The 57,671-nt window shown below is 66.7% G+C and carries 49 protein-coding genes and 1 pseudogene (1 of these 50 only partly in view); 30 read left to right on the top strand and 20 right to left on the bottom strand.

Annotated features, from left to right (window positions below; all coding sequences use genetic code 11):
* The 4 genes from VRZ77_RS01200 to VRZ77_RS01185 form a co-directional block, all read left to right on the top strand.
* Positions 1-1,203: the 3' portion of a sugar ABC transporter ATP-binding protein gene (locus VRZ77_RS01200; protein WP_414590876.1), read on the top strand. It extends 360 nt beyond the left edge of the window; 1,203 of the gene's 1,563 nt are visible here — the last part of the coding sequence; the start codon falls outside the window, past its left edge; its stop codon occupies positions 1,201-1,203.
* A complete protein-coding gene (locus tag VRZ77_RS01195; RefSeq protein ID WP_414590875.1) occupies positions 1,204-2,196 on the top strand; it encodes an ABC transporter permease in 993 nt (330 codons plus the stop codon).
* 80 nt (positions 2,197-2,276) lie between these two features.
* A complete protein-coding gene (locus VRZ77_RS01190) occupies positions 2,277-3,227 on the top strand; it encodes a substrate-binding domain-containing protein (RefSeq protein ID WP_414590874.1) in 951 nt (316 codons plus the stop codon).
* A 63-nt stretch (positions 3,228-3,290) separates the two neighbouring features.
* Positions 3,291-3,911: a DJ-1/PfpI family protein gene (locus tag VRZ77_RS01185; protein ID WP_414590873.1), complete on the top strand. Its 621-nt coding sequence runs from the start codon at positions 3,291-3,293 to the stop codon at positions 3,909-3,911.
* Between the two features lie 46 nt (positions 3,912-3,957).
* Here VRZ77_RS01185 and VRZ77_RS01180 read toward each other — a convergent pair whose 3' ends face one another.
* Positions 3,958-4,188, bottom strand: coding sequence for a hypothetical protein (locus VRZ77_RS01180; protein WP_414590872.1), 231 nt, complete (start codon positions 4,186-4,188; stop codon positions 3,958-3,960).
* A gap of 44 nt (positions 4,189-4,232) precedes the next feature.
* Here VRZ77_RS01180 and VRZ77_RS01175 point away from each other — a divergent pair, with 44 nt between their 5' ends.
* The gene (locus VRZ77_RS01175) at positions 4,233-5,069 is read left to right on the top strand and encodes an oxidoreductase (protein ID WP_414590871.1); all 837 of its coding nucleotides are present in this window, start codon (positions 4,233-4,235) and stop codon (positions 5,067-5,069) included.
* Between the two features lie 11 nt (positions 5,070-5,080).
* A complete protein-coding gene (locus VRZ77_RS01170; protein WP_414590870.1) occupies positions 5,081-5,545 on the top strand; it encodes a hypothetical protein in 465 nt (154 codons plus the stop codon).
* A gap of 75 nt (positions 5,546-5,620) precedes the next feature.
* Here the strand turns inward: VRZ77_RS01170 and VRZ77_RS01165 are convergent, their stop codons facing one another.
* Positions 5,621-7,852, bottom strand: a complete 2,232-nt coding sequence (locus VRZ77_RS01165; RefSeq protein ID WP_414590869.1) for a sigma-54-dependent Fis family transcriptional regulator — start codon at positions 7,850-7,852, stop codon at positions 5,621-5,623.
* On the opposite strand from VRZ77_RS01165, the gene VRZ77_RS01160 reads away from it, so the two are divergent.
* The 14 genes from VRZ77_RS01160 (at position 7,772) to VRZ77_RS01095 (ending at position 22,739) form a co-directional block, all read left to right on the top strand.
* Complete coding sequence (locus VRZ77_RS01160; protein ID WP_414590868.1) at positions 7,772-8,755, top strand: NAD(P)-dependent alcohol dehydrogenase; 984 nt, start codon at positions 7,772-7,774, stop codon at positions 8,753-8,755. The genes VRZ77_RS01165 and VRZ77_RS01160 overlap by 81 nt on opposite strands.
* 557 nt (positions 8,756-9,312) lie before the next feature.
* Positions 9,313-10,983: an aromatic/alkene/methane monooxygenase hydroxylase/oxygenase subunit alpha gene (locus VRZ77_RS01155; protein WP_414590867.1), complete on the top strand. Its 1,671-nt coding sequence runs from the start codon at positions 9,313-9,315 to the stop codon at positions 10,981-10,983.
* Between the two features lie 72 nt (positions 10,984-11,055).
* Positions 11,056-12,117 (top strand): NADH:ubiquinone reductase (Na(+)-transporting) subunit F, encoded by a 1,062-nt coding sequence (locus VRZ77_RS01150; protein ID WP_414590866.1) that lies wholly within the window; start codon positions 11,056-11,058, stop codon positions 12,115-12,117.
* A gap of 51 nt (positions 12,118-12,168) precedes the next feature.
* The gene (locus tag VRZ77_RS01145; protein WP_414590865.1) at positions 12,169-13,239 is read left to right on the top strand and encodes an aromatic/alkene monooxygenase hydroxylase subunit beta; all 1,071 of its coding nucleotides are present in this window, start codon (positions 12,169-12,171) and stop codon (positions 13,237-13,239) included.
* A gap of 5 nt (positions 13,240-13,244) precedes the next feature.
* Entirely contained in the window at positions 13,245-13,616 is a 372-nt protein-coding gene (locus VRZ77_RS01140; RefSeq protein ID WP_414590864.1) for an MmoB/DmpM family protein, read from the top strand.
* Positions 13,617-13,726: 110 nt separating this feature from the next.
* Positions 13,727-14,749 (top strand): amidohydrolase family protein, encoded by a 1,023-nt coding sequence (locus VRZ77_RS01135; protein ID WP_414590863.1) that lies wholly within the window; start codon positions 13,727-13,729, stop codon positions 14,747-14,749.
* A gap of 4 nt (positions 14,750-14,753) precedes the next feature.
* Positions 14,754-15,620 carry a metal-sulfur cluster assembly factor gene (locus VRZ77_RS01130; protein WP_414590862.1) on the top strand — a complete coding sequence of 289 codons (867 nt, stop codon included), beginning with the start codon at positions 14,754-14,756 and terminating at the stop codon, positions 15,618-15,620.
* Positions 15,621-15,684: 64 nt separating this feature from the next.
* The gene (locus tag VRZ77_RS01125; RefSeq protein ID WP_414590861.1) at positions 15,685-17,316 is read left to right on the top strand and encodes a molecular chaperone GroEL; all 1,632 of its coding nucleotides are present in this window, start codon (positions 15,685-15,687) and stop codon (positions 17,314-17,316) included.
* A gap of 414 nt (positions 17,317-17,730) precedes the next feature.
* On the top strand, positions 17,731-18,228 hold the full coding sequence (locus tag VRZ77_RS01120) for a hypothetical protein (RefSeq protein WP_414590860.1): 498 nt from the start codon (positions 17,731-17,733) through the stop codon (positions 18,226-18,228).
* Positions 18,229-18,319: 91 nt separating this feature from the next.
* Positions 18,320-20,374, top strand: coding sequence for a sigma-54-dependent Fis family transcriptional regulator (locus tag VRZ77_RS01115; protein WP_414590859.1), 2,055 nt, complete (start codon positions 18,320-18,322; stop codon positions 20,372-20,374).
* 44 nt (positions 20,375-20,418) lie between these two features.
* Positions 20,419-20,886, top strand: a complete 468-nt coding sequence (locus tag VRZ77_RS01110; RefSeq protein ID WP_414590858.1) for a hypothetical protein — start codon at positions 20,419-20,421, stop codon at positions 20,884-20,886.
* Positions 20,887-21,057: 171 nt separating this feature from the next.
* The gene (locus tag VRZ77_RS01105; RefSeq protein ID WP_414590857.1) at positions 21,058-21,363 is read left to right on the top strand and encodes a hypothetical protein; all 306 of its coding nucleotides are present in this window, start codon (positions 21,058-21,060) and stop codon (positions 21,361-21,363) included.
* A 39-nt stretch (positions 21,364-21,402) separates the two neighbouring features.
* Positions 21,403-22,560 (top strand): WD40 repeat domain-containing protein, encoded by a 1,158-nt coding sequence (locus tag VRZ77_RS01100; RefSeq protein ID WP_414590856.1) that lies wholly within the window; start codon positions 21,403-21,405, stop codon positions 22,558-22,560.
* Positions 22,557-22,739, top strand: a complete 183-nt coding sequence (locus tag VRZ77_RS01095) for a hypothetical protein (RefSeq protein ID WP_414590855.1) — start codon at positions 22,557-22,559, stop codon at positions 22,737-22,739. Before VRZ77_RS01100 ends, VRZ77_RS01095 begins: the two co-directional genes overlap by 4 nt.
* A gap of 75 nt (positions 22,740-22,814) precedes the next feature.
* Here VRZ77_RS01095 and VRZ77_RS01090 read toward each other — a convergent pair.
* From VRZ77_RS01090 to VRZ77_RS01075, 4 genes and pseudogenes are all read right to left on the bottom strand, one after another.
* Positions 22,815-23,749, bottom strand: a pseudogene (locus VRZ77_RS01090) (pirin family protein).
* 131 nt (positions 23,750-23,880) lie between these two features.
* Complete coding sequence (locus tag VRZ77_RS01085; protein WP_414590854.1) at positions 23,881-24,822, bottom strand: glutaminase; 942 nt, start codon at positions 24,820-24,822, stop codon at positions 23,881-23,883.
* A gap of 160 nt (positions 24,823-24,982) precedes the next feature.
* Positions 24,983-26,152, bottom strand: a complete 1,170-nt coding sequence (locus VRZ77_RS01080) for a DUF2778 domain-containing protein (RefSeq protein ID WP_414590853.1) — start codon at positions 26,150-26,152, stop codon at positions 24,983-24,985.
* Between the two features lie 191 nt (positions 26,153-26,343).
* Positions 26,344-27,450: an HPP family protein gene (locus tag VRZ77_RS01075; RefSeq protein ID WP_414590852.1), complete on the bottom strand. Its 1,107-nt coding sequence runs from the start codon at positions 27,448-27,450 to the stop codon at positions 26,344-26,346.
* A gap of 218 nt (positions 27,451-27,668) precedes the next feature.
* Here VRZ77_RS01075 and VRZ77_RS01070 point away from each other — a divergent pair, with 218 nt between their 5' ends.
* Complete coding sequence (locus VRZ77_RS01070; RefSeq protein WP_414590851.1) at positions 27,669-29,216, top strand: TerC family protein; 1,548 nt, start codon at positions 27,669-27,671, stop codon at positions 29,214-29,216.
* 563 nt (positions 29,217-29,779) lie between these two features.
* On the top strand, positions 29,780-31,120 hold the full coding sequence (locus VRZ77_RS01065) for a nucleotide sugar dehydrogenase (protein WP_414590850.1): 1,341 nt from the start codon (positions 29,780-29,782) through the stop codon (positions 31,118-31,120).
* Here VRZ77_RS01065 and VRZ77_RS01060 read toward each other — a convergent pair.
* Positions 31,110-32,144: a polysaccharide lyase gene (locus tag VRZ77_RS01060; protein ID WP_414590849.1), complete on the bottom strand. Its 1,035-nt coding sequence runs from the start codon at positions 32,142-32,144 to the stop codon at positions 31,110-31,112. The genes VRZ77_RS01065 and VRZ77_RS01060 overlap by 11 nt on opposite strands.
* A gap of 126 nt (positions 32,145-32,270) precedes the next feature.
* Between VRZ77_RS01060 and VRZ77_RS01055 the strand changes: the two genes are divergently transcribed.
* Genes VRZ77_RS01055 through VRZ77_RS01020 form a run of 8 tightly spaced genes read left to right on the top strand, consistent with a single transcriptional unit; the run spans position 32,271 to position 43,830 of the window.
* Positions 32,271-35,012, top strand: a complete 2,742-nt coding sequence (locus VRZ77_RS01055; RefSeq protein ID WP_414590848.1) for an ABC transporter transmembrane domain-containing protein — start codon at positions 32,271-32,273, stop codon at positions 35,010-35,012.
* Positions 35,009-35,518, top strand: a complete 510-nt coding sequence (locus VRZ77_RS01050) for a cyclic nucleotide-binding domain-containing protein (protein ID WP_414590847.1) — start codon at positions 35,009-35,011, stop codon at positions 35,516-35,518. Before VRZ77_RS01055 ends, VRZ77_RS01050 begins: the two co-directional genes overlap by 4 nt.
* Before the next feature lie 10 nt (positions 35,519-35,528).
* A complete protein-coding gene (locus tag VRZ77_RS01045; RefSeq protein ID WP_414590846.1) occupies positions 35,529-37,268 on the top strand; it encodes an adenylate/guanylate cyclase domain-containing protein in 1,740 nt (579 codons plus the stop codon).
* A gap of 4 nt (positions 37,269-37,272) precedes the next feature.
* Positions 37,273-39,168, top strand: a complete 1,896-nt coding sequence (locus tag VRZ77_RS01040; protein ID WP_414590845.1) for a dipeptide ABC transporter ATP-binding protein — start codon at positions 37,273-37,275, stop codon at positions 39,166-39,168.
* Between the two features lie 5 nt (positions 39,169-39,173).
* Entirely contained in the window at positions 39,174-41,105 is a 1,932-nt protein-coding gene (locus tag VRZ77_RS01035) for an ABC transporter substrate-binding protein (protein WP_414590892.1), read from the top strand.
* A 3-nt stretch (positions 41,106-41,108) separates the two neighbouring features.
* Positions 41,109-42,107, top strand: coding sequence for an ABC transporter permease (locus tag VRZ77_RS01030; RefSeq protein WP_414590844.1), 999 nt, complete (start codon positions 41,109-41,111; stop codon positions 42,105-42,107).
* 2 nt (positions 42,108-42,109) lie between these two features.
* Positions 42,110-43,303, top strand: coding sequence for an ABC transporter permease (locus VRZ77_RS01025; protein WP_414590891.1), 1,194 nt, complete (start codon positions 42,110-42,112; stop codon positions 43,301-43,303).
* A gap of 26 nt (positions 43,304-43,329) precedes the next feature.
* Complete coding sequence (locus VRZ77_RS01020; RefSeq protein ID WP_414590843.1) at positions 43,330-43,830, top strand: class I SAM-dependent methyltransferase; 501 nt, start codon at positions 43,330-43,332, stop codon at positions 43,828-43,830.
* Here VRZ77_RS01020 and VRZ77_RS01015 read toward each other — a convergent pair.
* The 13 genes from VRZ77_RS01015 to VRZ77_RS00955 form a co-directional block, all read right to left on the bottom strand.
* Positions 43,812-45,743 (bottom strand): glycosyltransferase, encoded by a 1,932-nt coding sequence (locus tag VRZ77_RS01015; protein ID WP_414590842.1) that lies wholly within the window; start codon positions 45,741-45,743, stop codon positions 43,812-43,814. The genes VRZ77_RS01020 and VRZ77_RS01015 overlap by 19 nt on opposite strands.
* Positions 45,740-46,852, bottom strand: a complete 1,113-nt coding sequence (locus VRZ77_RS01010) for a glycosyltransferase family 4 protein (RefSeq protein WP_414590841.1) — start codon at positions 46,850-46,852, stop codon at positions 45,740-45,742. The genes VRZ77_RS01015 and VRZ77_RS01010 overlap by 4 nt, the downstream gene beginning before the upstream one ends.
* 5 nt (positions 46,853-46,857) lie before the next feature.
* Positions 46,858-48,114: a glycosyltransferase family 4 protein gene (locus VRZ77_RS01005; protein ID WP_414590890.1), complete on the bottom strand. Its 1,257-nt coding sequence runs from the start codon at positions 48,112-48,114 to the stop codon at positions 46,858-46,860.
* A 77-nt stretch (positions 48,115-48,191) separates the two neighbouring features.
* On the bottom strand, positions 48,192-49,472 hold the full coding sequence (locus tag VRZ77_RS01000; protein ID WP_414590840.1) for a glycosyltransferase family protein: 1,281 nt from the start codon (positions 49,470-49,472) through the stop codon (positions 48,192-48,194).
* Positions 49,473-49,844: 372 nt separating this feature from the next.
* On the bottom strand, positions 49,845-50,726 hold the full coding sequence (locus VRZ77_RS00995; protein ID WP_414590839.1) for a Pnap_2097 family protein: 882 nt from the start codon (positions 50,724-50,726) through the stop codon (positions 49,845-49,847).
* An 11-nt stretch (positions 50,727-50,737) separates the two neighbouring features.
* Positions 50,738-52,009, bottom strand: coding sequence for an MSMEG_0569 family flavin-dependent oxidoreductase (locus VRZ77_RS00990; RefSeq protein ID WP_414590838.1), 1,272 nt, complete (start codon positions 52,007-52,009; stop codon positions 50,738-50,740).
* Between the two features lie 17 nt (positions 52,010-52,026).
* Entirely contained in the window at positions 52,027-52,314 is a 288-nt protein-coding gene (locus VRZ77_RS00985; RefSeq protein ID WP_414590837.1) for an MSMEG_0570 family nitrogen starvation response protein, read from the bottom strand.
* A complete protein-coding gene (locus VRZ77_RS00980) occupies positions 52,307-53,461 on the bottom strand; it encodes an MSMEG_0565 family glycosyltransferase (RefSeq protein WP_414590836.1) in 1,155 nt (384 codons plus the stop codon). The genes VRZ77_RS00985 and VRZ77_RS00980 overlap by 8 nt, the downstream gene beginning before the upstream one ends.
* Positions 53,458-54,447: a sll0787 family AIR synthase-like protein gene (locus tag VRZ77_RS00975; RefSeq protein WP_414590835.1), complete on the bottom strand. Its 990-nt coding sequence runs from the start codon at positions 54,445-54,447 to the stop codon at positions 53,458-53,460. The genes VRZ77_RS00980 and VRZ77_RS00975 overlap by 4 nt, the downstream gene beginning before the upstream one ends.
* The gene (locus VRZ77_RS00970; protein ID WP_414590834.1) at positions 54,444-55,016 is read right to left on the bottom strand and encodes an MSMEG_0567/Sll0786 family nitrogen starvation N-acetyltransferase; all 573 of its coding nucleotides are present in this window, start codon (positions 55,014-55,016) and stop codon (positions 54,444-54,446) included. Before VRZ77_RS00970 ends, VRZ77_RS00975 begins: the two co-directional genes overlap by 4 nt.
* Positions 55,013-56,155 (bottom strand): MSMEG_0568 family radical SAM protein, encoded by a 1,143-nt coding sequence (locus VRZ77_RS00965; protein ID WP_414590889.1) that lies wholly within the window; start codon positions 56,153-56,155, stop codon positions 55,013-55,015. The genes VRZ77_RS00970 and VRZ77_RS00965 overlap by 4 nt, the downstream gene beginning before the upstream one ends.
* The gene (locus tag VRZ77_RS00960; RefSeq protein ID WP_414590833.1) at positions 56,073-57,155 is read right to left on the bottom strand and encodes a Nit6803 family nitrilase; all 1,083 of its coding nucleotides are present in this window, start codon (positions 57,153-57,155) and stop codon (positions 56,073-56,075) included. The genes VRZ77_RS00965 and VRZ77_RS00960 overlap by 83 nt, the downstream gene beginning before the upstream one ends.
* A gap of 28 nt (positions 57,156-57,183) precedes the next feature.
* Positions 57,184-57,666: an MSMEG_0572/Sll0783 family nitrogen starvation response protein gene (locus VRZ77_RS00955; protein ID WP_414590832.1), complete on the bottom strand. Its 483-nt coding sequence runs from the start codon at positions 57,664-57,666 to the stop codon at positions 57,184-57,186.
* Positions 57,667-57,671 lie beyond the last annotated feature (5 nt).

Here is a 57,671-nt window from a genome sequence, read left to right as displayed (position 1 = left end):
GGCCGGCTCGACGAGAGGGCCATGCGCGAGGCCACCGCGGCCCAACTCGCCGAGATCGGCTGCAAGGTGTCGCCGCGTGCGCTCGTGCGCGACATTTCGCTCGCCAACCGGCAGCTGGTTCAGATTGCGAAGGCACTGCTCGGCACACAGCGCGTAGTCATATTCGACGAGCCGACCGCCGTGCTGACGCATGACGAGGTCGACCCGCTGCTCGACATTATCGTCGAGCTGAAGCGGCGCGGCGTCGCCATTCTCTACATCAGCCACCGGCTCGACGAGGTGGAGCGGCTGGCCGACCGGGTGACGGTGCTGCGCGACGGGCGAATGGTCGGCACTTATGATGGGCAGGGCCTCACCCCCCATCGCATGGCCAGTCTGATGGTTGGGCGCGAATTCGCCAGCCTCTATCCTGCGCGGCAGGATCCCGCGCGGCTGGAGCAGGAAGCGAACGCGCCAGCGCTGGAAATCGAGAATGCCCATGTCCCCGGCTTCGTCAGGGACGTGTCGTTGACCCTGCGCAAGGGCGAGATCCTTGGGCTGGCCGGCATGATCGGGGCCGGGCGGACCGAGCTGTTTGAAGGCCTGCTCGGCCTGCGGCAGGCCAATTTCGGCGCTGTGCGGTTGCACGGGCAGCCGGTCGACTTCCACTCGCCAGCGCAGGCGGCGGAGAAGGGTGTCGGCTACCTGACCGAGGACCGCAAGGGCAAGGGCCTGCTGCTCGACGAAAAGCTGGCGCCGAACCTTACCCTTGCCGCGCTCGACCGGGTGCACCCGGTCGCGGGGCTGGACCTTGCCGGTGAGACGCAACTGCTCGACCATGCTGTCGCCAGCTACGACATCCGCCTGCGCAGCCGCGAGGCCAAGGCGGGCCAGCTCTCGGGCGGCAACCAGCAAAAGCTGCTGCTCGCCAAGGTGATGCTGAATGAGCCGTCGGTTCTCATCATCGACGAGCCGACGCGCGGCATCGATATCGCCAACAAGAGCCAGATCTACGCCTTCATCCAGTCACTGGTGCGCGCGGGGCGCTCCTGCATTGTCATCTCCTCGGAGATGCAGGAGCTGATCGGCCTGTGTGACAGGATCCTCGTCATGCGGGCCGGCCGGATCAACGGCGAGCTTGCCGGTGACGCTATGACCGAAAGCAATGTCGCGCTCTGCGCCACCAGCAGCGCGGCCAACGAAAAATCCCTGGGAGGAACATAGATGGCTGACCTTGCCGCCGCGCCGCCGCGCGCCCGGAATGGCTGGTCCATTGGCTGGGGCGATGCAGGCCCCTTCCTGGCGCTCGCCGCACTGGTGCTGATCGGCTTCCTCATCAATCCCGACTTCCTGTCGGCCAATAATATCGCCAACGTCGTCACCCGCAGCGCCTTCATCGGCATCATCGCCATCGGCGCGACCTTCGTCATCGCTTCCGGCGGCCTCGACCTGTCGGTCGGCTCGATGGCGGCCTTCATCACCGGGGTGATGATTCTGTTCATGAACTGGGCCGCGCCCAGCGTCGGAACCGCCGCCATCCCGCTCGGAATGGCGGTCGCGCTGGTCACTGGCATCACCTGCGGCCTGCTGAACGGAACCATCGTCACCGTCGGGCGCATCGAACCGTTCATCGCCACGCTTGGCACGATGGGCATCTTCCGGGCGCTCATCACCTATATGACCGACGGCGGTACGGTGGCGATCGACCGCAGCCTGCGCGATGCCTACCGGCCGGTCTATTTCGGCGACGTGCTCGGCGTGCCGGTTCCCATCCTGGTGCCGCTCGCCGTGGCGCTGGTCGCCGCCTGTGTCCTGTACCGCACGCGCTATGGACGACGCTGCGTCGCGGTGGGCGCGAATGAGGACGTGGCGCGCTATTCCGGCATCTCGGTCGCCCGGATGCGGATCGTGGCCTTCCTGATCCAGGGGGCCTGCGTCGCCATCGCCGCCATCTGCTACGTCCCCCGCCTCGGCGCGGCAACACCGACGACGGGTCTGCTGTGGGAGCTGCAGGTCATCACCGCAGTCGTCATTGGGGGTACGGCCCTGGGTGGTGGCCGCGGCCGGATCTGGGGAACGGTGGCCGGCGCGGTGATCCTCGAATTCATCGCCAACCTGATGGTCCTTTCCGACTTCGTCTCCGAGTATCTCGTCGCGGCGGTCCAGGGCGTGATCATCATCATCGCCATGCTGATCCAGCGCATGTCGAGGAGGTAGGCGATCGACGAAACCGGCCCGCGCGAGGCAGCCGCGACGCGCCGGACATCAATCAAGACTGCCGCACCAAGGAGGAAAACATGCTCAGAAATGCCCTGATCGCCGCCGGCGTGACGACAGCGCTGCTGGCCGCCGGCCCGGCATCGGCCGCCGAAAAGAAAATCATCGCCGTCTCCATTCCCGCGGCGGACCATGGCTGGACGGCAGGCGTCGTCTACCACGCCAATGCCGCCGCCAAGGAAATCAACAAGGCGTTCCCCGGCATCGAGGTCATCGTCAAGACCTCGCCCTCGGCAAACGCGCAGGTCAGCGCCATCGAGGACCTCTCCGCCACGCGCAAGCTCGACGCGCTGGTGATCCTGCCGCATTCCTCCGAGGAACTGACAACGCCGGTCAAGACGATCAAGGACAAGGGCAGCTTCATCACCGTCGTCGATCGCGGCCTCAACGACCCGAAGATCCAGGACCTCTATGTCGCCGGCGACAACATCGCTGTCGGCTACAACACGGCCAAGTTCCTGGTCGAGAAGATGGGCGGCAAGGGCAATCTTGTGGTGCTGCGCGGAATCCCGACCGTGATCGACGACGAGCGCATCAAGGGCTTCAAGGATGGCATCGCCGGCACCGATATGAAGATCCTCGACATCCAGTACGCCAACTGGAACAGCGACGAGGCCTTCAAGCTGATGCAGGATTATCTCGCCAAATACCCGCAGATCGACGCCGTGTGGGCCAATGACGACGACATGCTGCTCGGCGTGCTGGAAGCCATCAAGCAGTCCGGCCGCAAGGAGATCAAGTTCGCTCTCGGCGGCAACGGCATGAAGGAGATCATCGAGAAGGTGAAGGCCGGCGATCCGGTGACGCCGGTGGAGACGCCCTACCCGCCGTCGATGATCAAGACCGCGATCTATCTGACGGCGGCGCATTTTGCCGGGCATGCGCCGGTGCGTGGCTCGCTGAAGCTCGATGCTCCGCTGATCACCAAGGAAAATGCCGAGGAATATTACTTCCCGGACTCGCCGTTCTGAACATCGACGCTCGGATAGCGCCCATAAAGTCTGACCGTAAACGAACAGGCAAAGGAAACGACCATGCCAGGCAAGAAGATTCTGATGCTGACCGGTGAGTTCACCGAGGAATACGAAATCTTCGTATTCCAGCAGGGAATGGAGGCCGTCGGCCACACCGTTCACGTCGTGTGCCCGGACAAGCGGGCCGGCGACAAGATCCAGACCTCGCTGCACGATTTCGAGGGCCACCAGACCTATATTGAGCGCTTCGGCCATCTTGCCGACATCAACAAGACCTTCTCCGAAGTGAAGCTGGAGGAGTACGATGCGGTCTATTGCGCCGGCGGACGGGGGCCCGAGTACATCCGGACCGACAAGCGCATCCAGGCGATGGTCCGTCACTTCCACGAGACGGGAAAGCCGATCTTCACCATCTGCCACGGCGTCCAGATCCTCATCGCGGTGGATGGCGTCGTCACGGGCAAGCGCGTCGGTGCGCTCGGCGCCTGCGAGCCGGAGGTCCGTCTTGCGGGTGGCACCTATGTCGATCTCTCGCCCACCGAGGCTTTGGTCGATGGCAATATGGTCTCTGCCAAAGGCTGGACCGCGCTGGCAGCCTTCATGCGTGAATGTCTGAAGGTTCTCGGTACGGAAATCCACCATAAGGATATCGCGCCGGTCGCAGCCACACGCGCGGCGTGAGGTCCATGGTCCCAGGCGGCGCATTGGATCGCCTGGGACCAATAATCTACTGCTGCCACGAGCTTTCGATCAGACATTGGAGTAAGCCTTCGCCTACATCGTCGATGATCGGCGGCAGCACATAGGCCCCGAACCCGTCGGCGGCGGAAATGCGCAAGGTGCCCTGAAGGTGGTCGACGGCCTGCGCGAGCGCCTGAAGGCGGCGGCTCGCATGCCCCTCCACCCCCACGAAAATGAACGGCCGGCGTACGAAACTGTCAGTATCGAACAAATCCAATCGCCTATTTTCTCCTCGTCCCACTGGGATTGAAGGAGACCGTGATGAAAACCTGGCTGATCACAGGAGGCTCGTCGGGCCTCGGCCGGCAACTTGCCGAGGCCGTTGCCGCACGGGGCGATCGCCTTGTCGCCACAGCCCGTTTCATCGAGACTCTGCAGCCGCTGTGCGAGCGCTATCCCGAGACGGTGCGCGGCATTTCGCTGGACGTCACCCGCCCGGGTGACGCCGCAAGGGCCGTGGCGCTGGCCGAAAGCGCGTTCGGCGGCCTCGACGTCCTCGTCAACAATGCCGGCTTCGGCTTCATCGGCGCGATCGAGGAGGGTGAGCCCGCGGAATACCGGCCGATGTTCGAGGTGAACCTGTTCGGCCTGATCGAGACCACCCGTGCCGCCCTGCCGGCGCTGCGCAAACGCGCCGGAGCCCGCATCGTCAACCTCTCCTCCGGTGCCGGGATCGCCGGCTCGGCGGGTTTCGGTTTCTACAATGCGAGCAAGTTCGCGGTGGAGGGCTTGTCTGAAGCGCTGGCCGACGAACTCCGTCCGCTCGGCGTGAGCGTGATCATCGTCGAACCCGGCCCCTTCCGCACCGAGTTTCTCGGGGGCTCGATGGCCACAGCGGCGCAGGAGATCCCCGCCTATGCCGAGACGGTGCCGGCAAGACGCCATTACCGCCAGACAAATAACGGCCGGCAGGCCGGCGATCCGGCCAAGGCTGTCGCCGTGATGCTGAGGGCCGTCGATGCCCAGCACCCGCCGCTGCATCTCCCCCTCGGACCGCGCGCTCACGCGATCGCGGAGCGAAAGCTCGACGCCTTCCGCGCCGACATGAGCGCCTGGCGCGACATCTCCATCGCGACCGATTTCGACACGCGGGGCTAGGAGCCGCGCTGTTGCCAGACCGCAGCAAAGTCGCCGGCGTGTATGTCAATCCGATCGGCATGGGACTTGAGGTCGTCGGGTTCCTGGGTCTCGCCGGGCTAGTCGCGGCGACGATGATCGGCGTGCCCCCTTCGCCGATGTCGCTCGCCGCCCTTCTGTTCGTCATCGGTTTTGGGCAAGGGCTCGCATTGCCGACCCTGATGGCGATGGTGACGGGCCGAGTCGCGCCGGCCTTTTCCGGCATGATCGCCGGCATTGCCAGCTCGACCCTCCAGGTCAGTACTACGCTCAGCGTCGCCGTGATCGGCGGAACCTTCTACGAGGTACTTGGCGCACGAACCGATCCGGCCGCCATCACGCAGGCGCTTATCGTCGCCGTCCTTTGCATCGCCTTCTGTCTCGCTGGCGGCGTGGCTTTAAGCCTCGGCCGCGTTCGGCAAGCGCCTCCTCCCCATCAGGCAGATGGGCAGGTCTGACACCCCTCCGCGCCCCATGCCCAAAGCCGCCCGTCGCTTGGGGCGCGGCTGCCGGCGGGAGAGCCGAGGTTGGCGTCAATCACCGATATGCTTGTAGACGGTCGTCCGAGATATCCCGAGGCGGCGCGCGGTGGCCTGGATGTTTCCGCCGCTCTGCGCGTAGGTTTCCCGAATGCGACGGCATTTGGAACTGTCCAGCGGACTGCCGGCGCAATGTGCGCATGTCTGCGCCACCTCGCTCAAGGCGTCATCGCACGACAGCTCTGTGATGGTCCCGGCATCCGCTTCGATCAGGGCGCGCCGCAGCCAGGACTGCAGTTCGCGTATATTGCCCGGCCATGGCCGCCGGCGCAGGCGCTCCAGAACGACATCGTCTATCGAGGTTCCCGGCGCATGTCGGGCCAGCAGATGCCGTACGATCGCGTGGAAATCGCTGCGCTCGCGAAGGGGCGGGATCTCGATCGAAAGCCCGTTCAGCCGGTAATATAGATCGGCACGGAATTGGTGCGCGGCGACGGCGGCAGCGAGGTCGCGATTGGTGGCGGACACGATCTGCACATCGAGCTTCGCGGTCTTCGCGCCGCCGAGCGAGCGCACCTCCATGGTATCTAGGAATCGCAGAAGCGCCGTCTGCGCGGTGAGCGGAATGTCGCCGACCTCGTCGAGAAACAGCGTTCCTCCATCGGCCAGGCGGATCAGCCCCGGCGCGCCTTCGCTGCGCGCATTGGTGAACGCGCCCCGGTCATGGCCGAACAGCTCGCCGATGAACAGCGATTCCGGCACGCCGCCGCAATTGATGGCGACGAATTCGCCGGCTCGGCCACTGAGCGCATGGACATGGCGTGCCATCAATTCCTTGCCGGTGCCGGTCTCGCCATGGATATGGATGGCGAGGCGATCCCCGGCGGCAGCCGACAGGCCACGCATTCGCCGCGTCAGCAACGGGTCCTCACAGACAAAATCGGCGGAAGGTGCCGCGATCGGCGCCGGCGCCGGCGCCGGCGCGCGGCGCGCCGCGGGTGCGGGGCTGGACATCACCGGCGGCGCGGCAAACCGCCGGCACGCGATATACAGCATGCTGCCGGCGCGATCGCGGACACGGGCGATGCCATTGCCGCGCCATTCATCCACAACACTGCCAAAGCCGGGCTCGAAAAGAGCGTCGAAGGCCTGTCCGGCACCGGCATCCAGCCCGGCGAGCAGTGCCCGCGCCGCGCGGTTGATCGAGACCACTTCGCCCTCCGGTGACAGCGCGATGAGGCCAGCCGACAGGGTGTCGAGATATTCCGCGCGCGGGTGCAGGGCCAGCAGCAGCACATCCGAACGGCCATTGACGATAAGGCCGTTCTCCACCGCCGCTGCCGCCATGCGCACCAGCGCGTGAGTATGCTGCTGGCGCGCCTCGTTGGAGCTCGACGCGTCGAGCAGACCGACCAACCGATCCGCCGGATCGAAGATCGGCACGGCCGAGCAACTGAGATGGCCGTGGCAGGCGAAGAAGTGTTCCCGCCCATAGACCGCGACCGGCGCCCGCTCGACGAGCGCGAGGCCGAGTGCATTGGTGCCGCGCCCGCTTTCCAGCCATACGCTGCCCGGTACGATGGAGCGCCCCGCCTCGCTCTCGGCGAAGCGCGGGTCGCTCAGCGCGTCCAGCACGACACCGCCGGCATCGGCAAAGGCGATCATAAAATCCGAGCCGGCTATCTGTTCATGCAGAAGCTGCATCTGCGCCAGCGCCAGACGACGCAATAGCGCCTGCTCCTCGCGCCGCACGCGCACCTCGGCGAAAGGAATGATCTCGTCATCGGGTCGCCGTGTCGGGTCAAGCCCGCTGGCGAGGCAGCGTTCCCAGCTCCGCGCCACCTCGGGCGAGAGCGCGCCGCGCGCGACAGTGGATTGCGGCGGGCGAGAGAGGGACGGCATCGGCGCATCCTCCGTGTGTTCTTGTCGTTTTGCGGCAGGTTCGGCGCAAAACACACGGAAGGCAATATCCAGAAACTGGACAGTATTTGATGGGCTGTGTTCAGTCCGTGCACGCATGAAAACCTTCGCATCCGCGGTAACGATTTGATCGGGCGAAGAAATGGCGTGTGGCACGGTTGCTGCGATGGGTTCTCCGACGGCGCCGTGGACGGGGCCGAAAAAAGGGAGGACGCCATGAAGGCGCAGGTGCTGAAAACCTATGACACGAGTCTCTCCGCCGACCTCTGGGTCGCGGAGGAGAACGTGCCCGATCCGAAGATCGTGAAATCCACCGACGTCATCGTCCGCATCGGCGGCGCCGGCGTTTGCCGCACCGACCTCCACATCATCGAGGGCGTGTGGAAGCCGCATATGGATCCCAATGGCGACCAGCTCTTACCTCTCATCATGGGTCATGAGAATGCCGGTTGGATCGAGGAGGTCGGCAAGGAGGTCGAGGGTCTCAAGAAGGGCGATCCGGTGATCGTGCATCCGAAGATCACCGGCGGCACCTGCCTCGCCTGTCGCCGCGGTTTCGACATGCACGGACCCGGCAAGTTTCCCGGCCTCGACTGCGACGGCGGCTATGCCGAGTTCATCTGCACCTCGGAACGTAACATCGTGCCGCTGCCGCGTTCGCTGGCGCCGAAGGAAGTGGCGCCCTATGCCGATGCCGGTCTCACGGCCTATCGCGCCGTGAAGAAGGCCACCCGGCATCTCTTGCCCGGCGAAAGCTGCGTGGTCATCGGTGCCGGTGGCCTGGGCCATATCGGCATCCAGTGCCTGAAAGCCATGTGCGCCGCCGACGTGATCGTCGTCGACAAATCCGACGCCTCGCTGGCGCTGGCCAGCAAGAGCGGCGCCGACCACACGGTAAAGGCGGATGGCAACGAGGTCGAGGCGGTGCTGGCATTGACCGGCGGCGTCGGCGCGGAGGCCGTCATCGACTTCGTCGGCGAGAAGGGCACCACCGCCAAGGGGCTCGCCATGACGCGCCCGATGGGCAGTTATTACATCGTCGGCTATGGCGAGGACATCAAGATCCCGACGGTCGACCTGATCATTTCCGAGCGCAACATCATCGGCAATCTGGTCGGCACCTGGGCCGAGCTTACCGAGCTGATGGCACTGGCCGATCGCGGGCTCGTCGAGCTCGCAACCGCGGAATACAAGCTCGCGGATGCAAACCGGGCGCTGCATGATCTCAACGCCGGCAAAATCCACGGCCGGGCGGTACTGGTGCCCTGACCAGGGTATGGTCGATCTCTGGTATTCTAGAGTTTAGATAAGGTGCGGCGCAGCATTAATATTGGTTAAGTAAGCAAGATTTACCAATTATTTTGCAGCGCGGCATTTTCTCATAATGAAACACTTCCGAATGTCTGATTCGCAAAATGGTTCACTTCCGCGAATCGAAGAGTAACTGGACGTCGAAAAGTCGTTGAAATACCTACTGCGACGAATTGGCACGACGCTTGCTACCTTATCATTAGAACAATGCTGACGTGTCCCACGGGACAGGCCGCGACAAGAACGAAGGGAAGAAGTCCGGGGAGGCTGCCGAGACGGCGATAAGCCGGTTCGGCGGGTCATGGGTCGGCAAGGTTTGCCGTCCCCAAACCCGTTACGCCAACAGCCGATCCCGATGCCTTGCACCTTTGCCCAGGCTTTTCCGCCCGCCGCAAGCGCGACGGGCGAGGGCCCGCTCATGTCTGAAACCCGCTCGGCCGGGCAGCAGATCGCTGTGCCGCGCCTGACGGGAGGAAATTGACCGTGGACTCCGCTCCAAGAGCAGGATGGCAAAAATGACCACTACACTGACACTCAACAAGATTACCGCGCAGAAGGGCATCTCTGTCGCCGAAGCTGCGAAGAAGATCGCCGATCTGGGATGGAATCCCTCCTATGTGCAGGAGGCGATGACCTTCCCCACCGACTACAAGATCACCAAGGCCCCGAAAGATCCGATGAAGCAGGTGCTTCGCTCCTACTTCCCGATGCAGGAAGAGAAGGACAACCGGGTCTATGGCGCGCTCGACGCGGCGCTGCGCGGCGACATGTTCCGCAATGTGGAGCCGCGCTGGGTGGAGTGGATGAAGCTGTTCCTGGCCATCATCCCGTTCCCGGAAATCTCGGCGGCCCGCTCCATGGCGATGGTCGGCCGGCTGGCGCCTGGCGAGGACCTGCGTACCGGCTTCACCATGCAGATGGTCGACGAGTTCCGGCACTCGACGATCCAGATGAACCTGAAGAAGTGGTACATGGAGAACTATATCGACCCGGCCGGGTTCGATATCACCGAGGAGGCGTTCGGCAAGTGCTACGCCACCACCATCGGCCGCCAGTTCGGTGAGGGCTTCATCACCGGCGACGCCATCACTTCCGCCAATGTCTATCTGACCGTGGTGGCCGAGACGGCGTTCACCAACACGCTGTTCGTGGCCATGCCCTCGGAAGCCGCCCGCAACGGCGACTATGCCCTGCCGACCGTGTTCCTGTCCGTCCAGTCGGACGAGAGCCGGCATGTCGGCAACGGTCACTCGATGCTGATGTCGATGCTGAAGGAGCCGGAGAACCACCTCCTGCTGGAGCGCGACATGCGCTACGCCTTCTGGCAGAACCACGCCATCGTCGACGCCGCCATCGGCACGTTCATCGAATACGGCACCACCAACCGCGACAAGAACAAGGAGTCGTACGCGGAGATGTGGCATCGCTGGATCTTCGAAGATTACTATCGCACCTACATGCTGCCGCTGGAGAAGTACGGCATCAAGATCCACCACGACGACGTGCAGACGGCGTGGAAGCGCATCACCGAGAAGCACTACGTCCACAAGATCGCGCAGTTCTTCTCGGTCGGCTGGCCGGTGAACTTCTGGCGCATCGAGGCCCAGACCGACAAGGACTTCGAGTGGTTCGAGCACAAGTATCCCGGCTGGTATGCGCAGTTCGGCGAGTATTGGAAGTGGTACGACAAGCTCTCGCACCGCGGCCAGACCAACATGCTGTTCAACGCCGACACGGGCTATGTCTACCCGCACCGGTGCTGGAGCTCGATGGTGCCCTGCGTGGTGCGCGAGGACATCGTCACCGACACGATCGACGGCAAGCTGCACACCTTTGCCCATGAGCTCGACCGCTGGACGGCGGTGGAAGCCTTCGCCGGCGAGTATCAGGGCCGTCCCACCCCGGCGATGGGCCGCTTCAGCGGCCGCCGCGAGTGGGAAAGCTGCTACCACGACTGGGATCTGGCCGACGCGATCCAGGATCTCGGTTTCGTGCGCACCGATGGCAAGACGCTGGTGCCGCAGCCCCATCTGCGCTTCGAGGAGAAGGAGATGTGGACGCTCGACGATGTGCGCGGGAACATCATCAAGAGCCCGCTCATCACCCTGCGTGAGATGAGCCCCGAGCAGCGCGAGAAGCACCTCGCCGACTACCGCGCTGGCTTCACCATCAACCCCTGCAACTGACTGTCGGGCGGGGCCGGCCTGGCCGGTCCCGCCGCGACCAGATGCTCCAGAACCTAACGGGGAGGTCGCACGATGGGCGACGTCTATACCGTCCGCTTGAATCCGGTCGGCGTCGAATTTGAGGTCGAGGAGGGCGAGACCGTCCTCGACGCAGCGTTCCGGCAGGGCATTGCCTTGCCGCATGGCTGCAAGGAAGGGCGGTGCGCAGCCTGCAAATGCGTGCTGAACGAAGGCGAAGTCGAGATGAAGCCCTATTCCACCTTCGCACTGAACGAGATGGAAAGGGACCAGAACCACGTCCTGCTGTGCCGCACCCTGGCCTATTCGGACATCGAGGTCGATCTGCTCAACTTCGACGAGGAGATTCTCTCGAAATCGATACCTGTCCGAACCTTCGGTGCGGAAGTGACGCGGGTCGTCGAACTGACCCACGACATACGGCGCCTGGAAATCGTGCTCGATCAGCCTCTCAAATTCTGGGCGGGGCAATATGTCGACATCACGCTCCCGGGGGCAGAGGCGATTACGCGCTCGTTTTCCATGGCAAATACGCAGGTCACGGGCAAAGAACTCGCCTTCATCATCAAGAAATACCCCGGAGGGAAATTCTCCTCCCGACTCGATGGAGACCTTGCCCCCGGAACCCGGCTCACCGTCCGCGGACCCTACGGCACCTGTTTCCGACGGGAAGACAAGGGAGGAGCCCTGATCCTGGTCGGCGGCGGCTCGGGTATGTCGCCGCTGTGGTCGATCCTTCACGACCATCTGGAAAGCGGCGAGGACCGCGAAGTCCACTTCTTCTACGGCGCGCGCACCACCAAGGATCTGTTCTATCTCGATGAATTCGCCCAGCTGGCGGCGCGTAACCCGCGCTTCCACTTTATTCCCGCGCTCTCGGGCGCCGGCGATGAGGACGGCTGGACCGGCGAGCGGGGCTTCATCCATGAGGTGCTGAACGCCCATCTGCGCCGGCTGGATTTCGGCGAGGACGTCGACGTCTATGCCTGCGGGCCCGAGCCGATGATCGAGGCGCTGGTGCCGGTTCTTCAGATGAACGACGTGCCGACCGAACGCATCTTCTTCGACAAGTTCACGCCGGCCTCAAGCGCCACCGAACCGCTGGCCCACGCCTGAGCGCCAATCGCACACGCCTCAACCAGACAACGATAATTTGGGAGGACCACCATGACAGCCACGCAGACGGCGCCCGTCAAGTCGGGGGCAGCCGGTTCGGCCGTGTTCGCCGATTCCGACAGCCGGAAGTATCGCTACTTCGAACCGCGCGGCAAGCGCGCGACCCATTACGAGGACGTCACCGTCGACGTCCAGCCCGATCCGGAGCGCTATCTGCTTCAGGACTGGATCATCTCGTTCCCGAACGGGCGTGGGGCCTATTCCAAGGACAACACGGCGGCGCTTTCCTCGAACTGGCATCTGTTCCGCGCGCCGGACCAGGAATGGGAGCGTACCCACTACCAGCGCCAGTCCAAGATCGAGGCGATGGTGCAGGCGGTGATCGCCAATGGCCGCAAGTCGGGCGCGCCGCTGCACTTCGACAAGGCGTGGGTGAAGGTGCTTCAGAACCATCTCGGCGCGTGGAAACACGCCGAGTTCGGGCTCGGCACCTCGCTGATGCAGGCGCAGCGCTACGGCTACACGCAGATGATCAACAACGCGACGCTGACCAACTCGTCGTACAAGTTGCGCCTGTCGCAGGACATCACGCTGTACCTCGCCGAAATCGGCATGGACATCGGCAATTTCGACGACGAGGCGGGCAAGCGCGCCTGGCTTGAGGACGGCATCTGGCAGGGCACGCGCGAGGCGGTCGAGTCCATCATGGGCTCGACGGATTATCTTGAGCAGTACTTCGCCATCAACATCGTGTTCGAGCCGCTGGTCGGCGAGCTGTTCCGCTCGGGTTTCCTCATGCAGGCGGCGTCGCCGAATGGCGATTTCATCACCCCGCCGGTGATCTCGGCGGCCGAAGCCGACTATGAGCGGAACCTCGCCAACGCCATCGACCTGTTCCATCTGCTGGCGCACGACCCCGAGCACGGCGATCACAACAAGCGTCTGTTCCAGTCCTGGCTGAACAAGCATGTCGCCCTCGCCAACAAGGCGTCGGCAGGCCTGCAGCCGATCTGGTCGCAGCCGCATTCCAAGCCTGTCCAGTATTCCGACGCGCGCGCGCAGTCGGTCGAGCGCATCGGGAAGATCCTGGGCGAACTCGGCCTCGATCTTCCCAAGGAGTGATCCCTATGTCCGTAATGTCCCGATCGGCAACCAACCAGAATATCTTTCAGAAGATGGATAATCTGGTCTTTGACCAGACGATCTCGCATCAGTGCGGCGTGACCATGAATGACAGCGTCGAGGCGCGTGCCATCGCCGAGTTCATGGGCCAGAAGCCCGACGTCACCATCACCTACCAGCCGGCGCTGATCCGCATCGACGGTGTCGGCAAGCTCGTCTTCAAGATGGACGAGATCAGCGAGATTCTCGGCAAGGAGATGAATGCCGAGATCTTCGAGGTCAACACGTCCACGCACTACGGACGCATGATCCGCATCGACGACAACACGGTGACGCTGTTCGGCGACATGGATGAAGTTCGCCAATACATCGAGTGATCATCAGGGGGGCGGTTCCGGGGAGGGTTCGCCCTCTCCGGGCGGTCCATCCAACGCCATCAGGCGCGGCGCCACGCGCTCACAGCATTCGTTCTAGGGGAGAGGGTTAAATGTTCAAGACGCCGGACGGTGAAGACGTCTTCATCATCGATGGTCATACGCATTTCTGGGACGGCAGCCCGGAGAACCAGGCCAACATTCATGGCAAGCAGTTCATTGAATGCTTCTATGCCTACCACAACGCCTTGAGCCCCAAGGACAAGCTGTGGAGTAAGGAGCAGTTCGAGAAGTACAGTGCCGACAAGATGTACAATGATCTGTTCGTCGACGGTCCCGACGATATGGCGATCGTGCAATCGACCTATCTCAAGGAATTCTACACCAACGGCTTCAACACCATCGAGCGCAACCTCGACATGGCGAAGGCCTATCCGGACCGCTACATCGTCAACGGGTCCTTCGATCCGCGCGACGGCGAGAAGGCGCTTGAATACATCCATTTCATGAAGGAAAACTACAATATCAAGGGCGTAAAGCTCTACACGGCGGAATGGAAGGGCGATTCCCGCGGCTGGAAGCTCACCGATCCCAGCGCCTATCGCTGCCTTGAGCTGTGCCAGCAACTCGGCATCACCAATGTGCATGTCCACAAGGGACCGACCATCATCCCGCTCGACAAGGATGCGTTCGATGTCCACGACGTCGACCATGCGGCGACGGATTTCCAGGGCCTGAACTTCATCATCGAGCATTGCGGCCTGCCCCGGCTCGACGATTTCTGCTGGATCGCGGTGCAGGAGACCAATGTCTATGGCGGCCTCGCCGTAGCGCTGCCCTTCATCCATTCCCGCCCGCGCTACTTTGCCGAGGTCATCAGTGAACTGCTGTTCTGGGTGGGCGAGGACAAGATCCTGTTCGGCAGCGACTATGCGATCTGGACGCCGCGCTGGCTGGTCGAGAAGTTCTGGAATTTCGAGATCCCGGAAGACATCAAGCAGGAGCACGGCGTCGACCTGACCCGCGAGGCGAAGCGCAAGATCCTCGGGCTCAATGCGGCCCGGCTCTACAATATCGATGTCGAGGCGCAGAAGGCGAAGCTGAAGAGCGCGTCTCTCGCGGTTGCGGCGGAGTAGGCCGATGCGCCGCCCCGCCAGCTCACAGGTCGGCGGCGATGCGCGCATCGCCGCCATATGGAACAAGCTCGCCGGCGTCATGGATCCCGAGCTCGACGAGTCGATCGTCGATCTCGGCTTCGTGGAGGATGTCGTCATCGGCGCCGAGGGACGCGTCGATGTCGCGTTCCGCCTGCCGACCTATTGGTGCTCGCCCAACTTCGCCTTCCTGATGGCGGACGATATCGGCCGGGCGGTGCGGACATTGCCTTGGGCGCGAGAGGTCCATCCCCAGCTCCAGGACCACATGTTCGCCGACGAGGTCAATCGCGGCACCCGTCTCGGTCTGTCCTTCGCCGAGGCGTTCCGCGCGTTCGAGGTCGGCGCCACGCTGGAGGGCCTGCGCGAGACGTTTTTGCGCAAGGCGTTCCAGCGCCGGCAGGAAGCCGTCATCCTCGGTCTGCGACGCGCCGGCTGGTCCGACGCTGCCATCGTCACGGCGGATCTCGCGACGCTGGATTGCGCCGTCATCACCGACCCGGAAGGGCGGCGCCAGAAGCCGCGTTATTGCGAGATCCTGCTCGCGCGCGGTCTCGCCGCCGGGCCATCCGACCTTGCCTTCGTCACACTCGACGGCGAAGCGATTTCGGCCGCCGGCCTGCCGCTGCATCTGCGTGCCCTGCGCGCGGTCCGCATCAACATGGAGGCTAATGGCGCGCTGTGCCGCGGGCTTCTCGACGCGCGCTACGACGAGGGACCGCGCGAGGCGGCGGCTTCGTCCCGTCCGGCCTGCGGTGGGCACGGTGCATCCGCGGGAAGCTGCGGAAACTGCGCCGTCCAGGCCGCCGCCGTGCCGGCCGCGAGAGACGCCGGCGCATCGCTGTCCATGTGAATGAGGCGGCAACGCCTCATTCCGATCCGACCGAACAAGCAAACAAGATAACGAGGAAACAGCCATGGCAAAAATGATCCTGCATGACGGAGAGGCGCGCCGCGCGCTCGCCCGAGGCGTTGGCAAGCTGGCGGCGGCGGTCGAGACGACGCTCGGCCCCAAAGGCATGAACGCCATGGTCGACAGGCCGATCGGCACCCCGATCGTCTCGCGCGACGGCGTGACGATCGCTTCGGAGATCGAACTGCCCGATCGCTTCGAGAACATGGGCGCGCAGGTGGTGCGCGAGGTCTCGATGCAGACCAACGAAGTCGCCGGCGACGGCACCACCACCGCCATGGTGCTGGCCAACGGCCTCATCCAGAACGGCGTCGCGGCACTGGAGCGGGGCGCCAAACCCGTGGACCTGTGCCGGGGCATCGACACGGCCGTCGACCTGGTGGTCGAGACGCTGAAGGGCCGCGCCCGTCCCGCTTCCGAGCGCTCCATGCTGGAAGCGGTGGCGACCATCGCCGCCACCGACCCGCATCTGGGAGGTCTGGTGGCGGAGGCGCTGCACCGGGTCGGCGTCGACGGTATCGTTTCCTCCGACTACGGCCTCACCATTGAGACGACGCTCGATGTCGTGGAGGGCATGTCCTTCGACCGCGGCTACATCTCCCATCACATGGTGACGGATGTTGAGAAGATGGAGGTGGTGCTCGACGAGCCCTATATCCTGCTGACCGATCTCAAGATCCGCGCGCCGCAGGAAATTGCTGGCATCCGCAAGGCGGTCGCGGAGACCGGGCGTACGCTCGTCATCATCGCCGAGGAAATCGCGCCGGAGGTGGTCGTCACCCTGCTGGGCGACGGTAACCGCGGCAAGGTGCTGGTGGTCAATCCGCCGGATTACGGCCACTGGCGCAAGGCGATCATGGACGATCTCGCCATCATCACCGGGGGCAGGGTCATCGCCCGCGACCTCGGTGGCCGGCTGGAAGAGGTCGGGCTCGATGATCTCGGCACCGCCCGCCAGGTCCGCGCCAGCGCCCGCGAAACCGTCATCGTGCGCGGGGGAGGCAATGCCGACGAGGTCGCGGCCCGCCGGGCGCAGGTGGCCCGCCAGCATGAGCTTGCGCCCCCGAACATCGAGCAGGACAAGCTGAAGGAGCGCCTTGCCAAGCTCTCCGGCGGCACGGCGGTGATCTATGCCGGCGGCGTGACGCCGGTGGAGCAGAAGCGCACCATCCAGCTCATCGACGACGCGCTGAGCGCGACCCGTGCGGCGGCAGAGGAGGGCATTGTCGCGGGCGGCGGTACGGCGCTGCTGCAGTGCGCGCCGATCGTCGCGGCGCGGCTGGGTAATCTCAACGGCGATGTCGGCGAAGGCATCCGGCTGGTTCGCGAGACGCTGGCCCGTCCGGCGGCCTTTATCGCCCGCAATGCCGGCTACGATCCCGAGACGATCGTCGCCAAGCTGATGGCGGCATCGGAGGGCGTCGGCTTCGACGCGGCGACCGGCGAGATGGCGGACATGATCGCCGCCGGCATCGTCGACCCGGTGCGTGTCACCTACACCGCGCTGCGCAACGCCGCCTCGGTCGCCACGCTGGTCCTCACCACCAATACGCTGGTCGCCGACATCACCGACTATGTCGACCCGACCGCCGGTCCGGCGCTTGGCGGCGGCGCGGAAAGGCTCGGTCGCGCATGATCATGGCCTCCCGCCGGCGGTCCTCGCCCGTGCGGCGGGCCGCCTCCCGGCTGTCCCCGGGCACCCAAGGCATCGAGAACAGGCTGGGCTCGCCCTGGCAGAAGTCGGCGGCATCGCGACGTGTGAAAACGATGATGAGGAAGTATGTCGCCGACTTCATCATCGCCGGTGCGGCTCTCTTTGGTCTCGCCGGGTCTTGGTGCCGTGCTCGCCGGAGCGCTGTTTCGACGGGGTGTGACATGGCAAACGCCGGTACTGGCGTGACACGCAATTTCCCGGCGGGCCACGGCCCGCCAGGAGTCGTCGAGTGACGCTCGATTTGAACCATGCTAAAAACGGCGCAAACGAAGCAGATCCCAGACGCCAAAAATCGGGATTTGTTGTTCGTATAAAAATAAATGGGAGGGTGCTTTGGTGTACTTCTTCACCAAGAACGACGGTCCTCGAAAAGAGGACGTCGCCGCCAAGCAGATGATCGAAAAGAACTGGGGGACGATTGATCGTCTCGCGAACCAGATTTCGGGCGGCCGCTGGCAAGACATAAAGCAGGCGCGCGCGGCTAAAACATCTGTGGTCGAATACGATCGAAAAAGCTTTATGGGATATGTCCCGACGGAACGCCGCGCGGCGGTGCGGCCCTATATACGCATCAGCCTGAACAATCGCGTCGTCGTGGTCGATGAGGAGACCAACCGGCAGGTCCTTTTCCTTGGCGAGATCCGGCACCGGCCCCAGGGCCGGGTGTTCTGCCTCGCCACCCGCGCCAACGGCTTTTTCGATCCGGCGGCGGACGAGGTTCTGGAGGCCCTGGCCGAACTCGACGGGTGCCTGCTCGACGCTGGCGAGGTCGACGAGCCGTTCAAGCAGGAACTGGCACATCGCCTCGGTTTCGCCGAGCCACGGACCGCCTGAGTGACCCCCGCGGATACGTTTTGCGAACTCTCTCGCGCGGAGATCAATCTGGGCGCGGTCAAGGGGCATCGGGATGCAGACGGAAGCGCAAATGACCAAGCCGCCGTTTGAGGGCCGCTCGCGCGCCCTTCTTTCCGGTCCGAAAGAGGGGGAGGAGGCGGCCGACTATGCCGCCGACGGAGCCTATGACGCCTCGGCGACGATGAAGGCTTGGGAAAGCTTTCTCGACAGGGGGCGCTCGGTCGCGCCCGGCGGGCTGGTTCGCGGCATTATCGAACGATCCTGGCAGCGCAGCGTCGTATCGGGCGTCGACCCGCGTGGGCGCGGCAGCGATCTCATCGTCTCTCCCGACGAGGTGGACGGGTTGCGACGCCACCATGGCGGCCTGCTGCAGGCGGCGGGCAGGACCTTCGAACGTCTCGCCGACATACTCGGCGAGACCGCGACCATGGTCGTCGTCACCGACAACCGCGGCGTCATCATCGACACGGCCGGCGATCCCCATATCGTCGATGCCGCCCACGACATACGTCTGGAGATCGGCGCCAACTGGGGCGAGACCGTCACCGGCACCAACGGCATCGGTACCGCGCTGGTGACCGGCAAGCCGGTCTATGTGCGCGCAGCCGAGCATTTCTGCGAAGGCGTGAAATCCTGGACCTGCATCGGCGCGCCGATCCGCAATCCGCTCGACGGAAGTGTGATCGGCGTCGTGGATTTCTCCGGCCCCCAGGACATGTTCCGGCGCCATAACATCGCGCTGGGCGTGATGGCCGCGAGCCATATCGAACTGGCTCTCGCCGACCAGCTGCGGATCGAGCGGATGCAACTGCTCGAACTTTGCCTGTCGCGGCTCCAAGGGGCCGGGCGCGGCGACGGCTATGTCATCCTCGACCGCCAGGGCCGGGTGATCCACCACAGCGATACCGCAATGGCGCGCTGGAGACAGGCCAATCCCGATACGGAGCTGCGACTTGGGACGCAGTTGGTCGACTTCGAGGGCAGCGGCTGGCCCGACAAGATCGCGAATATTCCCGGCATCAACACGCAGCGCATGGAGCCGCTGGTGCAGGACGGCACCTTTTCGGGCGCCGTGCTGCTGCTGGGGCCGACCGGTCACCCCGCGCCGGCGGTTCGGGCGAGCGCCGGCGCAGCGCACCTGGCATTGACGGCGGCGCGCGACGCGATCATCGGGGAGAGCGCCGTTCTGATCGAGGCGGTCGAGCGGGCCGAGCGGGCCGCGCAAGGGCGAAGCGCCATCCTGCTGGAGGGTGAAACCGGCGTCGGCAAGGAACTGTTCGCCAAGCTTATTCACGCAGCCGGTCTCCACACCGGCAAGGAGCCTTTCGTCACCTTCAATTGCGGCGCGGTGTCCAAGGAGTTGCTGGGCGGGGAACTGTTCGGTCACGCCCCGGGCGCCTTCACCGGCGCCACGCGCGAGGGGAGGGCCGGCCGCTTCGAGATCGCGGATGGCGGGGTGCTCAGCCTCGACGAGATCGGCGAGATGCCGCTCGATCTGCAGCCCTATCTGTTGCGCATTCTTGAGGAGAACGCGGTGTACCGCATTGGCGAGGGCCGCCCGCGGCCGATCAATGTGCGGCTCGTCGCCTCGACCAACCGCAACCTAAAAGCCGAGGCGGCGGAGGGGCGGTTCCGCAAGGACCTCTATTTTCGCATCGGCGCCGTGAAGATCACCATTCCCCCGTTGCGCAACCGCCATGGCGACATCGGCCTGCTGATCCACCATTTCAACCGCCAGATCGCCGACACCCATTGTGCCGAGCCCCTGCGCTTTCAGCCGGCGGCGCTCGACCTGCTGGAACGCTATGAGTGGCCGGGCAATGTCCGGGAACTCCGCAACCTGGTCGAGTCGATGTCACTGATGGCGGTCGACCGTACCGTGGGCGTCCACGATCTGCCGGAAGATGTCGTCGAGGGCGTGGAGCGCCTGCCCTGTTCGAGCGGTAGTCCGTCCGGGACGGCCGACGCCGCCGACGAGATCGCACGGATCGACGATGCCGAGCGGCGGCTGATCGAGCGCACGCTCGTCGCCTCGGGTGGCAACACCTCGGTCGCCGCCGATCGGCTGGGGATCTCGCGCAGCACGCTCTATCGCAAGCTCCAGCAATACCGGGCGCGGCACTAGCCGTGGTTCCGGATGACGGATGGAACAGAAGGGGCGCGGATCAGATGACAGAACGGCCCTATCGCGCCGGCGGCGTGCCCGCCTCGACGGATCTTGCTTCGACCATTCTCGACAAGGCCGAGCGGGACGTGGTCTTCACCTTGCGTATCCGCGGGGAGAGCCTCGACCTGCTCTCGCGCCACTTCCAGCGCTTCATCGAGCGCGCACTGGAAGTCAACGGCGTGAGCTATGGCGACCATCCGCTGCTGCGGCTGTTCGTCGAGACGCATGGCCGCGAGCTCACCGACTTCGTGGTGAACGGCATGGCCCTGTCGCACCAGATGGATCTCAAGGCTTTCGAGCGGTACGGCGGGGACTCCACCCATCTGCTGCGGGCCGATGTCTGGGATAGCCTGCGCGGCTATATCGACAGCGCCGAGTTGCATTTCATGTCCGGCCTCGGCGGATTGAACGACATCCTCGCCGAAGTCGGCACCCACCGGCCCGACGCCGCAGGAGGCGCCGATGGCTAGAATCGCACGGGTTCAGTGCGGCGTTAATTGCCGCCGGTTGCGCGGCCCCATGGCGACGTCTTCACGCGCACCGCTGCCGAGCGCGGCGAAGAATGGCTTGCCGACGGTATCGATCATGACGGCCATCATCAGGGCTCCATGTCCGGCACGTCGGCGGCGGGCGGAGGGCGCGTGGTGACGGACACGCAACAACTGCGCACCCTGCTCGGCCAGCGCCTGGAAATCGTGCAGGAGATCGCTCGGCTGAATGCACGCCAGCTGCAGAACCGGCAGATCGTCAGCGGCCTGGAGCTGGAGGTGATGCTGTGCGAGCGCGACCTGTCGCAGGGCGGGGACATGGCCGCCGTGGCGGGTCGTCTCGAACAGGCACGGGTACAGCGTGACACGGCCGAGGCCCGGCTCGCCGAGGACGAGAGCGAACTCATCGAATGGCATAGGCGGCTCGACGCCGTGGACCGCCGGATCAGCGGAAGCTGAGCCCGGTCGGCCGGGGCATCGGCAAGGGAGCGCATTGAAATGAGCACGACGGAAGCCGAGGCATCGCCACTCTTCGCGCTGCTGGCACGACAATGGAATCTGGAGGTGCAGGTGCAGGCCGGCGCCTTCTCCCGGGACGGCGCCAGCCTCGCCTTCGCGCTGGCGGACGGCACGCTTGCCCTCGTCTCGATGGAGGATCCGGAAGCGGCGGGAGTCCGCTGGCGCATGTCGATCGAGGACGGCCGCTCCACGATCTCCCCGCGCGCACGCCCGATATCTGCGCCGACGAGGGTGTCCGTGGGCGAGGGGCCGCTACGTCTGTCCGCGTTCGGTCCGGCGAGTTTCCTGGTCGGCGATGCCAATGGGCGGCTGGTGCGCGTCGAGGCTGACGGCTCGGCGCGGGTGGTGGTCGAGTGCGACAGCGCCGGGGTCGACGCCATCGCGAACCCATGCGCGGCGGGCGACGGCATGGAGGGCGACGGCACGGCCTGGGTCGCGGCGAGCGGCAGCGTCACGCGCTACGACCCCGATGGCGGCACGGCGCGGGCCATGGCGCGCTATGAGGGCACCGCGCGAGCACTCGCGCCCGCGCCCGACAGCGCAAGCGTGGCGCTCGGCTTCGAGGCGGGCTTGTCCATCATCGACGTGCAAGAGACGGCCGGCGAGCGGTTCGAGACCGGGATCGGTCCCGTTGAAACCCTGTCCTGGTCACCGGACGGTCGCCGGCTGGCCGCGGGCCTGCTTGATGGCGGCATGGCGCTGATCGACAGGGCCGACCGCCGCGTGCTCCGGCTGCCGGACTATCCCGCGCCGGTGCGCACGCTCGACTGGAGCGCGGATTCCCGTCACCTCGTCACTGGCGGCGCCTTCCGCACCATCGTCTGGGCGATGGGGGAAGGTGGCGAGCGGCCCCGGACCCTGGAGACCGGCTGTTCCGGTTTCGTCGCTGTCGAGGCCGCGCGGCTCAATCCGCATTTGCCGCTCGTCGCGGCCGGCTATGAGAACGGCATGATCGTGGTCATGGCCATCGGCCATCGCGACGAACTGGTTATCCGCGCGCCGGCCCCGGGCGGTCTGCACGACCTGAGCTGGTCACCCGACGGCGAGCACCTCGCCTTCCACACAGCACAAGGCTGGGCGGGGGTGATCGACCTGCCCGCACACATGTTCAAACAGATCAACAGGAGGACAGCATGACGTCGCCCGACAAGACCGCCGAGAGCAAGGACAGGTTCTTCGAGGAAATCGCCGCTCTCGCCGAGCGGATGATCGCCGAGCATGGCCGCGAGTTCGCCATGGGTGCCTTTGTTCTCGCCGCCCGCTTCATCGCCGAGAAGAAGGATTTTGGCGACGCCCGGTCCGAGCGCACAAACTGAGTTTGGTACGACATCGATCCGGGTGAACCCACGCAGCCCGAAGCGACCGCATCGCGCTTGGATCGCCAGATCGGCTCAGTCAGGCAGGGGTATGTGTTCGCTCCGGTCCTGCGCCGGCAGGTCGAAGCGCCCCGTGCCCCAGTTCTGCGCGCGCCATTCGGCCTTGGCGGCTTCGATGCGCTCGCGGGACGAGGCGACGAAGTTCCACCAGATGTAGCGCGGTCCCGAAAGCGTCGCGCCGCCGAGGATCATCAAGCGCGCGCCCGTGCTGCCGGCGGCGACGGTAATACTGTCGCCGGGTCGGAACACCATCATCTGCGGCGCGGCGTACTCCTGGCCGGCGATCGAGATCGAGCCTTCGACGATGTAGATGCCACGGTCCTCGTGATCGTCCGGCAGCGGCAGATGGCTCCCGGCGTCGAGCTTCACGTCGGCGTAGAATGTCTCGGAGAACATCGTCGCCGGCGCACGCTCGCCATAGGCGCTCCCGAGGATTAGCCGGACCGAGAGACCCCGGTCCTCGATCACCGGCAGAGCCTCCTTGCCGTGATGCTCGAAGCTGGGCGCGATATCCTCATGGCTTTCGGGCAAGGCAAGCCAGGTCTGGATGCCATACAGGCTGTTCGGCCCGCGACGGGCCTCCGCCGAGGTCCGCTCCGAGTGGTGACGCCGCGGCCAGCCACCATCCAGTTCAGCGCGCCGGGACGGATGATCTGGTCGGCGCCGGTACTGTCGCGATGATGGAAATCGCCGCGGAACAGATAGGTAACCGTGCCGAGACCGATATGCGGGTGCGGCCGCACATCGATGCCCTGTCCGGTCAGCAGCTCGGCCGGCCCTGCCTGATCGAAGAAGATGAAGGGGCCAACCATCTGCCGCTTAGGTGCCGGCAAGGCGCGCCGGACTTCGAAGCCGCCGAGATCGCGCGAGCGTGGGACGATCAGGGTTTCGATCGCGTCGATGCCGACCTCGTCGGGGCAGCCGGGCTCGATCGCCGGGTTCCAGCTCATGGGCGTGATCCTTTCCTGTCGAATAGCGCTCGCGGCGCGATAGAAGAAGCTCCGCTGCTGCCCGGCCGACGCCGCCGAGGCCGGCGATGGCGATCTTTGGCTCCGGCATCGGCGCGGACACGCGCGTGAGGCTACGCGCCGAAGATCGACCAGCCCAGCCGCTTCGTCAGCAATTCCAGCGCGATACGGCCGAGATGGGAATTGCCATAGGCGTCGAGGCCCGGCGACCACACCGCGATCGAGGCCTTTCCGGGCGCGATGGCGAGAATGCCGCCGCCCACACCGCTCTTGCCGGGCAGGCCGACCCGGTAGGCGAACTCGCCCGAGCCGTCATAATGCCCGCATGTCAGCATCACCGCGTTGATGCGGCGGGCGCGCTCGGGCGTCACCACCCGGTGCCCGGTCGCCGGGTTGCGTCCGGAATGGGCAAGGTAGCGCCCGGCCATGGCGAGCTGCCGGCAGTTCATGACGATCGAGCAATGGTGGAAATAGACGCCGAGCGTGTAGTCGACGGGGTTCTCGATCACCCCGAACGACTTCATGTAATTGGCCAGCGCGATGTTGCGGAAGCCGGTGCGGCGCTCGGATTCGGCGACGGTGCGGTCGATGGCGATGGAAGAGTCGTCGGCGAGGAATTGCACGAAGCGCAGGATCTCGCCCAGCGCCTCCTTGGGCTGGTGGCCCGAGAGGATGCGGTCGGTGACGGCGATGGCGCCGGCATTGATGAACGGGTTGCGCGGAATGCCGTGCTCATATTCGAGCTGGACGATGGAATTGAACGCGCTGCCGGAGGGTTCGCGCCCGACATGCTTCCACAGACGGTCGCCGGCCTTGCCGAGCGCCAGCGTCAGCGTGAAGACCTTGGAGATGCTCTGGATCGAGAACGGCATGTCGGCGTCGCCGCCTGCAGCGACGGTGCCGTCATTGTCGATCACCACGAGGCCGAAGGAGCCGGTATCGACATTGGCGAGTTCGGGAATGTAGCTGGCCGGTTCGCCTCGGTCGGTGCGTTGCCGCATTTCCTCGGCGATTTCCTTCACGACACGTTCCAGATCGGCCACGGCTGAACTCACCCTCTCCCGACCGCCCCGCGCGCAGACCGCGCGAGGTCTCGGTCGCCCCCACTTATGCGAGATTTATACCGTCGCGCACGCCCAAGCGCGGGAAAAGCTCACATTTCCCCGAGCAAGGTCCATCGTTCGGAATGGCTGTCGCCTGTGCACGCCAGCGGCGCTATTTCTCGCGGCTTTTGCCGGTGAGCCAGGCGATGAGCGGATTTGTCGGCGTGTCGCCCTTCGGCATGCTCTCGACCACGATGATGCGGTCGATCTTGCCCTGCTCGAAGGTGGTCATGAAGGTGTCGTAGTCCTCGATCGACACGCAGCCATTGGAATCGCCGCGCGGCCCGAGCAGATAGGGGTGAACGAGGAAGCCGTTGCGGCCATACATCTCGCCCTTGCCGATCGGCGTCATGCGCACCGCGCGCGAGCCGTGGAACAGCTTCTCGCGCCAGGTCAGCTTGTAGATGTTGGGCGGGGTCGGCCCATACATCTTCATCGCGACATGGCGGATATTGTCCATCTTGTCGCCATAGCCGGAATGGGCCTCCAGCTTCTTGCCGCCCGGCAGATAGACCTTCTTCGCCTTGATGTCATACAGCGCGAAGCGATCCTCCGGGCCGGGATAGGTCAATTCCGGGCGGGCCGCCTCGGGCGGGGGCGCATCGGGAATCGCGGGGGCTGCCTCCGGCGCGTCGTCCTCGGGCAACGGCCCGGTCGCCGCCTGCTCGACGCTCAGCAGCGGGTTGCGCGGCGGCAGCGGGGCGAGGGCGAGCTGGGTGCGGGTCTGCTCGGCGGACTGGGCGACGGCGGCGTCGGCATCCGGGGCGTCCGGCGCCTGTAGACGGCCGGCAAAGAGCGGGTTGGCGACCGGGAGCGGTACCGTGGTTGCGGTCTCCACCACCGGCGCGGCCGGAGCCTTGGCGTCCGCCGTCACGTCCTCTGCCGGCGGCAGGGCGGCCACCGTGGGCGCGCCGGCTGCCATCCGCGCTTCCTGAAGCGCGGGATCGAACAGCCAGTTCGGCGCGAGCGCGATCAGGCCGGAGGAGTGGAAGTTGCGCACATCCATCACCGTGCGCACGGGCGCGGGCGGGGCGACGGCGAAGGGCTCGGGCGCCATCTTCATTGGCTGAGGCAGGGCAGGGCGCAGCGTGGGCGTGTCGGCGGGGTCGGCACCCCATCCCGCGCCCCAGGCCGCCGCCACCGCGACCGCCGCCACACCGCAGATGCCGATGAGGCCGGCGCCGGCCGTCTGGACGAGCGAACGCGCGCTGAAGCCGCGGACCTGCCTGCCAGCGGCTGGGCTTCCGGTTTTCGCGCTATCGATGCCGGCCTTTTCCGCCATGTTCCTCTCTGCTCGACTCCGTTCGAGCCGTGACAGTGCCGATGCGCCAGGCGCTCCGACTCACATCAGTCTCATCAACGCGGCGGGTGGTCAATTCCATCCGCAGCCCAAAATGCCCGCGCCACAGGTTTCGGGAAGGCGCGCGGCATCCGACAGGGTCGGGATGCTAGGCGCTCATGGGTAATATTCCGTTAACGGGATATTGTGGATGCCGTATGGCGAGGCGCGTCGGGCGTCGCACCCGCCGGCATCTCCAGCCCGCGCGTGAGCACGGCGAGCCAGTCGGCCTCGGTGACGACGCCGAGCAGGCGCCGTTCGGCATCGAGCACATAGACGGCATGGACGCGGCCGCGGGCGAATTGTTCGATCAGGCCGAGCGCCGGCGCGTCCGGCGTGGTGGTGGCGGCGGCGGTCATCAGGTCGCGTGCATAGGTGCCGGTGCCGGCCAACTCGCGCTGGCCGATGACGCCGGCGATGCGGTGCTCGCGGTCGATCACCGGCAGCGAGCGGAAATCGTGGCTCGCCAGCAGCGCCGCGACCACCTGACGCGAGGCGTCCTCACCGACCGAGATCACGTCCTTGGTCATCAGGTCGCGACAGGCAAGGTCCTGATAGGCCCGCGCCAGCGCGCGCTTCTCGATGGCGCGCAGCAGCCGCTCAAGATCGTCGCGCGAGATGTCGAAGCTCTGGCCCAGCTCGTCCAGCGCCGCGTCGACATCCTGTGCGCTGAACGAGGGCCGGCTCTCCGGCGGCGCGGCTTGCGGGGGCGTCGCGGCGATGGCGCGGTGCGGATAGGCCGTGCCGTTGAGCCGGTGATAGGCGACGGCGGCAGCGACCATCAGCAGGGCGTTGACGCCGACCGGAGCGAGCGGAAACCAAAGAGTGGCCGAGGGCGCCGCGAACAGCCCGACCAGCGCGGCGGCACCGCCCGGCGGGTGCAGGCAGCGCAGCAGCGACATCGCGGCGATGGCGAGGCCGACCGCAAGGCCGGCCGCCAGCGCGGGCTCGCCCACCACCTGAGCGACGGCGAACCCTACCAGTGCCGAGACCGCATTGCCGCCGATCACCGGCCATGGCTGCGACATCGGACTTGTCGGCACCACGAACAGCAGCACGGCGGAGGCGCCCATCGGCGGCACCAGCCAGAGCCCGTGCGGCCCCTGGCCGGCGAGCAGGGCGCAGGCGAGGCCAGTCAGCCCGATGCCGATCGTCGCCCCGAGGCAGGCGCGAAGGCGCTGGCCGAGCGTTGAGCCGGGCAGGATCGGCCGAAACAGCGTGAAGCGAGACAGAGGGGACATTCGCGTCTCCCGAAGGTTTCAGAGGCAGGCACTACGCCGTCCAGGGAACCGTCATCCTAGCAAGCTGTTCGCATTCATGTGAATTGAGATGATGTCGCGTCTGTCTGTGCCGGGCCGGCGAGGGCTTGCCGGTGAGCGTGCGGCTGCCCTAGTTCAGGACAGCGTGTCGGGCGGAGAATGGTCCCGGCGAACGTGCGGCGAGGAGAGCGAGAGCGGCAATGATGTTCGAGTGGATGGCGGACCCGGCGGCCTGGGCGGGCCTCGCCACGCTGATCGTTCTGGAAGTCGTTCTCGGCATCGACAATCTGGTGTTCATCGCGATCCTCGCCGACAAGCTGCCGCCGCACCAGCGTGACCGGGCACGCATTGTCGGCTTGTCCCTGGCCCTCGTCATGCGCCTCGCGCTGCTGGCCTCGGTCTCGTGGATCGTCACGCTCACCTATCCGCTGTTCACCGTGCTGGGCTCGGAGATTTCCTGGCGCGACGTCATCCTGATCCTCGGCGGCCTGTTCCTGCTGTTCAAGGGCACGACCGAGCTTCACGAGCGGCTGGAGGGGGGGCACGAGGCCAAGGCCAGCACCGGCGCCTATGCGGTGTTCTGGCATGTCATCGCGCAGATCGTGGTGCTGGACGCGGTGTTCTCGCTCGACAGCGTGATCACGGCGGTCGGCATGGTGCGCGATCTGTCGGTGATGATGATCGCGGTGGTGATCGCCGTGGCCGCCATGATGCTGGCGAGCCGGCCGCTGATGGCCTTCGTCAGCCGCCACCCGACCGTGGTCATCCTCTGCCTCGGCTTCCTGTTGATGATCGGCTTCAGTCTGATCGTCGAGGGGCTCGGCTTCCACATTCCCAAGGGCTATCTCTATGCGGCGATCGGCTTCTCCATCCTGATCGAGGCGGCCAACCAGGTCGGGCGGCGCAATGTCCGCCGCCGCGTGACCACGATGGACCTGCGCGACCGCACCTCGCGCGCCGTGCTCCGGCTGCTGCGCGGTGGGGATGCCGCGCCCGAGGCATCCGAGGAACTCGCCGCCATCGCCTCCAGCGGCGGTGCGCAGCCGGCCTTCTCGCCGCAGGAAAGCGCGATGATCGAGCGGGTGCTGACACTCGCCGAGCGCTCGGTGCGCTCGATCATGGTGCCGCGCGTCGATGCGGTCTGGCTCGACATCGAAGACGATCCCAAGACCATACTGGAGGAGATTCGCGCCAGCGGGCGCTCCCGCTTCCCGGTGTGCCGCGGCGATCTCGACGATGTGCTCGGCGTGGTCCACGCCAAGGACCTGCTCGCCCAGTACCAGGCCAGCGGCGCGGTCGACCTCGAAAAGGCGCTGCGCAGGCCGCTCTATGTCACCGAGACGCTGCCCGCGCTGCGCCTGCTCGAACAGTTCAAGACCTCGAACGTCCACATGGCGATCGTCGTCGACGAGCACGGCACCTTCGAGGGGCTGGTAACGCCGACCGACATCCTCACCGCCATTGCCGGCGACCTGCCGGAGCTGGCGGGTGAGGAGGCGCCCTATGCGGAGCGGCGCGAGGATGGCTCATGGCGGCTCGATGGCCGCATGCCGGTGGGCGAGGTGGAGCGCACGCTGGGCGTGGAGGGTCTGCGCGGCGGCGATTACGAGACGCTGGCCGGTTTCGTGCTCTCCGAACTCGGCCATCTGCCGGATCCGGGCGAGGGGCTGGACTGGCAGGGCTGGCGATTCGAGGTGCTGGACCTCGACGGCCACCGCATCGATCATATCACGGCGACGAAACACTGAGACCACGCGGGCGGGTTCCGGGACAAAAAGCCCGCTCAAGCCCGCGTTCCGGGACGCCTTGTCGGTTCAGCGCCCGAAACCCGAAGGGAGATCGCAAGAAATCGTGGCGATATAGATCAATGGTATGCAAACAAGCATGGAGCCCGGCGAGTCCAGGCGAGCAAAGGTGTGCGCTGCAACATGGATCAGAAGCAGAGCCAGGTCAGTACCACGAAGATGCCGAGCAGGGTGGCGGCACCACCGAACCATCCGGTGCCTGATTCATCTTTGTTGATGTTCTGATTCTGGTTCATGGGATCCTCCAAATTTATCTTTTGTTTGTCGTGACAATAACGCCAATCTCTGTCTATGGAACCATCGAGGGGTGCGTCACTTTGGCAGGGGCGCCGACGCGCGAAGTTGTTGATTTTTTCGCTTTTTGTTGAGTGGCTTAGCGAGAGTTGTGTTGCGCGATCGGCCCTCTATGCGCAGCTGCGCTGCCATCCGCGCGGCGGCGTGATAAGACGGCCGCGAACCGGACACAGCCATCCGTCCCCCATTACCAGCCTGACGAGTTGCCCGATATGAGCGAGACCGCCGCGGCCGACCTTCTTGAAGCGCGCATCGGGGCGAAAGAGGCGTGCATCGGCGTGATCGGCCTCGGCTATGTCGGCCTGCCGCTGGCGCTGGTGGCGGTCGAGGCCGGGTTCAAGGTGATCGGGTTCGACATCAATCCGGGGCGGGTCGAGGCCATCGCCGCCGGCCGGCAGGTGATCCGTTACATCCCCGCCGGGCGCATGGCCGGCGCGCTGGCGACCGGGCGTTTCGCCGTCACCGCCGATTTCGCCCGGCTCGGCGAATGCGACGCGGTGATCATCTGTGTGCCGACCCCGCTCACCCGCCAGCGCGAGCCGGACCTCTCCTTCGTCGAACGCACCGCGCGGGACATCGCGCGCACGCTGCGCCCCGGCCAGCTCGTCGTGCTGGAATCCACCACCTGGCCGGGTACGACCGTGGAGCTGGTCAAGCCGATCCTGGAGGAGGGCGGGCTGGTTTCGGGGCGCGACTTCTTCCTCGCTTTCTCGCCGGAGCGCGAGGATCCCGGCAATGCCAGCTATTCCACCGCCACCATCCCCAAGGTGGTGGGTGGCGACGGGGTGGAGGCCGGGCGGCTGGCGCAGGCGCTCTATCGCGAGTTGGTGACGAAGGTGGTGCCGGTGTCCTCGACCCAGGCGGCCGAGGCGGTGAAGCTCACCGAGAACATCTTCCGCGCCGTGAACATCGCCCTCGTTAACGAGCTGAAGACGGTCTACGGCGCCATGGGCATCGATATCTGGGAGGTGATCGAGGCGGCCGGCACCAAGCCGTTCGGCTTCATGCCTTTCTATCCCGGCCCAGGTCTCGGCGGGCACTGCATCCCGATCGACCCGTTCTACCTGACCTGGAAGGCGCGGGAGTTCGACATCGAGACCCGGTTCATCGAGCTGGCCGGGCAGATCAACACCCGCATGCCCTATCTGGTGGTCGACCGCCTCGCCGAGGCGCTGGACACCGTGGCCGGACGCGGGCTGACCGGTGCGCGCATCCTCGTGCTCGGCGCGGCCTACAAGAAAAACATCGACGACGTGCGCGAGAGCCCCGCGCTGAAGCTGATGGAGCTGATCGACGAGCGCGGCGGGCTGTGCGAGTTCCATGATCCCCATGTCGCGGCGCTGCCGCCGACCCGCCGCCACCCCCGGCTCTCGGGCAAGGCCTCGGTGCCGCTCGCGGCGGAGGCGCTCAAGGGCTTCGACGCGGTACTGGTCGCCACCGACCATGACGAGGTGGACTATGCCCTCGTCGCGGCCCATGCCCGCGTGCTGGTCGACACCCGCAACGTGTTCGCCCGGCTCGGGCTGGCGCCTGAAGGCCTCATCAAGGCGTGAGCGTATTCGCCTCCACCGGCGGGTTCAGCTTCGCGCAGGTCGCGGCCGGGGCGACATTGGTGCAGGCCGGGCCGCGGCGGAAATCGTCGTAATAGATGCGCCACACATCGGCGGCGCCGGCGCGGTACGGGCCGAACTTGAAATACATGTTGTCGCCGAGCCCCGGCCCTTCATGGCCGATATGGCCGGTGACGCTGGCGATCCATTGGCCGTTGACGAGGATTTCGATGCGGCCATTGCCGTCCGGCCCGGCCTGGACCAGGAACGCGAAATCGATCCAGCCGGATTCCAGCGCCGGCAACGTGCCACCGCGCGGGGTGACGATCAGGTCGGGCGTGCAGCCGGAAAAGCCGGAGAGCACTTCGGCGGCCGCGCCGGGCTCGACGGCGACAAGGGCGCGGAACTGGTTGAAATCGTCCGGCGGCCCGGCAGCGGCTTCGCCCTTGCGGCACCCCCGCGGGCGCTCGGCGTCGCCTGCCGCGATGAAGCTGCCAGTGTCGGTGTCGACCGTGACCGCCAGCTTGCCCTGGATCAGCCGCAGCGCCAGCAGCGGGCTGTAGTCGCCCTCCGCGTCGGGCTCGATCTCGCGCTTCCACTGCGCCATCACATAGCGGTGGCGCACGGTCGGGATCGGCTCGGCCATCTTCATCGAGAAGCCGTACCAGACCGGCGCCCCATACGGCACCAGCACCTCGGGACGCTCCCATACCTCGGCGCGCTCGCTGCACAGCCCGTTCGGCGTTGCGCATTGCGGCTGCACCGAGAGGTCGATGGACTGCTTGCCTTTGCGCGCCGTTGCGGAGCTGAAGACGTAGCGGCCCGCGCCCTGCTCGCGGTTGTTCTTGTAGAACAGGCCGCCTCCAGCGGAGAAATCGCTGCCCTCGAAATCCTCGTGCAGCACCAGAGCCTGAGGGCCGGCCCGGCTCGCCCCACCCCCCAGAGAGAGCCCGAGCACGAGCACCGCGCCGGCGAGGCGCAGCCGGCCGAAACGGCAGGGATTGGGGGGCGGGGTGTAAGGCTGCATGGCAGCAAAGGCCTCCGGCTTATGCTAGCATCGTCATAATTCGGTGATCGATCCGGCGAAGTCGATACCGACGACCTATCTGTCGACAATCGAATCTTAGCCGTGGCGCTGAAAGGCGCAAAGTCCTTGGCCGTCAATTTCTTCCGTTACGTCTGGCAGTACAGCCGCCGCGAGCAGATCATCGTGCTGATGTTCGTGCTGGCCTCGCTGCCGTTTTACTGGTGGTCGCTCGATGTCCCCAAGCGCATCGTCAACGAGGCGATCCAGGGCAGCCGCTTCGGCGATGGCCAGACCACCGCCCGCCTGTTCGACTTTTCCCTGTCGCTGCCGGACTTCCTCGGCGGGGGCACCTATCAGATCACCGACGGCTGGCTGCTGGAGCAACTGCCCTATCTGTTCGCGCTGAGCATGGTGTTCCTCGTGCTCACGCTCATCAATGGCTGGTTCAAATACGTCATCAACATCCGCAAGGGCGTGCTCGGCGAGCGCATGCTGCGGCGGCTGCGCTTCGACCTGTTCTCGCAGGTGATGCGCTTCCGCCCGGAGGACATCCGCACCACCAAGTCGGCGGAAGTCACCAGCATGATCAAGGACGAGGTGGAGCCGATCGGCGGCTTCTTCGGCGAGGCCTTCATCACGCCGGCCTTTCTCGGCATGCAGGCGATGACCGCCATGGTGTTCATCCTCGCGCAGAGCATGTGGCTGGGCGGACTGGCGCTGGCGCTGATCGTGGTGCAGGGCATCGTGATCCCGCATCTGCGCCGCGAGCAGATCCGCCTCGGCCGTATGCGCCAGCTCGAATCCCGCCTGCTCGCCGGGCGCATCGGCGAGATGGTGGAGGCCGCGCCCGCGCTCCACGCCTTCGGCGTCGGCGGCTACAGCGCGGCGGAGGTCGGCAAGCGGCTCGGCACGCTGTTCGACATCCGTCTGCGGCTCTACCGGCGCAAATTCGCGGTCAAGTATCTCAACAACCTGCTCGCTCAGCTCACGCCGTTCATTTTCTACACCCTCGGCGGCTATCTGGCGCTGATGGGCAAGCTCGACATCGGCCAGCTCGTGGCGGTGATCGGCGCCTATCGCGACCTGCCCGGCCCGATCAAGGAACTGATCGACTGGGACCAGGACCGCGCCGACGTCACGGTGAAATACGAGCAGGTGGTCAGCCAGTTTTCCAAGGACTTCATGCTGCCTGCTGAGCCGGCGACCCCGCCCGAGCCGATCGCGCCGGATGCGCCGATTACCATTGTCGGCCTGCGGGTGGTCAACGGCCGCGGGCTGGTGCAGATCGACCGCATGTCCGCCGCCATCGCCCGGCCCGGCCGCGTCGCTTTCGTGGGGCCGACCGGAAGCGGGCGCGACGTGCTGACCAAGGTCATCGGCCGCCAGATCACCGATTACCAGGGCAGCGTCACCATCGGCGGGCGCGAGGTCTCGGCGATGCCAGACAGCGAGGCCAGCGGGCTGATGATCTATGTCTCGGGCGAGCCCTTCATCATGTCGGGCACGATCCGCGACAATCTCTGTTTCGCCCTGCGCCGCGCCGTGCCCCAGCCGGAGCCCATCGAGCACGGCGACGCCGCTGCCCGCTACTGGCGGGACGAGGCGAAGATGACCGACAACCCACTGGTCTCGCCCGATGTCGACTGGATCGACTATGCCGCGGTCGGCGCCACCGGGCCGAGCGACCTCAACGACGCCATCATCGCCGCCCTGCGCGTGGTGCGCGGCTATGACGACATCTTCCGGGTCGGCCTGTCGAGCCCGCTCGGCGAGGACATCGACGACGAGCTGCGCGACCGCATCCTCAAGGCCCGCCCGGCCATTCTGGCACGCTACAAGGAAAAGGGCCTGATCGATTATGTCGAGGGCTTCCGGCCGGACCGCTTCAACACCAATGCGACGATCGGTGAGAACCTGCTGTTCGGTGTGCCGATCGGCGAGCGCTTCGCCCCGGCCAGCCTCGCCAGCGATCCGTTCACCCGCTCCATCATCGCCGCCGAGGCCCTGACCGCGCCGCTGACCTCAATCGGCATGAAGATGGTGGAGACGGTGGCGGAAGTGTTCCAGGGCCTGGCGCCGGACAACCCGCTGCGCGAGCGCTACTCTTTCGTGGACGAGGCCGAGCTGGACGCGCTGTGGCCGGCGGTGCAGTCTTCCTGGCAGCACGGGCAGCGCCGCACCCTGCCGGCGGAGGTGCGCGACAAGCTGATCGGCTATGCGCTGATGTATGTCGAGCCGCGCCACCGCCTCAACCTGATCGACGAGCAACTGGTGGCGCGCGTGCTGCGCGCCCGCTCCAGCTTCCGCCAGTTCCTGCCGGCGAGCGAGGCCGACTCCATCGAGTTCTACGACCCGAACCGGCTGATGCCGGCCGCCAGCATCCGCGACAACGTGCTGTTCGGCAGGCTCCACTATGGCAAGGCCCATATGCGCGACAAGCTGCTGGCGATGGCCGGCGACGTGATCCGCGAGCATGGGCTCGAAAGCTTCGTGGTGTCGAAGGGGCTCGACCAGGAAGCTGGTCCCGGCGGCCGCCTTTTGTCGCCGCAGCAGCGCGTCACCATCCAGCTCGCCCGCGCTGTGCTCCGGCATCCGCAGATACTGATTCTGGACGATGCGCTCTCTAGCTTCGCGCCCCCGGAAGCGCTTATGATCCGGGAGAACATCTTCGAGGTGATGGCCGGCAAGACGGTCATCACGTCGCAATCGGGCGAGGATGATCTGGAAGCGTTCGATCTGGTGCTACGGTTCGACGGTCCCAAGCTGCTCAGTGCCGAGCACAAGGGCGAGCCGACCGCAGAACCCGAGCCGACGGATCCGCCCCGCCTGCGCGAACCGGAGCAGAGGCCTCAGGAGGTTGCGAAATGACCATCGAGGACGAAGTACGCTCGCTTCAGAAGTTCCGCATGTTCCACCATGTCGAAACCCCGAAGCTCAAGCTTCTGGCCATGATCAGCGACCGGATCACGTTCCATCCGGGCGAGACCGTCTATGAGCAGGGCGAGGCGTCGGACGCGGTCTATATCGTGCTCGACGGCCAGTACAAGGTGTCGCTCAACACGCCGGACGGGGCGATCGACTTTGCCCAGCATGTGCGCGGCACGCTGCTGGGCGAGGCCGGCGTGCTGTGTGACCAGAACCGCATGGTGACCATCACCGCGGAGACCGCGCTCACCGCCCTGCGTGTCGACCGCGACGCCTTTCTCGAACTCATCAAGGAATCCATGCCGTTCAACCTCGCGGTGATGCGCGAACTCGGCCGGCAGATTATGGATTTGAACAACATCTGCGCCCAATTGGTGCAGCGACTGCCGAAGGGGGCGCCCGCGGCGGACGCGGCCCGCAGCATCGCGGCACCGGTCAACGCGCACTGAACAGAGACCCATGGCCGTCACCACCACTACCAAGGGCCCGATGCCCGCGAGCGAACAGTCGCGGAATACGCTCAGCGATCAGCCCTGGGCATGCCGCGCGCGGTTATGGGCGGGCGTCGTCCTGTTCGCCTTCGTCTTCACCCATCTGATCAACCACGCCGTGGGCATCTTCGGCGTCGATGCGATGGAGTATGCCCAGCAATGGCGCTGGCTGCTGTGGCGGAGCTGGCCAGGGAGCATCCTGCTCTACGGCGCCGCGCTGATCCATGTGGTGTTGGCGACTTATCGCATCCTGCGTCGCTCCACCTGGCGCATGCCGCGCGACGAGGCGTGGCAGATCATTTCCGGCCTCGCCATTCCCTTCCTGGTGGCGGGTCATGTGTTGCAGACCCGCATCGCCGGTTCCTGGTTTGATGTCGACCAGAGCTATCATGCGGTGCTGCTTCGGCTGTGGCCGGCGGTGCTGTTCTCGCAGAGCCTGCTGCTGGTGGTGAGCTGGAGCCATGGCGTGATCGGGCTGCACCATTCGCTGCGCTATCAGCCGTGGTATCCGAGCTGGCGGGTGGCGGGGCTCGTGATCGCGGTTCTGGTGCCGGTGCTGGCCTTCGCCGGTTTCGTCGCCGGCGGGCGAGAGGCGGCGCAGGTGGCGGCGCCCGGTGGGCTCACGCCGGAGCAGATGGCCGGCATCGGGCAGGCCGGCATGATGCTGAATGCCGGGCTTGCCGGATTCGCCAGCGCGTTCGCGCTGCTGCTGGTCGGAGCCTATGTGCGCCGGCGGCTTGGCTCCACCGTGACCATCACCTATCGCGGCTACGGCCCGGTGCGGGTGCCGCGCGGCACCTCGGTGCTGGAGGCGAGCCGCATGTTTCACATCCCGCATCCTTCCTCCTGCCGCGGCCGCGGGCGCTGCTCGACCTGTCGGGTACAGATCACGGCTGGCGCGGCGGAACTGCCGGACCCGTTCGGCGGGGAGCGGGCGGTGCTGTCCGAGATCGGCGCGCCGACCAATGTACGCCTCGCCTGCCAGATGCGGCCGACCCACGATATAAGCGTACGCATCCTCATGCCTGTCCTTGGCAGCCGCGTCGTCGACCCGGACCAGGACGCGCAGGAATGGGCGGTGGAGCGCGAGGCCACCGTGATCTTCCTCGACCTGCGCGCGTTCAACACCTTGACCTCCAACCGCCTTCCTTATGAAATCGCGGTGCTGATCAACCGTTTCTCCACGGAGATGACCCAGACGGTCGAGAGCCACGGAGGGCGCATAGACCAGATGTATGGCGACGGCCTGCTCGCCGTGTTCGACGGCTCCGACAAGCGCTCGTCCGGCGCCCGCGCCGCCCTGCGCGCCGCGCGCGACATGACGCGGGTGCTGGACATGCTCAATGTCGAGATGCGCGGCGCCCTGCCGATCCCGATCCGCGCCGGCATCGGCATCCATACCGGCCCGATCATCCTTGCCCGCGTCGGCGACGGGGTGCAGGAGCAGCGGCTGCGCGCGATCGGGGTCACCGTCACCGTCGCCGCCGGGCTGGAGGCCGCCTCCAAGGAGTATCTCGCCGATTACTTCATCTCGGAGGAGACCGCACGCGCCTCGGGCTACGATTTCTCCAGCCAGAGCCTGCGCGATGTGATCATCGACGGCCACAGCATGCCGGTTCCCGCCTACGCCGTCGCCAACGAGGCCGCGCTCGACAAGGTGATGTCGGGCAAGGCGATGCTTGGCGTCCTGAACACCGCAGGGATGTGAGGCGGTGGCGGGGGGCGGGCAAGACGAGACGCTGCGAGACGACGTGCTGCGCATCGAGGACCTGCACGTCTCGTTCGTCCTGCATGGGCAGATGACCGAGGTGGTGAAGGGCGTCTCGCTGCGCGTGCCGGCCGGCCGCACCGTGGCGCTGGTCGGCGAATCCGGCTCCGGCAAGACCGTGATATCGCAATCGGTGATGGGGCTGCTCCCGCGCAACGGCGTCATCACCTCCGGCCGCATTCTGTTCTCGGACCCGGCCAAGGACGGCAGGAAGGACGGAGGCAGCGTCGATATCGCGGGACTGCCGCGCGACGGCAAGAAGATGCGCATGCTGCGCGGCGGGCGCATGGGCATGGTGTTTCAAGAGCCGATGTCCTCGCTGTCGCCGGTGCACACCATCGGCAACCAGATCGAGGAAGCGCTCCAGCTCCACCGCCCCCATCCGCGCAAGGAGGCGCGGGCGGTGACCGAGCAGATGCTCGGCCTCGTCGGCTTTCGCGACCCGCAGCGCTCCTATGACCGCTACCCGTTCGAATTGTCCGGGGGCCTTCGCCAGCGCGCCATGCTGGCCATGGCGCTGATCTGCCATCCCGCCTTGCTGATTGCCGACGAGCCGACCACGGCGCTGGACGTGACCATCCAGGCCCAGGTGCTCAAGCTGATGAAGACGCTTCAGCAGCAGTTCGGCATGGCGATCCTGCTGATCACCCACGATCTTGGCGTGGTCGCCAACATGGCGGACGAGGTGGTGGTGGTCTATCGCGGACAGGTCATGGAGGCCGGTCCGGTCGAGGACATCTTCCGCCGCCCCGGCCACCCCTATCTCAAGGCGTTGCTCAAGGCCTCGCCCGATTTCGACATGCCGGAAGGCGAGCGCCTTGTGGCGCTGCGCGGCGTGACGCCGGCACCGGTGGTGAAGCCGCGGAGCGCCAAGGCGGCGCCCGAGCCGCTCTTGAGCGTGCGCGGCCTGCGCAAGACCTATGGCGGCAAGAAGGGCGGCGGCGTCGTCGCGGTCAATGATGTCAGCTTCGACATCATGAAGGGCCAGTGCCTCGGCCTCGTCGGCGAAAGCGGTTCGGGCAAGTCGACGGTCGGCAATCTGATCATGCGTGCGCGCAAGGCCGATGCCGGCTCGGTCGTCTTCCATGATCCCGCCGGCCCGGTCGACGTGCTGGCGCTGGAGGGCGCGGCGCTAAAGGCGTTCCGCCCGCGCATGCAGATGATCTTCCAGGATCCGGTGAGCTCGCTCTCCCCGCGCATGACCGTGCTCGACATCATCCGCGAGCCGCTGATCATCCAGGGACGCGGTTCGGATGCCGAGCAGAAGCGGCGCGCGGTGGAGCTGATGGAATGCGTCGGGCTCGATCCGCGCTTCCTGTCGCGCTATCCGCACAGCTTCTCCGGCGGCCAGCGCCAGCGCATCGGCATCGCCCGCGCGCTCGCGCTCAACCCGGACCTCATCATCTGCGACGAGCCGGTCTCCGCGCTCGACGTTTCGGTGCAAGCGCAGATCCTCAACCTCTTGAAGGACCTGCAATCCTCGCTCGGACTCACCTATCTGTTCGTCTCGCACAATCTCGCGGTGGTGCACTACATGGCGGCACGGATCGCGGTGATGGCGCGCGGACGCATCGTTGAGATCGGCCCGCGCGACGCGCTGTTCCGCACGCCGGCGCATCCCTATACGCGCTGCCTGCTGCGCGCCGTGCCGCTGCCCGACCTCGACCGGCCGCTCGACTTCGACATCGCGACCTCGGGCGGCGGGGCTTCTGATCCCGCGACCTGGCCGGCGGCGTTTCGCGGTACGGCGCCGGACCGGCTGGAGATGATCGACCTCGGAGGCGGCCACTTCGTGCTCGCCGATCGTGGTTGCACCGCCCATGATGTGACGGCGGCATGAGCACCATGGCGATGCGCCCGCTTCTCATTCTGTTCGCCCTCGCTCTCGGCCTGTGCGCGGCCCGCGCGCAGGAACCCTCGGCGCGGCCGGATCTGAGCCTCGAACCACCCATGTTCGTCGACAAGGTTCGGGTCGGGGAGTTGCCGCCGGTGGCCGACCGCCTGCCCGATCCCCCACGCGTCATCGACGTGAAGGCGCGCGGCGGCGAAGTGGGTCGCTATGGTGGCACGCTGCGCATGCTGATGGGCGACCCGCGCGACATCCGCATGGTGACGATCTACGGCTATGCCCGCCTTGTGGTGTTCGACGAGAACGGTCGCCTGGTGCCGGACATCCTCGAAAAGGTCGACGTCGAGGAAAGCCGTGTCTTTACCTTCCATCTGCGGCGCAATCACCGCTGGTCCGACGGGCATCCTTTCACCGCCGAGGATTTCCGCTACTGGTGGGAGGATGTCGCCAATAATGAGCGCTTCAATCCCGGCGGCCCGCCGATGCAGATGGTGGTGGACGGCGAGCCGGCGACATTCGAGGTGATCGACGCCGCCACGGTGCGCTATTCCTGGTCGAAGCCCAATCCCGGCTTCCTGCCGGCGCTGGCGGCGGCGCAGCCCTTCATCATCGCCATGCCGGCGCATTACATGAGGCAGTTCCACCAGCGCTATGCCGATCCGCTGAAGCTTTCCGCTTTGGTCAAGCTGGAGCGCGTCAAGGACTGGGGTGCGCTGCACGACCGCATGGCGCGTTCCTATCGGCCGGAAAACCCCGAGCTGCCGACGCTCGGCCCCTGGGTGCCGCTGACCAATCCGCCCGCCGAGTTCTTCGTGTTCCGCCGCAACCCGTTCTTCCACCGGGTCGACGAGACCGGCCGGCAGCTGCCCTATATCGACAAGATCACCGTTTCCATCGGCACCTCCTCGCTGATCCCCGCCAAGGTGGGGGCTGGCGGTGCGGACCTTCAGGCGCGCTACCTGCGTTTCGACAACTACACCTTCCTGAAAGAGGGCGAGGAGCGCAGCAATTACACGGTGCGGCTCTGGGAGCAGGGCATCGGCGCCTATGTCGCCATCGTCCCCAATCTCAACGTCAAAGATCCGGGCTGGCGCGACGTGCTGCGCGACGTGCGGGTGCGCCGGGCGCTCTCGGTCGGCATCAACCGGCGCGACATCAACCAGGTGATCTTCTTCGGTCTCGGCCATGAGGGCGCCAACACCGTGATCCCCGGCAGCGCGCTCTACGATTCCAAATACGACACCGCCTGGGCGCAGTACGACCCCGCGCTTGCCAACCGCCTGCTGGACGAGGCCGGGCTCGACAAGCGCGACGAGGACGGCATCCGCCTGCTGCCGGACGGGCGGCGCGCCGAGATCACGGTGGAAACCGCCGGCGAGAGCACGGAAGAGACCGACATTCTCGAACTGGTCGGCGACGACTGGCGCAAGATCGGCATCAAGCTGCATGTGCGCGGCACCCAGCGCGATCTGCTGCGGCGCGGCGTCATCGCCGGCAACGTCAAGATGTCGGTCTGGCAGGGGCTCGACAATGCGCTGGCTTCGCCCGAGATGTCGCCGGTCGAGCTGGCGCCGTCCAATTCCATGCAGTTCCAGTGGCCGCTCTGGGGGCAATATGCAGATTCCGGCGGGCGAGAGGGCGAGAAGCCGGCGCTGCCCGCCGCCGCCGAGCTCTCCGATCTCGCCGAACGCTGGCGCCAGTCCAAGACCGGCGAGGAGCGCGAGGCGATCTGGAGGCGCATGCTGGAGATCAATGCCGATCAGGTGTTCACCATCGGCGTCATCAACCGCACCTCGCAGCCGGTCGTGGTGTCGAACCGGCTGCGCAACGTGCCGAAGGTCGGCATCTATAGCTTCGAGCCGGGCGCCTATTTCGGCATCTATCTGCCCGATACGTTCTGGTTTGACGACACGCCAGGGAAGGGGTGAGCGATGCTGCGCTATATCATCCGCCGCATCCTGATCATGATCCCGACGCTGCTGGTCACCAGCGCGCTCATCTTCACGGTGATGCAGCTTCCGCCCAGCGACTATTTCGAGACCTACGTCGCCGAAATGGCCGCGCAGGGCGAGAAGGCGGATATGAGCCGCATCGAGTTCCTCAAGCGCGAATATGGCTTCGACCGGCCGCCGGTCGAGCGCTATTTCCACTGGATCGCCGGCTTCGTGCAGGGCGATTTCGGCTATTCCTTCGAGTATGAGATGCCGGTGCGCGACGTGGTGGGCGAGCGCCTCAGCCTTACCATCCTCGTCTCGTTCTGCACCATCCTGATGACCTGGCTGGTGGCGTTTCCCATCGGGATCTATTCGGCGACGCATCAATATAGCTGGGCCGATTACGGGCTCACCTTCATCGGGCTGATCGGAATCGCGATCCCGCACTTCCTGCTCGCGCTGATCTTCATGTATTTCGCCAATGTCTGGTTCGGCCTGTCGATCGGTGGGCTGATGGACCCGGCCTATTTCAACGAGCCGATGAGCTGGGACAAGGCGAAGTCCATCCTCGCCCATCTGTGGATCCCGGTGCTGATCATCGGGGCGGGCGGAACCGGCTCCATGGTGCGCGCCATCCGCGCCAACCTGCTCGATGAATTGCAGAAACAGTACTACGTCACGGCGAAGGCCAAGGGCTTGCCGCCGGGCAAGGCTCTGCGCAAATACCCGCTGCGCATGTCGCTCAACTTCTTCGTCTCGCATATCGGCGATGTGCTGCCGACTCTGGTCTCGGGTTCGGAACTGACCGCCGTGGTGCTGTCGCTCCAGACCGTCGGCCCGCTGCTGCTGCGCGCGCTGCAAAGCCAGGACATGTATCTGGCCGGCTCGTTCCTCCTGTTCCTGTCCTGCATGACCGTGGTTGGCGTGCTGATCTCGGACATCGCCTTGGCCTTTCTCGATCCGCGCATCCGGCTGCAGGGGGGCTCCTCGAAATGAGCATGCCTCCCGCTCCCGCCGCCGGCCTCGTCCTGCCGCCGCCCGGCGCACCGCTGCCGCATTTCGTGGCGGATGGTCCGTTCGACCCGGCGGCCATGGAGCCGATGACCAAGCAGCAGGAGAAGGTTTACCTCGCCTCCCAGCTCACGCTGATGTGGTGGAAGTTCAAGCGCCACCGCATCGCGCTGGCCTCCGGCATCTTCCTCGCCGTGCTCTATGTCTCGATCCTGTTCTGCGAATTCCTCGCCCCTTACGACGATCAGTCCCGGCACACCGACTTCATCCGCTCCCCGCCGCAGGCGATCCACCTGTTCCATGACGGGGCGTTCGTCGGGCCGTTCACCTACGGGCTGAACTACCATCTCGACATGAAGAAGCTCCGCCGCGACTACAGCGAGGACACGGCCCGGATCTACCCGGTGCGGTTCTTCTGCCGGGGCGAGCCCTACAAGTTCTGGGGCCTGATCGAGGGCAGCCTGCGCCTGATGTGTCCGGGCGAGGGCGGCACGCTGTTCCTGCTTGGCACCGACCGGCTCGGGCGCGACATGCTCTCGCGCATGATCTACGGCGCGCGCATCTCGCTGACCATCGGCCTGATCGGCGTCAGCGTCTCCTTCGCGCTCGGCATCATCATCGGCGGTCTGGCCGGCTATTATGGCGGGCTGTTCGATCTCGTCGTGCAGCGGGTGATCGAGGTGGTGCAGTCGCTGCCGCACATCCCGCTCTGGCTGGCGCTCTCGGCCGTGATGCCGCCGACCTGGAGCCCGCTGGTGGTCTATTTCGGCATCACCATCATTCTCGGCCTGATGGACTGGACCGGGCTTGCCCGCGCGGTGCGTTCCAAGCTCTTGTCGCTGCGCGAGGATGATTATGTGGTCGCCGCCCAGCTCATGGGAGCGGGCACGCCGCGCGTGGTGTTCCGCCATCTGGTGCCCGGCTTCATGAGCCATCTCATCGCCATGGCGACCATCGCGATCCCCAGCATGATCCTTGGTGAGACCGCCCTGTCCTTCCTCGGCCTCGGCCTGCGCCCGCCGATCACCTCCTGGGGCGTGATGCTGAACGAGGCGCAGAACATCAACATCGTCGTGCTCTATCCCTGGCTGATCCTGCCGGTGGTGCCGGTGATCGCGGTGATCCTCGCCTTCAATTTCCTCGGCGACGGCATGCGCGACGCGGCCGACCCCTATCGCTGAGCCCGGCGTTCCAACCGCGAGACGACATGCGTTCGATTTCCCGTCTTGAGAAGACCCTGTTCCGCCTCCAGTCGCAGCAGGCCTGCCTCGCCTATGCCTTCGCCGAAATTGCGGGGCGGCCCGGTCCGGTGGTGGAGCTGGGCCTCGGGCTGGGGCGCACCTTCGACCATCTGCGCCGCCATTTGCCGGAGCGCGACATCCACGTTTTCGACCGGGTGAACCGCGCTTATGAGGATTGCCAGCCCGACCCGGCCTTCCTTCATCTCGGCGAGATCGAAGAGACGCTGCCGGCACTCGCGGACCAGCTTGCCGGCAAAGTCGTGCTGGCCAATTCCGACCTCGGCTCGCATGACCGCGAACTGAACCGCATTGTGGCCGCCATGTCGGCGCGCCTCTTGCCGCCGGTCATGGCGCCGGGCAGCATCGTGATGTCCGACCTGCCGCTGCCGCTCGACGACTTCCAGAGCGTGCCGCTGCCGCCTGGCGCGCTCGAGGGCAGCTATTACCTCTACCGCGCCCCAGCCTGAACCAGCACGTCCCGTGCGCTGACGAAGCGCACGACGCCGGAGGCGGCGAGGCGTTCCATCACTTCGTCGAGCAGCCGGTCGATCCAGCCATCATGCACCAGATGATGGGTCAGCAGGCCGATCGGCTCCAGTTCGCCCGGCGCAGCAGCAAGCTCTTCCTCGACAAGGCGCGCCAGCTCATGGGCGAGCTTGGCCTCTTCGACGAGGCCACCACCCTGTTTCCAGGCGATCGGGTCCCAATGGGTGTTGATCTGGGTGAGGCCGGGGATCGCTTCCGAGCGACGCGTGAAGGTGGAGAGGCCGGTGAAGCCCTGCGCCGGCAGCGCCGCCGATATGGCCGGTGCGACGCGGTTCCAGGGCGGTACGAACAGCGGCACGGTCCGTTCCCCGAACATTTCGCGCAGCCGGGCGAGCCCCGCGCCCGCTTCCCCGGCGACCATCGCTAGCGGACGGTGGGAGCCGAACTCCGCCGCCTTCTCGCCGACGGGGGCGTAATTGGTGTGCGCCCAACCATGGACCAGCACGTCGACGTCGGGAGCCGCGCGCAGCCGCTCCACCAGCGCGGGGGTGGCGCGGGAGGGGATGACCGCGAGCCCGCCGGGCACGCCGAAGCGCTCGAACCGGGCGATCAGCGTGTCGAGCGCGGGCGTTGGCTCGATAGCATCGTCGTCGCGCCACCAGAATTCCAGCACCCGTCCCTCGGCCTCGGCCCGCGTCAGCGCGGCGTCGAGCCGGGCCCAGCCCTCGGTGGCGGCGCGTCGGCGGTCGATGCTCGCCGCGACATGCGCCGCCGTGCGGGCTGCGCCGTCGCGGCCGATGGCCGACCAGTCGGGACGTGGGGCCGCCAGCAGCTCGGTCGCCGCTCCTGCCAGCGCTTCCGGCGTCAGCGTCGCGGTCTCCAGGCCGCGCACCAGGCCGCGCCGTCCCAACTCGCCGGCGCGAATCCCCTGTTCGCGTTCACCGCCTTCGGCGAAGGGCACGAGAATGGCGCGGGCATTGGCGGCGGCGAGGTCAAGCACGGTGTTGTAGCCGGCCTGACTGATCGAAAGCGCGGCCCGTCCCAGCAGCGCGGGAAAGTCCGGTCGCGCACGCTCGACGATCACGTTGGCCGGCGCGCCGTTATGCAACCGCTCGAAGCTCTCCGCCGGCACGCCCGCGCCGACCAGCAGCCGCCAGCGCATCTCCGGCATCAGCCGCGCCGCGCGTAGAGCGTTTGCGGAGAGCGGCAGGCCGGCGGCCGAGCCGCCCCCGGAGACGATGATCTCGCCCGCACCCTCGGTGTCGCCATCCGGGAAACTGCGAGACCCATCATGGACATAGCCGGTTTCCAGCACCCGGCGCAGCACCGCGCGGCTTGCCGGCCAGGAGGCGTCGAGCGGCACGACCTGTGAAGCGCCGTGGAACAGGATGCCGTCATAGAAGGCGGCGAGCCGCGCCTCGGCCTCCTCCGCCCGGCCGGGCTTCGAGGGGGGGTTCAGCACGTCGCGGATCGAGCACAGGATCGCCGGACGATCGGCCCGAGCATGGGCACGTTCCAGCAGGACGAGGAACTCGTCCGCCAGCGTCCGCCGGCCGAAAGGGAACAGCTCGGTGATCAGTGCGTCCGGCTGCGCTTCCTCGAAGGCGGCGAGCAGCGCCTCGCGCCGGACGGTGAAATGGGCAGCATCCGCCACCACGTCAGGCGCCTGATAGAGCGTTGAAAAATCGCTGCCGACGCAATGCACCGGGGGGAGTTGCACCAGCGTGCAGCCCTCGATGTTCACCGTTTCCGCCGGACGCCCGCCGGAGACCAGCGTCACCAACCAGCCTTGGCGCGCCATCTCGCGTCCCACAGCCGCCATGCGTGCCAGATGCCCAATGCCGAGCAGGTGGGTGACCACGATCATCACGCGGGGCGGGCGGGTTTCGTTCATGCACGGTCTCCGGGAACGGCAATGCCGGCTTCACGCAGGGCCCGCGCCGCATGGTCGGCGGCAGCGGCCAATGTGCGCTCAGTCGCGATGAAGCGCGCGGCGGCGGCGCCCATCGACGTGCGGCGGGGCTCGTCATCGAGCAGGTCGGCGAGCGCCTGCGCATACGCCTCGACGTCGCCGGCAGGAATGAGGAGGCCGGTCTCGCCCACGCGCATAGTGTCGGGGATGCCACCATAGTCGCCGGCAAGGCAGGGTAGGCCATGGGCCTGCGCTTCGAGATAGACCGCACCGAACGCCTCGTTCACCCCTGGCCAGACGAAGAGGTCGGCGGTGGCGTAGAGCCGGCCGAGTGCGTTGCGGCCGCTCACCGCGCCGAGGAAGGAGACGCGGCTGCCGAACGGCGCGAGGGCGGCCTCGACCGCGGCCCGCGCCGGGCCGTCGCCGACGACGGCGAGCGTCCAGTCGCGATTACCGATCCGAGCCAGCGCCTGCGCAAGCTGGCGATAGGAGGCGAGCTTGTCGCCTGGACGCATCATTGCCACCGTGATCAGCCGGCGGCCGGAGTCCGCGCGTGGCGCGCCGGCTTGGGGCCATTCCGTGAGGTCGAGAAACGGTTTCAGATCCGTGACGCTCTGGCCGGGCGGCTTCAGCCGTTCCAGCGTTTCGCGGTCGTTTTCGGTCGGAGCCAGCACCAGGCGGGCGGCGTCGATCGCCTGTTCGGCGAGAAAATGCCCGTGCGCGAATGGGCCAATGGCGCGCTTGGGGGCACGCGAGGCTTCGGCTACGACGTAAGGTACGCCCAGTCTTCGCGCGAGGGCCGGGCCGATCAGGTCGGGAGCCTTGTAGTAGACATGGTAGGCGAAAACCAGCGCCACCGGCGCGTCCACCGTCTCCCGTGCCAGCCGCTCCACCTCATCAACCGCCGCCGCTTCCAGTGCCGCCCAGCGTTCCGGGGCCGGGGTCGCGGCATAGGTGCGCAGTTCCGAGGCAAGCGTCACCTCGTAGCCGAGCGTCGCAAGCAGCTTCATGAACAGCCGCGCCATGGTGCGCTCGCCTGAGGGCACGGGATGGTCGGGCGGCTTCAGGGGCGCGAGGAACAGGCAGCGCACGGCTGTCAGCCTGCCGCCACGGGTCGGGTATCGCCCGCTTCCGGCATCTGCGCCGCGAGCAACGTGTCCATCCGGTCGATGCCGGCCTCGAAGCTGAAATCGGCGACCAGCCGGGCATAAGCGGCAGCGCCGAGCCGTTCGCGCAGCACCGGGTCGGCAATGGCGAGCGCCAGCGCGTCGCTGAGCGCCGGAGCGTCGCCCGGGGGAACCAGAAGGCCGTTCACGCCGTCGTCGACGAATTCCGGCACGCCGGCGAACAGGGTCGAGACGATGGGCAGCGCCTGCGTCGCCGCTTCCATGATGACATTGGGCAGGCCGTCGCGGTCGCCGTCCGCCGCGGGGCGGCTCGGAAGCACGAACAGGTCGGCGTCGCGCAGCGCCGCGACCACCGCACCCTGCGCCTGGCTGCCGCGCCATTCGATGCGCTCGGCGATGCCGGCCTGAGCCGCGCGCGCCTTCAGCTTGTCCACCAGCGGGCCGGTGCCGATATGCACCAGTCGCCAGTTGAGTGTGTCGGGAAACCGGCCGAGCGCGTCGATCAGCACGTCGAGCCCCTTCTTTTCCACCGCACGCCCGACGCAAACGATGCGAACCGGGTCATCGGCTCGCGTGCCGTCGCGGGCGGGGCGGATGGCGGGTGGGTTGGGAAACCGCGACAGGTCGAGCCCGTGATAGACCAGTTCCACCCGGCTCCCCGCCGCGCCGGAGACGCGACGCAGTTCCTTCCAACCATCGGCGGTGCAGGTCACGCCGAAACGGGAATCGGCGATCTTCTCGGCCCGCTCCCAGTCCGGCGTGGTCCAGATGTCCTTGGCATGGGCGGAAAACGAGAAGCTGCGCCCGGTCAGCAACGCGGCATAGCGCGTGACGGAGGCCGGCGTGTGCAGAAAGTGCACATGCAGATGGGTGATGGCCGGGTCCAGCTCCTGCGCCAGCACGCAGGCCTGGCCGAAGCGGCGCAGCCGGTTCGGCGTCGGGTCACGCCTCAGGTCGCGCAGGAACACCGGCAGTAGCGCCCGCCAATCGAGACGTCGGAAGGCATGCACCGTGGCGCGCAGCACGCGCAGCGGGGCGTCATGGAGATATTCCGGCAGGTAGAACAGCCGCGCCGTGATCGCCTCGTGCATCGGGTGGTGGTAGCGGTCGGTCGGGCGGCGCAGCGACCAGATATCGAAGACGAAGCCTCGCCGCTCCAGCTCCAGGATTTCCTGGGCGATGAAGGTCTCCGACAGGCGCGGGTAGCCCTTCAGCACGATCGCGATGCGAGGCTTTTCGGCGAGTGTGGAGGCTCCCTCGGGGGAGCCGGTCGGGCGCTCCGGCGCCGCTGGCGCGAGCAAGGTCAGCCTCCGACGCCGCTCGCCGCGCTCGCCGTTTTGGCCGAGGGCTCGATATGGGGGGCGAGATGGCTGGAGATGCGCGCCAGCCCGTCGAGCAGGCCGGGCATCGCCGCTTCCGAGGGACGCTTCTGGTCGGCAAGCGCCGTGAGCGCCCGGGCCATCACCAGCGGGTCGCGCAAGGTGGCGCCCGTCTCCATCGGGTCGGCGAGCATGCGCACCAGGCCGAGCTCGGCGGCGCGGGCGGCACGGATGGTCTGTTCGAGCCGGGGGCGCGAGCGCGGCACCAGAAGCGCCGGCTTATCGAAGGACAGGATCTCGCAGAACGTGTTGTAGCCGCCCATGGCGACCACCGCCGAGGCACGGTTCATCAGCCGCTCGATCTTGGGATCGAACATGATGGTGTCGATCTTGGGCAGCCGGTCGATGCGGGCCATGAAATTGGCGCGCTGGGTATTGGACAGGAACGGGCCGAAGGCGATCACCGAGGGCAGGGGGATGCCGGGATCGGCCTCATAGGCCGAAATCACCCAGTCGATCAGCCCCGCACCGTCGGCGCCGCCGCCGGTGGTGACGAGGATGAACGGCTCCTTGGTCGAGCGCGGGTAGCGCATCGAGGCGATGCCGCCGGGCACGGAGCGGCGCAGATAGCCGGTATAGACGATGCGCGAGCGCATCTCGGCGGGCAGCGGGATGCCGTCGAGCGGGCGATAGAACTCTTCCGGGCCGTAGACCAGCACGTCGTCGTAATGGTCGGTCATGACGCGGATGGCGCCCTTGTCGTGCCATTCGGAGCGGATGATCTCCGGCCCGTCCAACACGTCGCGAATGCCGATGATGCGCCGCGTGCCCATATTGCCCATCAGCTTGAGCGAGGGCACTAGCTCGCCGCGGAAGCCGGCGGGCTCCTTGTCGGCGATGAAGATGTCCGGGCGGAATGCCTCGGCGGTCTGGCGGATCAGCTGTTCGCGGATCGCGGTGACCTCGGCCACATCGAGGCGCAGCGTGGCGCTGGCATAGTCGCCGTTCTCGCTCTTGGCGATGCCGGGTACGTGCACGAAGTCGATGCCGGGCGCGAAGTTGAAGCTGCCGGCGAGCGAAGAGCCGGAGATGATGAGAACGGACAGGTTGCCATGTGCCGCCACCAGCGCATTGGCGATGGCGCGCGTCCGCCGGATGTGCCCGAGCCCGTAGGTGTCGTGGCTGTACATCAGGATACGCGGAGTCGCATTGCCCTGCCGAGCAGCCTCTGGAACCGGCGGGGCGGGACTGCGAGAGAATTCCATTCAACTATCCACTTGGCGAACGCGGCGCCGCTCAAGCCAGTGACCTGGATTGTGCGGGCGGCACTCCACGGGCAAAGGCGCGTGATGGTAAGACGAGGGCATCGATACTGTCGAGACAGTCTAACCTGCTACCGGGTTTTTCGCGCCTGCGATATGTGGCCGACGTACATGGCTGTTAATTTGCTGATCTTTCGGGAAAAATCCCTCTCCGCGCTCCGAGGGGCGTGCCGTCATGGCCGAAAAGTGAAGCCGACGTCCACCAAAATGCCCAGCGGGCATATGTCAGGAGCCCTCGGGCATCGTCCGAGCGGTCACGGCCGATGGCGCGGAACGGGCCACCTGACTGCGGCCGCACCCTTTCGGGAATGAGCGTCAGCGAGCCGCGCCCTTGCGGGTGAACACGTCGGCCAGGCGCTCGCCATCAGCCAGCCTGCTGATGCGGCACCAGTGGGCGCAGCGTCCCGGCGCCTCGTGCACGGCGAGAACGTCGACGGCGATACGCTCGCCGATCTCGATATTGCCGTAGAACACGATGTCGCGCGCCAGCGTCGGCAGGGCCTGCACCTCGTCGCCCAGCAGCTCCCATTCCGCCCGGTCGACCAGCGCCTGGAACGACGCGAAATAGAGGAATTCCGCACCGTTGAAATCCTGCCGGGGGCAGGGGCGTGTGACGAGGCGGCGGGGCTCCCCTCCAATCAGCGCCTCGTGGCGCGAGAAGCCGAAATGCCGGTCCCAGTCGTCACGACGCAGGCGGGCGGCGAGGGCGGCGGTGTCGGCCGGCTCGAAGCGCGCCGGCTCGGGGAACAGATCGAGCGCGAGGCGCGCGGCGGAGCGGTTGCGCCCCGGCACCGCGCGCTTCACGAACACCGAGCACAGCTCCATCCGTCCCACCATCCGCCCACCGCTGGTTAACTCGTGGCGGCTGACGAACTGGGTGCGCGAGGCGCGGACCAGCGAGGAGGCGATAGCCAGTCGATCGTTTTCGCGCAAGGAATCCAGCGCGGCTTCGCTGAGGCTGGCGGCGCAGAAGGCGGCGTAGACCGGGGCGCCGTCGGCGTCGCGGAAATCCGGCACCGGCCGGCCCGCCAGGCGGGCGAGCATCTGCCAGTGGCGATGCCCCAGCTCCTTCATCAGCCAGGTCTCGGACAGGCCGCCGAGGCTGAGATGCGGCATGCCGAGGATGAGCGCCTCGCCGGACGCGCCCGGCAGATCGAGGCGCATCGTCAGGTCCTGCGGGGAGACGGCGAGGTTCATTCCGGTCTCCTTCAGCCGGCGGCTTGAAGCGGCGTGGGCCGTTCCAGCCGCGCGGCCATGTGGTCGACGATGAAGGCGGCGTCGCGCCCGACGCTGCCGAAGCGGCCGGAGCCCCAGGTGTGCAGCCAGGGCAGGCCGATGAAGTAGACGCCCTCCACCCCGGTCACGCCGCGCGTATGCACCGGGTGGCCGGCGCCGTTGAACACGGGGGCGTCGAGCCAGCGGAAATCCGGCTGGAAGCCGATGCACCAGATGACCGCTGAAATCCCCGAGCCCTCCAGCGTCAGGCGCGGGCGCTCGCCTTCGGGGCGCCAGACCGGCTCATAGACCGACGGCGGCGGGGCCTCGATGTTGTTCTCGGCGATGTGCTTGTCGATGGCGGCGTTGATGCCGTTATAGGTGCGGTCGGCGTCGTCCAGCGCCTGGGTCAGGTTGCTGTCGAAGATCAGCTCCTGTCCGTCATAGTCGCGCAGCACGCCATAGAGCTCCATGCCCTCGCGCGCGAATCTGCGCAGGTCGATGTCGCGCCCGCCATCGCGGCCGGTGACGTAATGGTTGGTGTTGTCGCGCACGCCCTCGCGTAGCGGGTGCTGGTCGACCGACATGTCGTAATAGCCCATGTCGGCGAGCCAGGTGACGACGTCGCGGCCGCGATAGAAGCGGGCGCAGCGCGGGGCGTTGCCGACCGCGAGATAGACCTTGCGGCCGGCGAGGTGCAGGTCCTCGGCGATCTGCGCGCCGGACTGGCCGGAGCCCACCACCAGCACCGCGCCTTCGGGGAGCTGCTGGGGGTTGCGATATTGGGCGGAATGGATCTGAGCGATGGCGCCGGGCAGCCGCTCGGCCATGCGCGGCACCACGGGCTGGTGATAGCCGCCGGAGGCCACCACCACCTTGTCGGCGGTGTAGCTGCCGTCCGAGGTCGCGACCTCGAACCCGCCCTGCGCGCGCTTTGCAACACGGGTGACGGTAACACCCTCGTGGATCGGCGGGGCCACAGTGGCGCGGAAGCCGGCGAGATAGGCGACGATCTCGTCCTTCTTCATGAAGCCGTCGGGATCAGGCCCGGCATAGGGATGGCCCGGCAGATCGCACTGCCAGTTCGGCGTGACGAGGCAAAAATTGTCCCAGCGCTGCGTCGCCCAGGCGTGCATCGCCCGGTGCTTCTCCAGCACCAGATGATCGATGCCGCGCTGTTGGAGGTGATAGCTGGTGGACAGGCCGGCCTGCCCGCCGCCGACGATGAGAACGGGGATGTGGGGAGGCGTGCTGGGGGAGGTCATGGCGGTGTCTCCGGCGTTCACTCGTCGAAGGCTTCGACGGTCACGCGAGGTTCGGGTGCGTTTGAGAAGCGCTTCGCCGCCGCCTCGATGCGGGCGAGCTGGCCGAGCGCGAGCGAGCAGGGGTGGCCGTAGCGCGCCTTGACGCGCTCGCTGGCGATGCTGAGTGCGGTGCGGCTGCGCGCGAGGAAGTCGTCGAGCCCGTAACTCTCTCCGGGCGTGAGATAATCCTTGATGACCAGCGAGGGCGAGTAGCAGCGCTCGGGGGTGCCATCGGGCCAGCGGATATGAAAGTTCATCTCAGGCATAGGCGTTCTCCCGCAGCCGGGCATAGGTGGCGACATGGGCGCGGGCGGTGTCGGCCCAGTCGTGGCGGCGCGCTGTGAGGGGGCCGCGGCGGCGCAGACGCGCAGCGAGCGCGGGGGTCAGCGCGGTCGCCATGGCGTTGGCGATCGAGCCGGCATGGAACGGGTCGCACCACACCACGTCCTCGTCGGCGAGGTGCTCGGTGAAGGGCGCGACATGGGAGACCACGACCGGCACGCCGCTCGCCATCGCCTCCAGCACGACAAGGCCAAAGCCTTCTTTTATCGAGGGAAAAGCAAGGAGGTCGGCGAGGCGGTAGAGCGTGGGCATGTCGGCTTGCGCCAGCGGGCCGGTCTCGATCACCGCGTGGGCGGGCAGGCCGAGCGCCTTGAGGCGGGCGAAGAATTCCGTTCGATAGGCTTCGTGATCGAGCACGGTGGCGCCGCCGGCGATGACGAGCTGTGCCTGCGGGTGCAGGACATGGAACTGGGCGAAGGCTTCCAGCAGCCGTAGCGTGTTCTTACGCGCTTCGATGCCGCCGACACTGAGGATCACCGGGCCGGCACCGAGGCCGAGGCGGGCGCGCAGGGCGGGTTCGCTGCCGTCCCGCTCGGGCGAGAAACGGGCGATGTCGACGCCATTGCCGACCACGACAGGCGCGAGCCCGTAGCGTTCGCCGAGCTCGGCCTGCCACATGCGGCTGACGGTGAAATGGGCGTCGGCTTCCACGATGGCGCGGTGCTGGAGCGCGGAGAGCCGGGCGCAGGAGAAGTCGTCGACATGATGCACGGTGCGGGCGAAACGCGTGATCAATCCGCGATTCTTCAGCGTTGCCAACGCATTGCCGGAAATGCCGTCCTGGGCGTGGAACACGTCGAAGCGGCGGTTTCCGGGGCGCTCGAAATGGCGGACGTAATCGGCGATCCGGGTCTCGACCATTTCGGTCATGCCGCCGCTGAACGGGGTGGCCTCGACGCTCATCACGCCGCAGCGGGCCGGGCGGAAGAATCCCGTGCCCTTGGCATCGGGCGCGTGGACCACTGGATCGTGGCCGAGATCGGTCAGCGCTTCGGCGAGTTCCAGTGCATGGACCACGCCGCCGCGCGGATTTGTGGAATGGGTGAGGATGGCGATGCGCAGCCGGTTCATGCCGCCTGCTCCCCAACCTGCGGCCCGCAGCCGAGCAGGGCCCGCTCGGTAAGGTCCCAGACCAGCTCCGTGGCCCGCCGATCGGCCACAGTGACCCGCCGATCGGCGGTTATGGCGCCGATATCGGCGGCGGCGATGCCGCGCTCGGCGAAAAGGCCGGTGACCTCGGCCACATTCTCGGGGCGGACCGCGAGCAGGTAGCCGAAGCTCGGAAATGTCATCAGCCAGCGCGCGGGGTCGACGCCCTCCGGCGCGGGTATGGCGGCGAGGTCGATGGCGAGGCCGACACCGGAGCCTTCCGCGAGCATGGCGGCGGTGCCGACGATGCCGCCCTGCGAAATGTCCTTGGCCGCGCGCGACAGACCGGCCTCGGCGATGCGCGGCAGCAGCTCAAGGTCGCCCCGCAGCCGCTTGCCGGGAGCGTCGGTCGCCGCCTCCCAGTTGGAGAAGGGTTCGCGGTAGCGCCCGCGCAGATCGATGGCGGCGACCAGCCGCTCGCCCGGGCGGGCGTCGAAGGAGGTGAGCAGGCTCTTCGCGCGGCCGAGAATGGCGACCGAGAGCTGGCCGCGATCGGCCCGGATGTTGGTGTGGCCGCCGACTACGGGGACGCCGAAACGTTCGCAGGCGGCGCGCAGGCCGTCCAGCACCGGGGCGGCCTTGTCCTCGCCATCGGCCCACACCGCGTCGACCACGGCGAGCGGGCGACCGCCCATGGCCGCGATGTCGGAAATGTTGACCATCGCCCCGCACCAGCCGGCGAACCATGGATCGCCGGCGACAAACTCGTTCATGAAGCCTTCGATGGCGAACAGCAGGTAGCCGTCGCCGTCCGGGATCGCCGCGCAATCGTCGCCCACGGGTACAGTGCTCTGCCCGGATAGGCCGAGCCGGGCGGTGGCGGTGGCGATGTCGGCCTTGGCGCCGAGCGCGCGGCTCTCTCGCAGCATGCGGGCGAGGGCGGGGATGTCGAAGGGGCCCTGCATCATGCCGCCCTCCGGGTCGCGTCGCTGCGCGCATGGTTGCTGCGCGCATGGGCGTGGAAGCCGGTCTCGGCGTCGAAGATCGGGGGGTAATAGACAAGGTCCGCCTGCATCCGCAGATGCGGCAGGCCGTGCAGCTCGAATTCGTCCACGATGTTCCAGTGCAGGCGGCGGAACAGCGGGCCGTTCTGGCGCTGGACGTTGGCGAGGAACCGCGTGCAGCCGCGGGCATGGGCGGAGGAGACCGCCATGCGGATCAGCGCCGCGCCAAGCGCGCCGGCGGTGCGGTAGTCGCCCGCCACGGCGAGGCGCGAGCCCCACCACAGGCCGGGGTGCTCCTCATGGATGCGCACCGTGCCCACCACCTCGTCCGCCGCGACGCCGAGCATCGACAGCGCGACGATCGGGGTGGCGATGTCGTCGATCGCGTCGCGGTCGTCGCCGTCGAAAAGCCCCTGCTCCTCGCAGAACACGGCGCGGCGCAGGCGTGCGGCGCCGGCCCGCTCCCACGGGGCGGTGGCGTATTTCACGGTGAAGGCGCAGGCCCGGAACGGGCGTTCGGGCTCGAACATCATGAACAGGCCCTCGCGCCGGCGTTCTGCCGCTCATAGGTGGAGAGCGCCGAGCAGGCGCCGCATTTGGCGCAGCCGGCCTTGACGTCGATGGCCTTGAGACCCGTGGCGATCAGCATGCCGGAAAGCGGGCCGAGGATGGAATGCATGAAGGCCGGCGAAGGCGTCGGGTGGCTCTCCAGCGGCGTGCCGGAAATCGGCACGAACGGCACCACGAAGGGATAGACGCCGATGGCGGTGAGGCGACGGCAGATGTCGAGGATTTCTTCCCGCGTGTCGCCGAGCCCGGCGAGGATATAGGTCGAGACCTGCCCGCGCCCGAACACCGCGACCGCCGCCTCGAAGGCGGTGAAGTAGCGCGCCACCGAGACCTGAGCCTTGCCGGGCATGATGCGGTGGCGGACGGGTTCGGTGACCGCTTCCAGATGCATGCCGAGCGCATCGACGCCGGCCTCGCGCATGCGGGCGAACCACGCATCGTCGTCCGGCGGCTCGCATTGCGCCTGAATGGGAAGGGCGACTGCCGCCTTGATGGCCCGCACGCTCTCGGTGAGAATCGCCGCGCCGCGATCCTTGCCCGGCGGGGTGCCGGTGGTCATGACCATGTGCTTGACGCCGTCGAGTTCGACGGCCGCCTTGGCGACTTCCGCGAGCTGGGCCGGGGTCTTGCGCTCGATGGTGCGCCCGGCCGCCAGCGACTGGCCGATGGCGCAGAACTGGCAGGTCTTGGTGCGGCTCTGGTAGCGGACGCAGCTCTGCAGCACGGTGGTCGCCAGCACGTCGCGCCCGTGCAGCACCGCGATCTTGGAATAGGGGATGCCGTCGGCGGTGGTCAGGCGATAGAATTTCGGCTGCTGCGGGAACGAGACCTCGCCCAGCACCAGCCCCTCGCGACTGATGCGGGAGCGCCCATAGGCATCGGGCGCCTCGACCAGATAGGGGCTCTCGAAGGCCGGGGCGGTGTGGACGGGGACCATGACGGTCATGCCGTCAATGGTCATCGCCTTGTGGTCGGAAGGGCCTGCCCCGCCACGCCGGCTCTCGGCGCCGGCGCGCGGATCAACCAGCCTTACCCCGTAGGACTGCAATTCGTTGATCAGCCGTTCCGTCGGCAGCGGCTGAATCTCGCTGGTCAGGTCCATCGGTTTCATCGAGGTCGCTCCCGGCAAAAATGGGGAAGGTCTCCACGGCACGCATTGGCGCGGTCGGGCGGTTGTCGAGGTTCAGGCTGAGCAATTCGGGGCGGGCGTAATGGCCGACCGAATCCATCATCCGCTTGCGCTTGGTGATGAGGGACAGGTCGAGATCGGCGATCAGGATGCCTTCGCCGGAGGTGAGCGGGGGCACGACATGGCTGCCTTCGGGCGAGATGATCGCGGTCATGCAGCCGCCGGTGAGAGCCTTGCGCAGCCTCTCGTCGGGCGAGATGCGGGCGATCTGCTCGTCGGTGAGCCAGCCGGTGGAGTTGACCACGAAGCAGCCGCTCTCCAGCGCGTGGTGGCGGATCGTCACCTCGATCTGATCGGCGAAGATCGGCCCGACCAGCGAGCCGGGGAACTGCGCGACGTGGATTTCCTCGTGCTGGGCCATCAGCGCGTAGCGGGCAAGCGGGTTGTAGTGCTCCCAGCAGGCCAGCGCGCCGACGCGGCCGACGCTTGTGTCCACCACCTTGAGCCCGGCGCCGTCGCCCTGGCCCCAGATCATCCGCTCATGGAAGGTCGGGGTGATCTTGCGGCGCTTGAGCTTCAGCGAGCCGTCGGCGTCGAACACCAGCTGGGAGTTGTAGAGCGAGCCGTGGTCGCGCTCGTTGACGCCCAGCACCACCACCACGCCGAGCCGGCGGGCGCTCGCGGCAACCGCCTCCGTCACCGGGCCGGGCACCACGACGGCGTTCTCATAAAGCCGGAGATGCTCGGCGCCGGTGAGCACCGGGGGATAGACGAAGGAGAAATACGGGTACCAGGGCACGAAGGTCTCGGGGAAGACCACCAGGCCGGCGCCCTTGCCCGCCGCCTCGTCGAGCGCGGCGAGCACGCGGGTGAGCGTGCCTTCCAGGCTGTCGAGGTCCGGGGCGATCTGGACGGCGGCGGCGCGGACGATGCGCTTGGCCGTATCGATGCGCTTGGCAGTGTTGTCGGCCATGGCGGCCTCCCTTCCGAGTGGCCGGCCGTCAGAGCGTCCAGGTGTCGAGGATGAACGCGTTCTCGCGGCGGTGCAGCAGCACGATGTCCAGCACGTCGAGCGGGCTGATCGGGATGATGCCGGGGATCAGCGAGCCCTCGCCATGGCCATAGAGCGCCTGAAGCGCGAAGCGGCAGCAATAGACCTTGCCGCCGTCCTTCAGGATCTTCTCGATGCGGTTGTTGAAGTTGAGGTGGCCGGGGAAGGCCTCGTCGCCGAGCTTGGGGAAGCCGCGCTGCACGCCGAGCGTGACGCCGGGGCCGTAGAGCAGCACGGAGGTCTCGAAGCCCTTCTGGATCAGGCGCGAGGCCTGCAGCAGGTTGACCAGCCCGATCGAGCCCTCGAAGGCGACGGTGTGGAAGGTGACAAGGGCCTTCTCGCCGGGAGCGGCCTTGACGTCCTCGAACTTCTTTTCCTCGTAATCGACGAGGTAGTCGCCCTTCTGATGGGCGGGGGCGGTAACGGCGGGCATGGCGG

This window comes from Ancylobacter sp. G4_0304, assembly GCF_047501495.1.
In the GTDB taxonomy this organism is placed as follows: domain Bacteria; phylum Pseudomonadota; class Alphaproteobacteria; order Rhizobiales; family Xanthobacteraceae; genus Ancylobacter.
This window is presented reverse-complemented; position numbering and strand designations above follow the sequence as displayed.

Bases quoted from the DNA above. Each gene is read 5' to 3' on its own strand.
- VRZ77_RS01195 (WP_414590875.1), top strand. From the start codon at position 1,204: ATGGCTGACCTTGCCGCCGCGCCGCCGCGCGCCCGGAATGGCTGGTCC.
- VRZ77_RS01190 (WP_414590874.1), top strand. From the start codon at position 2,277: ATGCTCAGAAATGCCCTGATCGCCGCCGGCGTGACGACAGCGCTGCTG.
- VRZ77_RS01185 (WP_414590873.1), top strand. From the start codon at position 3,291: ATGCCAGGCAAGAAGATTCTGATGCTGACCGGTGAGTTCACCGAGGAA.
- VRZ77_RS01175 (WP_414590871.1), top strand. From the start codon at position 4,233: ATGAAAACCTGGCTGATCACAGGAGGCTCGTCGGGCCTCGGCCGGCAA.
- VRZ77_RS01155 (WP_414590867.1), top strand. From the start codon at position 9,313: ATGACCACTACACTGACACTCAACAAGATTACCGCGCAGAAGGGCATC.
- VRZ77_RS01150 (WP_414590866.1), top strand. From the start codon at position 11,056: ATGGGCGACGTCTATACCGTCCGCTTGAATCCGGTCGGCGTCGAATTT.
- VRZ77_RS01145 (WP_414590865.1), top strand. From the start codon at position 12,169: ATGACAGCCACGCAGACGGCGCCCGTCAAGTCGGGGGCAGCCGGTTCG.
- VRZ77_RS01140 (WP_414590864.1), top strand. From the start codon at position 13,245: ATGTCCGTAATGTCCCGATCGGCAACCAACCAGAATATCTTTCAGAAG.
- VRZ77_RS01135 (WP_414590863.1), top strand. From the start codon at position 13,727: ATGTTCAAGACGCCGGACGGTGAAGACGTCTTCATCATCGATGGTCAT.
- VRZ77_RS01130 (WP_414590862.1), top strand. From the start codon at position 14,754: ATGCGCCGCCCCGCCAGCTCACAGGTCGGCGGCGATGCGCGCATCGCC.
- VRZ77_RS01125 (WP_414590861.1), top strand. From the start codon at position 15,685: ATGGCAAAAATGATCCTGCATGACGGAGAGGCGCGCCGCGCGCTCGCC.
- VRZ77_RS01115 (WP_414590859.1), top strand. From the start codon at position 18,320: ATGACCAAGCCGCCGTTTGAGGGCCGCTCGCGCGCCCTTCTTTCCGGT.
- VRZ77_RS01110 (WP_414590858.1), top strand. From the start codon at position 20,419: ATGACAGAACGGCCCTATCGCGCCGGCGGCGTGCCCGCCTCGACGGAT.
- VRZ77_RS01100 (WP_414590856.1), top strand. From the start codon at position 21,403: ATGAGCACGACGGAAGCCGAGGCATCGCCACTCTTCGCGCTGCTGGCA.
- VRZ77_RS01095 (WP_414590855.1), top strand. From the start codon at position 22,557: ATGACGTCGCCCGACAAGACCGCCGAGAGCAAGGACAGGTTCTTCGAG.
- VRZ77_RS01080 (WP_414590853.1), bottom strand. From the start codon at position 26,152: ATGGCGGAAAAGGCCGGCATCGATAGCGCGAAAACCGGAAGCCCAGCC.
- VRZ77_RS01075 (WP_414590852.1), bottom strand. From the start codon at position 27,450: ATGTCCCCTCTGTCTCGCTTCACGCTGTTTCGGCCGATCCTGCCCGGC.
- VRZ77_RS01070 (WP_414590851.1), top strand. From the start codon at position 27,669: ATGATGTTCGAGTGGATGGCGGACCCGGCGGCCTGGGCGGGCCTCGCC.
- VRZ77_RS01065 (WP_414590850.1), top strand. From the start codon at position 29,780: ATGAGCGAGACCGCCGCGGCCGACCTTCTTGAAGCGCGCATCGGGGCG.
- VRZ77_RS01060 (WP_414590849.1), bottom strand. From the start codon at position 32,144: ATGCAGCCTTACACCCCGCCCCCCAATCCCTGCCGTTTCGGCCGGCTG.
- VRZ77_RS01050 (WP_414590847.1), top strand. From the start codon at position 35,009: ATGACCATCGAGGACGAAGTACGCTCGCTTCAGAAGTTCCGCATGTTC.
- VRZ77_RS01045 (WP_414590846.1), top strand. From the start codon at position 35,529: ATGGCCGTCACCACCACTACCAAGGGCCCGATGCCCGCGAGCGAACAG.
- VRZ77_RS01035 (WP_414590892.1), top strand. From the start codon at position 39,174: ATGGCGATGCGCCCGCTTCTCATTCTGTTCGCCCTCGCTCTCGGCCTG.
- VRZ77_RS01030 (WP_414590844.1), top strand. From the start codon at position 41,109: ATGCTGCGCTATATCATCCGCCGCATCCTGATCATGATCCCGACGCTG.
- VRZ77_RS01025 (WP_414590891.1), top strand. From the start codon at position 42,110: ATGCCTCCCGCTCCCGCCGCCGGCCTCGTCCTGCCGCCGCCCGGCGCA.
- VRZ77_RS01020 (WP_414590843.1), top strand. From the start codon at position 43,330: ATGCGTTCGATTTCCCGTCTTGAGAAGACCCTGTTCCGCCTCCAGTCG.
- VRZ77_RS01015 (WP_414590842.1), bottom strand. From the start codon at position 45,743: ATGAACGAAACCCGCCCGCCCCGCGTGATGATCGTGGTCACCCACCTG.
- VRZ77_RS01000 (WP_414590840.1), bottom strand. From the start codon at position 49,472: ATGGAATTCTCTCGCAGTCCCGCCCCGCCGGTTCCAGAGGCTGCTCGG.
- VRZ77_RS00995 (WP_414590839.1), bottom strand. From the start codon at position 50,726: ATGAACCTCGCCGTCTCCCCGCAGGACCTGACGATGCGCCTCGATCTG.
- VRZ77_RS00990 (WP_414590838.1), bottom strand. From the start codon at position 52,009: ATGACCTCCCCCAGCACGCCTCCCCACATCCCCGTTCTCATCGTCGGC.
- VRZ77_RS00985 (WP_414590837.1), bottom strand. From the start codon at position 52,314: ATGCCTGAGATGAACTTTCATATCCGCTGGCCCGATGGCACCCCCGAG.
- VRZ77_RS00980 (WP_414590836.1), bottom strand. From the start codon at position 53,461: ATGAACCGGCTGCGCATCGCCATCCTCACCCATTCCACAAATCCGCGC.
- VRZ77_RS00975 (WP_414590835.1), bottom strand. From the start codon at position 54,447: ATGATGCAGGGCCCCTTCGACATCCCCGCCCTCGCCCGCATGCTGCGA.
- VRZ77_RS00970 (WP_414590834.1), bottom strand. From the start codon at position 55,016: ATGATGTTCGAGCCCGAACGCCCGTTCCGGGCCTGCGCCTTCACCGTG.
- VRZ77_RS00965 (WP_414590889.1), bottom strand. From the start codon at position 56,155: ATGGACCTGACCAGCGAGATTCAGCCGCTGCCGACGGAACGGCTGATC.
- VRZ77_RS00960 (WP_414590833.1), bottom strand. From the start codon at position 57,155: ATGGCCGACAACACTGCCAAGCGCATCGATACGGCCAAGCGCATCGTC.
- VRZ77_RS00955 (WP_414590832.1), bottom strand. From the start codon at position 57,666: ATGCCCGCCGTTACCGCCCCCGCCCATCAGAAGGGCGACTACCTCGTC.